The sequence below is a fragment of the Megasphaera cerevisiae DSM 20462 genome (assembly GCF_001045675.1).
Taxonomy (GTDB): Bacteria; Bacillota; Negativicutes; order Veillonellales; family Megasphaeraceae; genus Megasphaera; species Megasphaera cerevisiae.
In genome coordinates this window covers 57,672-114,560 of record NZ_LEKT01000003.1, presented here as the reverse complement: position 1 = coordinate 114,560, position 56,889 = coordinate 57,672, and the positions used below count along the sequence as shown (strand labels likewise).

The 56,889-nt window shown below is 46.4% G+C and carries 52 protein-coding genes and 1 pseudogene (1 of these 53 cut by a window edge); 10 read left to right on the top strand and 43 right to left on the bottom strand.

All coding sequences use genetic code 11. The features are described 5' to 3' along the window. From AB840_RS01905 to rpsF, 16 genes are all read right to left on the bottom strand, one after another. Nucleotides 1–363: glycosyltransferase family 2 protein (locus AB840_RS01905; protein WP_048513125.1), on the bottom strand; the 363-nt coding region annotated here is incomplete at its 3' end. After that, nucleotides 363–1,460, bottom strand: a complete 1,098-nt coding sequence (locus AB840_RS01900; RefSeq protein WP_048513124.1) for a glycosyltransferase — start codon at nucleotides 1,458–1,460, stop codon at nucleotides 363–365. The genes AB840_RS01905 and AB840_RS01900, both read right to left, overlap by 1 nt. Nucleotides 1,461–1,501: 41 nt before the next feature. Beyond that, nucleotides 1,502–2,374, bottom strand: coding sequence for a glycosyltransferase family 2 protein (locus tag AB840_RS01895; RefSeq protein WP_053078122.1), 873 nt, complete (start codon nucleotides 2,372–2,374; stop codon nucleotides 1,502–1,504). A gap of 11 nt (nucleotides 2,375–2,385) precedes the next feature. Next, nucleotides 2,386–3,519, bottom strand: a complete 1,134-nt coding sequence (locus AB840_RS01890; protein WP_048513123.1) for an EpsG family protein — start codon at nucleotides 3,517–3,519, stop codon at nucleotides 2,386–2,388. Beyond that, nucleotides 3,516–4,592 carry a glycosyltransferase gene (locus tag AB840_RS01885; protein ID WP_048513122.1) on the bottom strand — a complete coding sequence of 359 codons (1,077 nt, stop codon included), beginning with the start codon at nucleotides 4,590–4,592 and terminating at the stop codon, nucleotides 3,516–3,518. Before AB840_RS01885 ends, AB840_RS01890 begins: the two co-directional genes overlap by 4 nt. Nucleotides 4,593–4,641: 49 nt before the next feature. After that, nucleotides 4,642–5,790: a glycosyltransferase family 4 protein gene (locus AB840_RS01880; protein WP_048513121.1), complete on the bottom strand. Its 1,149-nt coding sequence runs from the start codon at nucleotides 5,788–5,790 to the stop codon at nucleotides 4,642–4,644. Further along, complete coding sequence (locus AB840_RS01875) at nucleotides 5,790–6,659, bottom strand: NAD-dependent epimerase/dehydratase family protein (protein ID WP_048513120.1); 870 nt, start codon at nucleotides 6,657–6,659, stop codon at nucleotides 5,790–5,792. The genes AB840_RS01880 and AB840_RS01875 overlap by 1 nt, the downstream gene beginning before the upstream one ends. Continuing rightward, nucleotides 6,660–7,241: a sugar transferase gene (locus AB840_RS01870; RefSeq protein ID WP_048513119.1), complete on the bottom strand. Its 582-nt coding sequence runs from the start codon at nucleotides 7,239–7,241 to the stop codon at nucleotides 6,660–6,662. Nucleotides 7,242–7,299: 58 nt separating this feature from the next. Beyond that, nucleotides 7,300–8,016 carry a CpsD/CapB family tyrosine-protein kinase gene (locus tag AB840_RS01865; RefSeq protein WP_048513118.1) on the bottom strand — a complete coding sequence of 239 codons (717 nt, stop codon included), beginning with the start codon at nucleotides 8,014–8,016 and terminating at the stop codon, nucleotides 7,300–7,302. Continuing rightward, nucleotides 8,004–9,482 (bottom strand): GumC family protein, encoded by a 1,479-nt coding sequence (locus tag AB840_RS01860; RefSeq protein WP_234984921.1) that lies wholly within the window; start codon nucleotides 9,480–9,482, stop codon nucleotides 8,004–8,006. The genes AB840_RS01865 and AB840_RS01860 overlap by 13 nt, the downstream gene beginning before the upstream one ends. A gap of 22 nt (nucleotides 9,483–9,504) precedes the next feature. Beyond that, nucleotides 9,505–10,101, bottom strand: coding sequence for a polysaccharide biosynthesis/export family protein (locus AB840_RS01855; RefSeq protein WP_327077828.1), 597 nt, complete (start codon nucleotides 10,099–10,101; stop codon nucleotides 9,505–9,507). Between the two features lie 78 nt (nucleotides 10,102–10,179). Next, nucleotides 10,180–11,823 (bottom strand): polysaccharide biosynthesis protein, encoded by a 1,644-nt coding sequence (locus AB840_RS01850; RefSeq protein ID WP_234984922.1) that lies wholly within the window; start codon nucleotides 11,821–11,823, stop codon nucleotides 10,180–10,182. A gap of 218 nt (nucleotides 11,824–12,041) precedes the next feature. Continuing rightward, nucleotides 12,042–12,836, bottom strand: coding sequence for a tyrosine-protein phosphatase (locus AB840_RS01845; RefSeq protein ID WP_048513115.1), 795 nt, complete (start codon nucleotides 12,834–12,836; stop codon nucleotides 12,042–12,044). A 1,725-nt stretch (nucleotides 12,837–14,561) separates the two neighbouring features. Beyond that, the gene (rpsR, locus tag AB840_RS01840) at nucleotides 14,562–14,792 is read right to left on the bottom strand and encodes a 30S ribosomal protein S18 (protein WP_048513114.1); all 231 of its coding nucleotides are present in this window, start codon (nucleotides 14,790–14,792) and stop codon (nucleotides 14,562–14,564) included. 43 nt (nucleotides 14,793–14,835) lie between these two features. Then, nucleotides 14,836–15,282, bottom strand: coding sequence for a single-stranded DNA-binding protein (locus AB840_RS01835; protein ID WP_048513113.1), 447 nt, complete (start codon nucleotides 15,280–15,282; stop codon nucleotides 14,836–14,838). Nucleotides 15,283–15,298: 16 nt separating this feature from the next. Next, nucleotides 15,299–15,583 carry a 30S ribosomal protein S6 gene (gene rpsF / locus AB840_RS01830; protein WP_048513112.1) on the bottom strand — a complete coding sequence of 95 codons (285 nt, stop codon included), beginning with the start codon at nucleotides 15,581–15,583 and terminating at the stop codon, nucleotides 15,299–15,301. 786 nt (nucleotides 15,584–16,369) lie between these two features. On the opposite strand from rpsF, the gene AB840_RS01825 reads away from it, so the two are divergent. Both AB840_RS01825 and AB840_RS01820 read left to right on the top strand, forming a co-directional pair. Continuing rightward, nucleotides 16,370–16,696: a hypothetical protein gene (locus tag AB840_RS01825; protein WP_048513111.1), complete on the top strand. Its 327-nt coding sequence runs from the start codon at nucleotides 16,370–16,372 to the stop codon at nucleotides 16,694–16,696. A 401-nt stretch (nucleotides 16,697–17,097) separates the two neighbouring features. Continuing rightward, nucleotides 17,098–17,544, top strand: a complete 447-nt coding sequence (locus tag AB840_RS01820) for a transposase (RefSeq protein WP_048513110.1) — start codon at nucleotides 17,098–17,100, stop codon at nucleotides 17,542–17,544. A 464-nt stretch (nucleotides 17,545–18,008) separates the two neighbouring features. Here the strand turns inward: AB840_RS01820 and AB840_RS01815 are convergent, their stop codons facing one another. Continuing rightward, entirely contained in the window at nucleotides 18,009–21,752 is a 3,744-nt protein-coding gene (locus AB840_RS01815; protein WP_048513109.1) for a phosphoribosylformylglycinamidine synthase, read from the bottom strand. Between the two features lie 193 nt (nucleotides 21,753–21,945). Between AB840_RS01815 and AB840_RS01810 the strand changes: the two genes are divergently transcribed. Further along, on the top strand, nucleotides 21,946–22,521 hold the full coding sequence (locus tag AB840_RS01810) for a xanthine phosphoribosyltransferase (protein ID WP_048513108.1): 576 nt from the start codon (nucleotides 21,946–21,948) through the stop codon (nucleotides 22,519–22,521). 9 nt (nucleotides 22,522–22,530) lie between these two features. Then, the gene (locus tag AB840_RS01805; RefSeq protein ID WP_048513107.1) at nucleotides 22,531–23,145 is read left to right on the top strand and encodes a hypothetical protein; all 615 of its coding nucleotides are present in this window, start codon (nucleotides 22,531–22,533) and stop codon (nucleotides 23,143–23,145) included. 811 nt (nucleotides 23,146–23,956) lie between these two features. Here the strand turns inward: AB840_RS01805 and AB840_RS01800 are convergent. The 4 genes from AB840_RS01800 to pepD form a co-directional block, all read right to left on the bottom strand. Further along, on the bottom strand, nucleotides 23,957–24,364 hold the full coding sequence (locus AB840_RS01800; RefSeq protein ID WP_072061718.1) for a hypothetical protein: 408 nt from the start codon (nucleotides 24,362–24,364) through the stop codon (nucleotides 23,957–23,959). Between the two features lie 64 nt (nucleotides 24,365–24,428). Then, nucleotides 24,429–25,910, bottom strand: a complete 1,482-nt coding sequence (locus AB840_RS01795) for a sensor histidine kinase (protein WP_200809916.1) — start codon at nucleotides 25,908–25,910, stop codon at nucleotides 24,429–24,431. Then, nucleotides 25,897–26,592: a response regulator transcription factor gene (locus tag AB840_RS01790; RefSeq protein ID WP_048513105.1), complete on the bottom strand. Its 696-nt coding sequence runs from the start codon at nucleotides 26,590–26,592 to the stop codon at nucleotides 25,897–25,899. The genes AB840_RS01795 and AB840_RS01790 overlap by 14 nt, the downstream gene beginning before the upstream one ends. Before the next feature lie 165 nt (nucleotides 26,593–26,757). Continuing rightward, nucleotides 26,758–28,206: a beta-Ala-His dipeptidase gene (gene pepD, locus AB840_RS01785; RefSeq protein ID WP_048513104.1), complete on the bottom strand. Its 1,449-nt coding sequence runs from the start codon at nucleotides 28,204–28,206 to the stop codon at nucleotides 26,758–26,760. Nucleotides 28,207–28,495: 289 nt separating this feature from the next. Between pepD and AB840_RS01780 the strand changes: the two genes are divergently transcribed. Further along, nucleotides 28,496–30,577 (top strand): OPT family oligopeptide transporter, encoded by a 2,082-nt coding sequence (locus tag AB840_RS01780; protein WP_048513103.1) that lies wholly within the window; start codon nucleotides 28,496–28,498, stop codon nucleotides 30,575–30,577. Nucleotides 30,578–30,701: 124 nt separating this feature from the next. Here the strand turns inward: AB840_RS01780 and AB840_RS01775 are convergent, their stop codons facing one another. Beyond that, nucleotides 30,702–31,334 carry a phosphatase PAP2 family protein gene (locus tag AB840_RS01775; RefSeq protein ID WP_078791698.1) on the bottom strand — a complete coding sequence of 211 codons (633 nt, stop codon included), beginning with the start codon at nucleotides 31,332–31,334 and terminating at the stop codon, nucleotides 30,702–30,704. Between the two features lie 136 nt (nucleotides 31,335–31,470). On the opposite strand from AB840_RS01775, the gene AB840_RS01770 reads away from it, so the two are divergent. After that, nucleotides 31,471–32,796 (top strand): Na+/H+ antiporter NhaC family protein, encoded by a 1,326-nt coding sequence (locus AB840_RS01770; RefSeq protein WP_078791696.1) that lies wholly within the window; start codon nucleotides 31,471–31,473, stop codon nucleotides 32,794–32,796. 103 nt (nucleotides 32,797–32,899) lie between these two features. Here the strand turns inward: AB840_RS01770 and AB840_RS01765 are convergent, their stop codons facing one another. From AB840_RS01765 to AB840_RS01750, 4 genes are all read right to left on the bottom strand, one after another. Then, nucleotides 32,900–33,574, bottom strand: a complete 675-nt coding sequence (locus AB840_RS01765; RefSeq protein WP_048513102.1) for an energy-coupling factor ABC transporter ATP-binding protein — start codon at nucleotides 33,572–33,574, stop codon at nucleotides 32,900–32,902. Further along, entirely contained in the window at nucleotides 33,571–34,413 is an 843-nt protein-coding gene (locus AB840_RS01760; RefSeq protein ID WP_048513101.1) for an energy-coupling factor transporter transmembrane component T, read from the bottom strand. The genes AB840_RS01765 and AB840_RS01760 overlap by 4 nt, the downstream gene beginning before the upstream one ends. Continuing rightward, nucleotides 34,391–35,386, bottom strand: coding sequence for a cobalt transporter CbiM (gene cbiM, locus AB840_RS01755; RefSeq protein ID WP_048513100.1), 996 nt, complete (start codon nucleotides 35,384–35,386; stop codon nucleotides 34,391–34,393). Before cbiM ends, AB840_RS01760 begins: the two co-directional genes overlap by 23 nt. A 222-nt stretch (nucleotides 35,387–35,608) precedes the next feature. Continuing rightward, nucleotides 35,609–36,484, bottom strand: a complete 876-nt coding sequence (locus tag AB840_RS01750) for a formate/nitrite transporter family protein (protein WP_072061716.1) — start codon at nucleotides 36,482–36,484, stop codon at nucleotides 35,609–35,611. A gap of 411 nt (nucleotides 36,485–36,895) precedes the next feature. Here AB840_RS01750 and fdhF point away from each other — a divergent pair, with 411 nt between their 5' ends. The 3 genes from fdhF (at nucleotide 36,896) to AB840_RS01735 (ending at nucleotide 40,396) form a co-directional block, all read left to right on the top strand. Then, nucleotides 36,896–39,091: a formate dehydrogenase subunit alpha gene (fdhF, locus tag AB840_RS01745; RefSeq protein WP_048513099.1), complete on the top strand. Its 2,196-nt coding sequence runs from the start codon at nucleotides 36,896–36,898 to the stop codon at nucleotides 39,089–39,091. Then, entirely contained in the window at nucleotides 39,084–39,821 is a 738-nt protein-coding gene (locus AB840_RS18055) for a 4Fe-4S dicluster domain-containing protein (protein WP_078791695.1), read from the top strand. The genes fdhF and AB840_RS18055 overlap by 8 nt, the downstream gene beginning before the upstream one ends. A 110-nt stretch (nucleotides 39,822–39,931) precedes the next feature. After that, nucleotides 39,932–40,396 (top strand): nuclear transport factor 2 family protein, encoded by a 465-nt coding sequence (locus AB840_RS01735; RefSeq protein ID WP_048513098.1) that lies wholly within the window; start codon nucleotides 39,932–39,934, stop codon nucleotides 40,394–40,396. 100 nt (nucleotides 40,397–40,496) lie between these two features. On the opposite strand, the gene AB840_RS01730 is transcribed toward AB840_RS01735, so the two are convergent. The 14 genes and pseudogenes from AB840_RS01730 to AB840_RS01665 form a co-directional block, all read right to left on the bottom strand. Further along, a complete protein-coding gene (locus AB840_RS01730) occupies nucleotides 40,497–40,823 on the bottom strand; it encodes a winged helix-turn-helix transcriptional regulator (RefSeq protein ID WP_048513097.1) in 327 nt (108 codons plus the stop codon). A 69-nt stretch (nucleotides 40,824–40,892) separates the two neighbouring features. Then, nucleotides 40,893–42,215: an aspartate ammonia-lyase gene (locus AB840_RS01725; protein ID WP_048513096.1), complete on the bottom strand. Its 1,323-nt coding sequence runs from the start codon at nucleotides 42,213–42,215 to the stop codon at nucleotides 40,893–40,895. A 9-nt stretch (nucleotides 42,216–42,224) separates the two neighbouring features. Next, on the bottom strand, nucleotides 42,225–43,427 hold the full coding sequence (gene hydF, locus AB840_RS01720; RefSeq protein WP_048513095.1) for a [FeFe] hydrogenase H-cluster maturation GTPase HydF: 1,203 nt from the start codon (nucleotides 43,425–43,427) through the stop codon (nucleotides 42,225–42,227). Further along, nucleotides 43,414–44,673 (bottom strand): nitrogenase component 1, encoded by a 1,260-nt coding sequence (locus AB840_RS01715; RefSeq protein ID WP_048513094.1) that lies wholly within the window; start codon nucleotides 44,671–44,673, stop codon nucleotides 43,414–43,416. Before AB840_RS01715 ends, hydF begins: the two co-directional genes overlap by 14 nt. Then, complete coding sequence (locus tag AB840_RS01710) at nucleotides 44,664–45,992, bottom strand: nitrogenase component 1 (protein WP_048513093.1); 1,329 nt, start codon at nucleotides 45,990–45,992, stop codon at nucleotides 44,664–44,666. The genes AB840_RS01715 and AB840_RS01710 overlap by 10 nt, the downstream gene beginning before the upstream one ends. Nucleotides 45,993–45,996: 4 nt before the next feature. Further along, entirely contained in the window at nucleotides 45,997–46,755 is a 759-nt protein-coding gene (locus AB840_RS01705; RefSeq protein ID WP_048513092.1) for a nitrogenase iron protein NifH, read from the bottom strand. Between the two features lie 15 nt (nucleotides 46,756–46,770). Further along, nucleotides 46,771–47,775, bottom strand: a complete 1,005-nt coding sequence (hypE, locus tag AB840_RS01700; RefSeq protein WP_048513091.1) for a hydrogenase expression/formation protein HypE — start codon at nucleotides 47,773–47,775, stop codon at nucleotides 46,771–46,773. Further along, nucleotides 47,768–48,826 carry a hydrogenase formation protein HypD gene (gene hypD, locus AB840_RS01695; protein ID WP_048513090.1) on the bottom strand — a complete coding sequence of 353 codons (1,059 nt, stop codon included), beginning with the start codon at nucleotides 48,824–48,826 and terminating at the stop codon, nucleotides 47,768–47,770. Before hypD ends, hypE begins: the two co-directional genes overlap by 8 nt. Beyond that, a complete protein-coding gene (locus AB840_RS01690) occupies nucleotides 48,826–49,032 on the bottom strand; it encodes a HypC/HybG/HupF family hydrogenase formation chaperone (RefSeq protein ID WP_048513089.1) in 207 nt (68 codons plus the stop codon). Before AB840_RS01690 ends, hypD begins: the two co-directional genes overlap by 1 nt. A gap of 5 nt (nucleotides 49,033–49,037) precedes the next feature. Continuing rightward, nucleotides 49,038–51,338, bottom strand: a complete 2,301-nt coding sequence (gene hypF, locus AB840_RS01685) for a carbamoyltransferase HypF (RefSeq protein ID WP_048513088.1) — start codon at nucleotides 51,336–51,338, stop codon at nucleotides 49,038–49,040. A 216-nt stretch (nucleotides 51,339–51,554) separates the two neighbouring features. Next, nucleotides 51,555–52,373 (bottom strand): annotated as a pseudogene (locus AB840_RS01680) (nitrogenase component 1); the annotation flags it as partial. After that, entirely contained in the window at nucleotides 52,373–53,674 is a 1,302-nt protein-coding gene (locus AB840_RS01675) for a nitrogenase component 1 (protein ID WP_048513086.1), read from the bottom strand. The gene AB840_RS01675 and the pseudogene AB840_RS01680, both read right to left, overlap by 1 nt. Then, entirely contained in the window at nucleotides 53,671–54,432 is a 762-nt protein-coding gene (locus tag AB840_RS01670; RefSeq protein WP_048513085.1) for a nucleotide-binding protein, read from the bottom strand. Before AB840_RS01670 ends, AB840_RS01675 begins: the two co-directional genes overlap by 4 nt. Nucleotides 54,433–54,441: 9 nt before the next feature. Next, nucleotides 54,442–54,693, bottom strand: coding sequence for a TM1266 family iron-only hydrogenase system putative regulator (locus AB840_RS01665; RefSeq protein WP_048513084.1), 252 nt, complete (start codon nucleotides 54,691–54,693; stop codon nucleotides 54,442–54,444). A 297-nt stretch (nucleotides 54,694–54,990) separates the two neighbouring features. Here AB840_RS01665 and AB840_RS01660 point away from each other — a divergent pair, with 297 nt between their 5' ends. Then, nucleotides 54,991–55,194, top strand: coding sequence for a zinc ribbon domain-containing protein (locus AB840_RS01660; RefSeq protein WP_234984864.1), 204 nt, complete (start codon nucleotides 54,991–54,993; stop codon nucleotides 55,192–55,194). Nucleotides 55,195–55,287: 93 nt separating this feature from the next. Here the strand turns inward: AB840_RS01660 and AB840_RS01655 are convergent, their stop codons facing one another. The 3 genes from AB840_RS01655 to AB840_RS18130 all read right to left on the bottom strand — a co-directional run. Next, on the bottom strand, nucleotides 55,288–55,533 hold the full coding sequence (locus tag AB840_RS01655; RefSeq protein WP_048513083.1) for a hypothetical protein: 246 nt from the start codon (nucleotides 55,531–55,533) through the stop codon (nucleotides 55,288–55,290). 202 nt (nucleotides 55,534–55,735) lie between these two features. Further along, a complete protein-coding gene (locus AB840_RS01650) occupies nucleotides 55,736–56,095 on the bottom strand; it encodes a desulfoferrodoxin family protein (protein ID WP_048513082.1) in 360 nt (119 codons plus the stop codon). Nucleotides 56,096–56,296: 201 nt separating this feature from the next. After that, nucleotides 56,297–56,889, bottom strand: the 3' portion of a protein-coding gene (locus tag AB840_RS18130) for a hypothetical protein (RefSeq protein WP_152669407.1). Its footprint extends 244 nt past the window's final position; 593 of the gene's 837 nt are visible here — the last part of the coding sequence; its start codon lies off the right edge, out of view — the gene reads right to left on this strand; the stop codon is at nucleotides 56,297–56,299.

The window sequence follows — 56,889 nt, the reverse complement described above, 5'->3', positions numbered from 1 at the left end:
ACTATATCCAGTTATCGCTATATCAGCATTATATTTTTCAGAAATATTAAATAAGGCTTCTAAAAAATTCCGAGATAATAAATCATCAGAATCCAAAAAAGTAATATACTTACCCTTAGCTAATAGTAACCCTTTATTACGTGTTTGACTAACCCCACTATTTTCTTGTTCAATAAAAATAATACGTTTATCAATTCGAGCATATTTTTTTAATATTACAGATGAATTATCAGTAGAACCATCATTAATAGCAATAAATTCAAACGCAGTAAAAGATTGATTTAAAACACTTTCAATTGTTTTTTGTAAGTATTTATCAGCATTATAAACCGGCATAATAATACTTATCAGAACATTTTTCATTACAAGATTGCCCTTTCTAAATAAAACTGTTCTATCAATTTTGTTGTTTTTCTTATATCATAATCACTTAACAAGGCTGAATTCGAAAGAAATTCCCTATTATTTTGCATAGACAATTCTTGAAGAATAGTGTCAGCCCATAATGAAGCCCCATCTGATAAAGATTTCCTTTTTATTAAGTTTAACCCCAAATCAGCTTCTGATGGAATTTTATCCGAGACAACACAACGCAGTCCACTTGCCTGAGCTTCTATTAATACTATCCCTAAACCCTCATACAATGATGGAAAAACAAAAATATCAGAAGCAGCTAAAATATCACTTACATCGGATCTGTTTTCTAAAAAGAATATATTATCTGCTATACCATATTCTTTAGTCCTATTTCTAATATTATCCTGTAATGGACCCACTCCCACTAGTATAAATTTAACTAAAGAACACTTACTAACTAATTGGTGTGCTACATCAATTAGAAACTTATGATTTTTTTGCCTTGCAAATCTACCTATATGACATATTACGGGAACATTAGGTTTAATACTTAAATTTAATCTCATAGTATTTCTTTTCATTTGATTATATGAAAATTTCTGCAATTCTATTGAATTATGAATAATTTTACATTGTTTATATTTACAAGGATATAACCATTTAGCTGCATCAACAGAACAAGCAAATAAATCTGTCGCATACTTCTCAATCCTTCTACTTGTTATTCGTTTATATAAAGAGAATATTCTAGGTAAATCAGTTCTTGAATTGTGAGAATGAGCTATTCTTGTTTTAACACCTGCTATACTGGCCGCTTGTAATACTTCACCCATTCGTTGATGTGTATGGGTATGTACAATATTATATTCTTTATGACTATAAAAAAATTCAACCAATCTTTCTAAATATTGTTTTTTTTCTAATTCATTTATATAAAATATTTTTCCATCCATACTTTTCACAACACTATCAAGTTCTCCTGGTTTTTCTACAAGAAAATCAAACTGAATTTTATTTCTGTCAATATTCTTATATAAGTTAAAAATCACCATTTCAGTTCCTGCATTATTTAATTGAGGGTAAACTTGTAATACTCGAATCATAAAAGTCCCTTCTTTAACTATTATATATATTTATTAGTACATTACTGACCTATTTTATATCGATACACATAAAATAATAATCCAAACGGATATACTGCCTTCGTAATGACTGGATATATAGATTGAGAAATAACATTTTTTCTATTTATAACAAAGCTCATGGCAACATAACGAATACTGTCTAATACTTTTTCCTTTAAAGTATTATCTAATGTAAGTCGTTGATTAATGTATGCTAAATATCCTTGAGGATTTTTCTTTAACAAATTCGTCATATTTTTAGTATATCCATCTTCCATATATTGACAATAATACAATATCTTTCTATATAAAAAAAAACTCCCAACCTGATCAATCTGATCATATAGATATGCTTCAGGAACAAATTTTTCTCCTTCAAAACAAGGAAAGTTAAATTGTGAAACTACATCCGTTCTAAAAACAAGCATTGTATCTCCCGTTAAACCGTGATTGGCATAAGCCTCATACAAAGTTGTAAACTCACAGGATTTATCTTTAATCTTTGTAATCAAATTACCATTTGGAGTTCCTTTGTAAGCTAAAATTCCGACACAATAATCACTTTTTTTACATTTCCATAAGGTAAGAATATCTCCAATTGCATTTGTATTTAAGTAATCATCAGAATCAACACAAGTAAATAATTCAGTTTTCGTCAACGATACTCCTCTATTATGTGCTGCCGATTTCCCTTGATTTTTTTGTTTGTAATATTCTATTTTAATCTTTCCATCAGCAATCCAACTTTGTACAATCTGCATTGTTTGATCGGTAGACCCATCATCAACAATAAGCCAAACAAAATTTTTATTACTCTGATGTGCTAAAGATTTATATAGTCTTGGTAATGTATAAGCTCTATTATAAGTAGGTGTAAATACAGTTATGTTCATATGACTAATCCTCACTGAAAAATACTAACATTTTCAAATAAACAACTAATATATGGCATCATTCCCCCGTCATCAAATAACAAGATAAATCGAAAAAATCCATAAGCACAAATGATAATTGTTCCCAATTGAACAAGTATCTTTTGTCTCTTATCATTTATTTGACACAAGTAACCTAAAATAATAGCAAAAGTAAGCGTAAAAAAGTCTTTTTCACGTGTTAAAATATCATATTCTCGCAATAAAGTAAAAATTGGAAGAAGGCATAAAAACAACTTAATGATAAATTCCGAATTTTTATTAATGCTAATAATTTTTTTGTAATTAATAACTATTAAAAACATAATAAGAAAATACTCTAGAGTATGTAATAAATTAATTCCCATTAAATCATTCATATTCATAAAATAATTTGCCACTTTTGTTTGAGTACTATCAACAGGAATATATTGAGCAATAGGTATTAAAAAATTTAACACAGATAAATGAAGATAAGAAATTAAAATCGTTGGTAAAAAAACCATGTTAAGAAAAATTGTTTTTTTCATAGTCAATGAAAATCTGTTGATAAAATAGATTGGGAATAAAATAATAGCAGCATTATGAAAAAGCATTGCAATAATACAACCAACAAAATATTTAAATGCCTGTCTTTCTTGGATATATTTCAATATAACAAAAAAAATAGCAATTGAAATAGATTGTCGCATACTAATAAAAGTATCGTAAAAAAACATTTTATACAAAAATACAATAATTAAAAGCGAAAAGTTATCAACATATTTTCTTAAACCAGTATACATACAAGTATAAAAAATGATTGAATTAATCAACGTAAATCCATAAAAAGTAAATCCAACAGTTTTAACAATCGAATTGAAAAATAAATACCCTATTTCATACTTAGCAAGTAAATTGTCACTAATAGAGAAAAATGACTCATGTATTAAATCAGGAACACGATTAAATATATTTTCATATACCCAGTAATCAGTTCCACCCAATTGATATCGAGTCCCGGATACAATACAAAGAAAAATTAAAGTAATAATGACAACAATATCTTTTTCTTTTTTATTTTTTAAAATATCATTAAACAATAATGCTATTATGCATAAAGAAAACATTATTATATAAAAAATCAATTGTAACTCCTCTCAAGTATATCTCTACAATATATTTCGTTTATTATAGCAATATACTTTTGAATATTATGTAGGTGTTGCGCTTGAATAAATGCATTTTTCGATTTTTCATGCCAATAAACTGAATCATATAACAATTTACAAATTTCAACAACAAATTGATCATTATTTTTACATAATGCTCCACAATTACTGTTAATTATATCTGGTAAGCCCCCTACAGGTGTCGCTAAAACAGGAATACCTAATGATAAAGCTTCAACTGCAACTAGTCCAAAACCTTCCCACTCCGAAGTTATACATAACATTTTAGCATCTGCCAAGATACCATACGGATTTTTCATAAATCCTAATAAGGAAATATTGAAATCCATTTTTTTCTCCTTAATAAGATTTATGCACTCATCTTCTAAGGGACCTATCCCAATCATAGCTACTTTTATATCAGGATAATTTTCTTTAACTTGAGAAATAATTTCAATAAAACGTTGTGGATTTTTTGGGGCAGATAATCTTCCTAAAAATATTATATCGTAAACTGGATTAACTGAATGTTTCCTTTTTCCTAATTTTGCTTTCTGCTGAATACTATATATATCAATTGGATTCGATATTATTATAGACTTATTCCTAATCAAATTACCAAATACATATTCATTCAAAATAGACTTGGATACCATTAAAATTTTATTAATATTTAAACAACTTAATAGGTAAGCAAACGAATAAAAACAATATTTTTTTAACCATGGTGAATTATTATGTAAGTGAGAAATAACAGGAATCCTAAATACTGAATTTGCACAAATTACACTTGCTGTAAAATCGTGTGCATGAATGATATCAGGTTTATACTGTTTTATTATACGTCTCACTTCAGATATAGTCATTCGTTTTATAGGAGCAAAAATAATATCATTATTTTCGCATACATTACGAATATCACCTTCCAAAGAAACATAAATAAAATCATAGTTATATTGTAGTCGCATATTCTTAACAATAGTTATTGCTACATTCTCTGCTCCTGAATAAGTGCCCGTATTCAAAATATGAATTATCTTTTTCCGCATAAAATAGTCCTTTATATATAATTATATATCATTCTTTATTCATAAAATTTTACTTTCTAAAATATATATCATACATTAATTTCATAATACATTTTTTATCATAACTTGATGCAAGTTGTTTACTGTATTGGCCCATTACAATTTGCATTTTTTTATTATTCATAAGTATATTTATTGAGTCTGTAAAAGCATTAATATTTTTAGAATAAACAAGATACCCATTTTTTTCATTCAGAATGAGATCATTGTTTCCTCTTATGTCAGAACATACTATTGGCAATCCTGCCGCCATGGCCTCCATCACCGCAACAGGTAACCCCTCTCGAAAAGAAGGAAATAAAAATACATCTGCAATTTTATATATTTCAAAAACATCGAACCGATACCCTAAAAATATAACTTGATCATTAATACCCAATTTTTGGCTTAATACTTTTAAATGCCTTAATTGATCTCCCTGTCCACAAATTAGATAAACAAAATTTTTATTTTTAAGTTTTGCCACCGCCTTTAACGCTATTTCATGATTTTTATTTTTATTTAATTCTCCCACTGAAAGAATAATGAATGTATCCGGTGATATTCCTAATTCTTTGCATTTTGTTTCTCTGTTAATATTAATTTCATTGATTTGGTGAGTATCTATTCCAACTCCTGATACGTAATAAACTTTTCCACCATCATGAAGGGTAAAATGCTTAGCTCTTTGATAATCTTCATGATTAATCGTAATCAATATATCTGTATAATGTGCACATATACGTTCTACCGGATAGTACAATAACCAATTTAATAATGGTGCCCCTTTATAAAAGTGAAATCCATGGGCGGTATAAATAATAGTTGTACCGTTACATTTTCTAAAAACAAATCTACCTAATAAGCCTCCAATCGGAGAATGGCAATGTATTAAATCATAATGACAATTTTTTTCAATTTTTTTTAATTCATTATATGCATTATAATTTTGTAAAACTTTAAATGGATTCCTAATAAAATCTATTTGATAATAATACACATGTTTTTCCTTGAATCGCTTTTTTAAACTTTCTACTTGTTCATCAGAACAAGTATTTCCGCAAATAAAGTTTGCTGCAACATGTACTTCATATCCACCATTTTGTAGCAGTTGAATATTATTCATATTAAACTGCTCAATCATTGATGCAACCGAAGCAATTAAAAGTGCCCTCTTCATCAAATATCACAACTTTCTCCTATTGAATCTTCAAACTCTACAAAAGTGTTCATTATATAATATTGATTATCAATTCCTTTTTCATAAACAAATGTACCAAACACTTTATTAGCCGTAATGCTGAATCGTTGTAAGATTTTAATAAATGAATTAAATAATTCAGTTTGTGCTACATAATGATTATTACACCTTGCAATTGTATAAACCAAATTACTGGTATTAACATATTCATTATTTTGAGGATGAAATATCCCATTACTGTTTTCATCTATAATATATTTAATAACTTGACATAAATTTTCTATATATATCATACTTCTCTGGTTTGGAATATTAGGAAATATAGGTATGTATTTCGCAATACGACACAATTTAGAAAAATTTCCCTTAGACTTTTTGCCATACACCATAGGAGCTCTAATAATTATTATATTGAACGAATCATCCTGAAGTTTATTAATACCTTCTTCTGCCTCTAATTTACTCTTCCCATAAAAACTACTCGGTTTGGGCTTTGTATTTTTATCAATTATTATACATCTATTTTGTGTATTATTTTCCCCATAGACAATGATACTACTCATAAATATAAACTGCTGAACTCCAGAAATTTTAGCTTTTTTTGCAATTTCTATAGTCAAATCGCGATTAACTTTATAATATAATTCAGCTTGATCTGCTTTAGCTTCTACATGTGCAATGCCTGCAACATGTAGAACAACATCATATTCATTAAAACAAAAATGCTTCCATTTATCATCTCTAACCGACATGAAGTCAACATTATATTTATTATCCCATTGCTTTATAAAATGCCAAAAACAATTGCCAATATAACTATGTTCAGATGTAATTAATATTCTTTTCATCTATTTTCCTTCCTTAACGCCTTTACTACAAAGGACACTAAACACAGTTTTAAAAAATATTCTTATATCAAAAATAACACTTAATTTTTTCACATACTCTCCATCTAATTTAGCCTTTAATACTATGGAAATTTCATCTCGCCCATTGATTTGTGCCCACCCGGTAAGTCCGGGGAGAACATCATTGGCACCATATTTGTCTCGTTCGGTAATTAAATCATATTGGTTCCATAAAGCGGGTCGTGGCCCAATGATGGCCATATCACCTTTTAAGATATTAAAAATCTGTGGTAGTTCATCCAAACTGGTTTTACGTAAAAATTTACCGATTTTTGTAATATATTGCTCTGGATTTTCTAACAAATGTGTCGGACAATCTTTTGGGGTAGATATTTTCATCGTACGGAATTTAAGGATTTTAAAATATTGTTTATGAATCGTTACTCGTTTCTGTCGAAAAAAAACAGGTCCTGGATCATCTAACTTTGTGCATACAGCAATGCATGCAAAAAAAGGAGATAATATAATAATTGCCAATAAAGATAAAATAATATCTATCATCCGTTTTATGTGCAAGTACATAGCCTTATCTCCTTATAATTCATAGTCAATTTATTACATATTTTTACCATCAGTTTATTTAATTATTAACTTTTTTTGAATTGCGATGCTTTACATGTTCTTCATCGTAATAATAGTAATATTCATACCCATAGCTGCCATGCTGGCGTCGTGGCACTTCATTGAGGACGACTCCTAATATATGAGCCCCTCCCTGCTCCAATTTGGTTTTAGCCATGTTCGCTTCTTCCGGAGATATAGACCCTGATTTTACGACGAACACCACCCCATCTGCCCTGGAAGCCATAACGACAGCGTCCGTTACGGCCAGCACAGGCGGCATATCGATCAACACATAGTCATACTGTGTTCTAACCTGCGATATGATCTTTTGCATCCGCTCAGACCCCAACAGTTCTGACGGGTTCGGCGGCACGGGGCCGCTGGTCAATACATCTAGGTGGGGTACTACATCATGCTGCACCGTTTCTTCCCATGACACATCCATAGCAATACAATTGCTGAGGCCTTGATTGGGAATGCCAAAAATACGATGCTGTACGGGCTTTCGCATATCTGCATCAATGAGCAGCGTTTTTTTGCCGTCTTGCGCCATAGTCAACGCCACATTGGAGATCGTTGTCGATTTGCCCTCTGCCGGCGTTGCAGATGTAAAGGTAATCACCCGTGCCGCCGTCCCCACGCTGGCAAACTGCAAGTTTGTGCGAATAGCTTTATACGCCTCGGCAATAGGCGATTTGGCATCATATTGCGCAATCAAATTTATTTCTTCCATATAGTTTGCCTTATCCTTTCCATCCATTCTCTGATATTGCGACCACGATGCTGGTGTTCTTTGCTGATAGAATGTGCATCCGGAATCATGCCTAGTACAGGAAGCTGCAGGTACTGCTCCACATCATCTGCCGTATTGATCTTGCGATTGAGCAAGCTTCTAGCAACGGTACATCCCGTACCGCACAGTATGCCCAAGATCAAAGCCAACATCAGGGTTAGCGCCTTTCGCGGTTTTACCGGTTTTTCCGGCAGCGTAGCCGCATCGACGATCTGTACTTCGTTGGGGACCATCACTTCGGCTACTTTGGCTTCTTCCAGCCGTTTTGCCAGCATAATATAGATTTCCTGCGCCACATCCGCGTCGCGTTTTACACGAATGTAGCCTCGTTCCTTTTCCGGGAGCGCCTCAATAGCGATATTATTGCGGGCATCCAGCTGGGCCAGGGCCTTATTTTTTCCTTCCGCTACGGCAATGGCCGCTTCATTTTTAAATTTGTCAGCCAATAACCCTTGCTGTACGGTACTGCTGGAAGGGGCATTTTGTGATACAATATTGCCGATTTCCTGATTCAGCGCTTCCCTGGTCTGCTGAATCTGCCGATTGATTTCCTGCATTTTGGGGTGTTCATCCGTATATTTACCGATGTATCCCGCTTTTGTTTCCTCTAATTGTGCCAGCTGTATCTTGTATTGCTGGATAGCCGGACTGTCAGCAATACTTTGCCCTGCACTGCCCAATTGACCGTTGACACTGTTCAAAGCTGCCTTGGCAGTTTCCAGATCCAATTGATTTTCCGCCTTTGTTTTATCAATAAGGGACAATTGATCCGTCAGCCCTTTCATTTGATCATTGGTGGAATAAATTTTGTTGGCTGTTTGGAAATCCTGCAATTTAGACTCTGCTGTATCAAGCTCACTTTTTGCCGATACCACGCGCTGCTGCAGGAATTCACGCGTCGCCTGCTGTTCCTTGCGGGATAAATCAGCCAGGCGCTTTAAAAATCCTTTGACCAACAGGCTATTGGCTTTCTGCGCTTGCTCCGGCGATTTTCCCGTTACATCCACTTCCAAAATAGCCGTATCCTTGAACGGCTTGGTCACAATATGTCCTTTGACATATTCCTCGTATAATGGATAGTCTCCATTTTTATCGGGATCTGAGACTTCCTTGATAATTGGTTCAACTACCGTACGGCTTTTTAAAATTTCCGCATCCGTATTCATCTGCTGTTTGATCTGCGTATCACTGCCCACAGGCATAGAACTCAGAATGGAATCCCCCAAGCTTTGCTGTGGTTTGATTCGCAAAAGCGACGTAGATTGGTAGGTCGGGGAAACCACCAAGAGATAGGCACCAGCCCCTATGACAAACGCCGCCGTAACAGCCGCGATCGTTTTTTTATTTTCTAATACGACTTGCCATAACTCCCTCAGGTCGATTTCTTGTTCGTTTTCATTCAACACGTAATTCCCTCAACTCTCCTGATTAGTTGTCATTATTCTTTATTTCTGAAACCATATAAGCACTATTAAAAATAGGAGCAATGTCTCTGGCAAAGTTGATACGGCTGTTTTTCGTAAGATACAGAATATCGCCTTCGCGCATTTCGTAGTTTTCCCGCATATCGCCGGTCTGCAGGATATGATTCAGATTGATGGGAATCGCCTTTTCCGGATTATCCTGATGGATGAGAAAAATCTTTTTCTTGGCGGTATCCCAGTTGAACCCACTGGCGGCGCCAATAGCATCGATGACCCGATGGGATTTCGTAAGCTCATACACGCCGGGCTTATTGACTTCGCCAAACACATAGACTCGTATCCCACCCAGCTTGATAATATTGACAGTCACATCCGGATCGATGATGTATTTTGCCAGTCCCTGACGCAGCGTGTCAGTAAACTGTCCTACCGTCATGCCATCTGCAGCGACTTCTCCTACCAGCGGCACCGATACTTTCCCGTCCGGACGCACTTGGTACGGAGTGACACTGCTGTTGGCAACGGAGGTACTCATATCCTCCTGCTGCGCAACGACAATGCTGAGCTGATCGCCCGGCCGCAGTGTGTAATCTGTCGCCATGGCAGCGTATGCCAATGCTGTCAGCACTGCCAATGATGACAAAATTTTATATTTCATATGCCCTCCCAAAAAGTGTATTTATACATTGTGGTTCGGATGATACGTAGGAATGATTTCCTGAAGTATATGAATGACCTCCATATCATTCCGGCAGTCCATAAACGCACTGATTTTTTCCTTCAACCACGTTCCGTCTACTTGCTCCAGCGGAGCTTCGAATATTTTAGTATGCGCCGTCTTGCTGGTGCCTTCTCCGGCTGTCAGCAGTTCTTCATAGAGTTTTTCACCGGGCCGGAGTCCTGTAATCTGGATCGGGATATCTTGTTCCGGTTCGTAGCCTGAAAGCCGTATCATATTGCGGGCCAGATCCATGATCTTGACGGGCTCTCCCATATCCAGCAAAAAGACCTCGCCGCCTTTTCCCATAGCCCCTGCCTGCAGCACCAGCTGGCTGGCTTCGGGTATCGTCATGAAATACCGGGTCATTTCCGGATCCGTAACGGTCAGGGGACCGCCAGCCGCAAGCTGACGCCGGAATAGCGGAATCACGCTGCCGCGGCTGCCCAGCACGTTGCCGAACCGAACGGTAATGTATGTTGTCGGATAGGTATCATTCATAACATGAACGACCTTTTCCGCCACCTGCTTTGTCGCCCCCATGACACTGGTAGGATTGACGGCTTTATCTGTCGAAATCATGATAAACCGTTCCGCCCCATATTGTCCGGCCGCCTTGGCAATATTTCTCGTCCCGAACACATTATTGACCACTGCCGCCATAGGCTGTATTTCCATGAGGGGCACATGCTTATGGGCAGCCGCGTGAAACACGACATCCGGCCGATATTGGCCGAATACTCCCTCCAGTTGGTTCAGATCACGGACACTGGCAATGACCGGCACGATATGCGCGGTTCCATATTCTTGAGACAATTCCTGATGTATTAAATAAATGCTGTTTTCCCCGTGTCCCATGAGAATAAGTTGTTTCGGCTTCCTGCGCATGACCTGACGGCATATTTCCGAACCAATAGAACCACCGGCCCCGGAAACAAGAACTACCTTGCCTGTCAAATATTCCTGGATGTGCGTAGTGTCCAAGTGTATTTCATCCCGTGCCAGTAAATCTTCAATAGAAACAGGATGAAGACGGGATATGAGCACTTCATGATCCAGAAGCTGATATACGCCGGGCAGCGTATTGATCTGACATTTTAGAGGCGCGCAAATTTCGATAATATCTCGAATTACGGCATGTCGAACGGACGGCATGGCAATAATAATTTCTTTGACGCCATGGGTATGAACGATACGTGGAATATCTGTACGCGTTCCTAAGATACGAACGCCGCCCATAAGATGATTTTGCTTCTGCAGATCATCATCAATAAATCCGACTATTTTACGAGATTTTTTATGAAACTGACTGATTTCACGGGCAATAACCGCTCCGGCATCACCGGCGCCCACAATGAGTACGGGAATCGTTTCGCAATCCGACCGCGCACACTGGCGAAAACGTAGAATCGCATAGTGGAGCAGAAGCCGTCCCAGCCCGATTCCGCCCGTTGCCAGAAGGTATGTGATAATATAAATAGACCGTGGCAGCGGATTACCAATAATCTGCATGCAAATATAAAACAAAACAGCTCCGCCGGTAGCAGCACGAAGAACAGCTCCAACCTCACGCATACCAGCATACCGCCAAATTCGGGTATACAAATGGCTGCCTCCCAGCATGATCAAATACGCGCACAGGAGAAAAGGCAGCGCATTTGTCATTTGCTCTATATACTTATACTCAATATTTCCATCAAATCGAATATATAAACTAAAAAATGCAACCATCACCAGTAGGACTATATCAGCCAACACTAATAGCCCTGACAAAAAATACCGACGCACGAAAGAATCACCTCCTTAAAAAAAATCGATGCTAATTAACTATTCAACCTATATCCTAATAATCTATTCCAAAATCCAGTTTTTGGCTTTTCCCAATGCTCTGGAATATTGGGATATACTAGTTTCTTCTGTAAAATATATTGTGCATTTTGGCTGCACTTTTGCCAGCTGCCACCTAATTTTTCAATGGCTTTTAGGCCTGCCGTCTGATCCGGTGTGCGCCAATCTGTCCGGTGTGCGTCGCTTCCCAAAAAAACGATCATATGATGTTTTAAAAGATTTCCTGCGTTTCGCTGTGCTTGTTTGCCAAATACTCCGACAAAGCTTCCCATATTACATTGTGTCAAAACGCCCTTTTGCATCCACACCAATACACGTTCCGGATGCGTCATTATGCGATCATACCGCTCCGGATGCGCTAATACCGGCATATATCCGCGCAGCATCAGGGCGTACAATAATTCTTCCGTCTGATCGGGCTGACTCTGTTCTGTAAGTTCAACCAGGATATAGTTGCTTTCCGCCAGGCAATAGGCTTGACTGCGGGCCGGTAAAAAATCTAATGCTTTATAGTTCAGTTCCACTTCGGCTCCGGCGTATATATGAATAGGAATTTCTTCTATATCAGCCTTCTCCTGAAGGATGCGGACTGCCTCTGTTACTGCCGTCCATGATGGAACCACCCCATGCCGATTGACATGCGGCGTAGCGATCATATCTGTCGTCCCTGCCTGAACGGCCATTTTCAGCATGCCCAGTGACATATCGAAAGATCGTGAACCATCATCTCCCTCGATATTCGGGAGAATATGTGAATGTATATCAATCATAAGCTCCTCCATTTTCCATCATATTCTTCATATATCTTGTCATACTATGTACTCATGCTTCTGTGTTATGCATGATATTCCTATGTATTTTTATGTCACAGTTTTGTCACAAAACGCATGATTTTTTGGATAAAAATGTATATTCATATTTTTAATTATAGCTTAAATTATGTCATTTATCAATGAATAATTCATGGAAAGGAGTCCGTTTTCAGAAACTTTACACAAAAAAATATGTATAATGATCGTTATTGTCAGATAATCAATCGTCATCATTACCTTTTCGGATTTATTCTTTTGACCTATGATCGTGTATCATGAATTCGTAGGATGCTATATTCTTATTCACTTTATATGCATATGTAAAGAATATGAATATACTATAAAATATATGAAAGTTATTGCGTTCCATATTGCATATTTTTTATTATTATGTATATTTATTATCTAAATGTCTGTATTCCCCCTCCTTCCCTGTGTCTCGTTTTATTTTATCACTACGTTTTAATTATAAAAAACAATGCCTTCCATGAATAGTATACGATCGTATATACTTTTTGCAAAAAAAATATTGTTTCAATATGGGTACAATGCAACACACATCCTCTGTAGGGGCCCCATTTATGGCGCCCGCAAGTCAACAAGGACCTGTGTACTGAAACGAAAGAAAGCGGGTTCGATAAATCGAACCCCTACGATCCTGAACATGTATCACATTTTGCATGGCATGACATGTATCGAAACGGTGAACATGTATCACGTCTGCATGTCGTAACGAATACCGGGATCGTGAATATGTATCACGTCCACATGTACCGTTTTGTAGGGACCCCATTCATGGCGCCCGCAAATCTACGTGGACCTGTGTATAATACGGGAAAGCGGGTTCGATAAATCGAACCCCTACGATCCTGAACACGTATAGCATTTGCATGGCATGACAGGTATCGAAACGGTGAACATTGTTTCACGTTTGCATGTACCGTTTCGTAGGGGCCCCATTTATGGCGCCCGCAAATCTACGCGGACCTGTGTATAATACACGAAAGCGGGTTCGATAAATCGAACCCCTACGATCCTGAACACGTATAGCATTTGCATGGCATGACGGGTACCGAAACGGTGAACATTGTTTCACGTTTGTATGTACCGGATCGTGAATATGTATCACGTCCACATGTACCGTTTCGTAGGGGCCCCATTTATGGCGCCCGCAAATCTACGCGGACCTGTGTATAATACACGAAAGCGGGTTCGATAAATCGAACCCCTACGATCCTGAACACGTATAGCATTTGCATGGCATGACGGGTACCGAAACGGTGAACATTGTTTCACGTTTGCATGTACCGTTTCGTAGGGGCCCCATTTATGGCGCCCGCAAATCTACGTGGACCTGTGTATAATACGGGAAAGCGGGTTCGATAAATCGAACCCCTACGATCCTGAACATGTATCACATTTTGCATGGCATGACATGTATCGAAACGGTGAACATGTATCACGTCTGCATGTCGTAACGAATACCGGGATCGTGAATATGTATCACGTTTGCATGTACCGTTTCGTAGGGGCCCCATTCATGGCGCCCGCAAATCTACGTGGACCTGTGTATAATACGGGAAAGCGGGTTCGATAAATCAAACCCCTACGATCCGAACGCAAAAAAAGGCTGTAACAGCATAAGGAAAAATACCTCAGCTATTACAGCCCGTTTTAATCTGATTATTCAGCTGTATAAGGAAGCAAAGCAATGGCTCTCGCGCGTTTGATCGCAATGGTCAGTTTGCGCTGATGCTTTGCGCAAACGCCAGAAATACGGCGCGGCAAAATTTTACCGCGTTCCGTCGTGAAACGGCGAAGCTTTGCAATATCTTTGTAGTCGATGGTTTCCGCATGATCTACGCAGAAATTGCATACTTTTCTTCTCGGTTTTCTCGAGCGTTCTCTTCTCATGTATAGTTCCTCCTTTAAAATTTAAGAAGGGTTATGTTTGACATTAAAATGGGATTTCTTCATCGTTGGCATCCGTACCCATGCTGCCAAAGCCTGCGCCAGACGCTGCCGGTTTCGGCTGCGATGCGCTGGCACGCGGTGCGGCAGATCCTGCCTGCTGATGTTCCGTACCCAGCGTCTGTGCCACAAAATCACAAACCACCTCGGTACGATACCGCTTCTGCCCATCCGGCGTTTCATAGGAACGAACAGAAATACGACCCTGAACAAACACACGGCTGCCTTTTGCCAGATTGTTGCCACAGTTTTCCGCCAAATTCCCCCAAGCAACACAAGGAATAAAATCAGTTAATTCTTTTTGTTCTGTACTGCCGGCAGGGATATACGTCCGAGTGCAGGCAACCGTAAACATCGCGACAGCTCTGCCCGTCTTCGTAAAACGGATTTCCGGATCCCGAGCCAAATTACCTAACAATTGTACTGAATTCATACCTTTGCGCCTCCGGTTATTCGTCGATATTGACGATCAAATGTTTCAGAATAGTATCATGGATTTTCATAACGCGGTCAATTTCTTTGATAACAGACGGATCTGCTTCAAAATTGATCAATACATAATAGCCATCGGACTGCTTTTTGACCGGATATGCTAAATGACGTTTACCCCAACGATCTACCTTTTCAATATTGCAGCCGTTTTTTGTAAGCAAGTTAGTAACCAATTCGACGATCGGATCTACTTCTGCTTCTTCAAGCGGTCTAGCAATAAACATGACTTCGTACTTGTTCACGAAATCACCTCCTCTTTTGGACTTATGGCCCTTCCCGCAGAAGGGCTAGGAGCTTGACACAATTCAAGCCTTATTATTATAGCATCATTTTTTACAAAGTGCAATCGATGTCGATGTAAAATTTTTGACGATGTAAGTACCCGCCTGTAGGCATACCATTGGCAATGTATATGAAAATGTATCCGTTTTCGTAGAGGCCCCATTCATGGCACCCGCATATACACACATGGCATCGTATGGATTGACACAGTGGGAATTGGGGTGGGATGTCCCATGAAGGATGGCGGGCGTAATGAATTACGCCCCTACGGTGCAGGAGAAATTGTTCGCTGTTCCTCATATACACCTATCACAGCGGAGTATCGCACATGATTTGCACATTGTGCGGGTTCGATACCCATCCTTTGTTTCCCCATGCATTCATGCGGAAAAGCTTCCTCAGTTTCGTAGGGGCCCCATTTATGGCGCCCTCATATACACACATGGCATTGTATGAATTGACACAGTGGGAATTGGGGTGGGATGTCCCATGAAGGATGGCGGGCGTAATGAATTACGCCCCTACAGTGCAGGAGAAATTGTTCGCTGTTCCTCATATACACCTATCACAGCGGAGTATCGCACATGATTTGCACATTGTGCGGGTTCGATACCCATCCTTTGTTTCCCCATGCATTCATGCGGAAAAGCTTCCTCAGTTTCGTAGGGGCCCCATTTATGGCGCCCCCATATACACACATGGCATTGTATGAATTGACACAGTGGAAATTAGGGTAGGGATGTCCCATGAATAATGGCGGGCGTAATGAATTACGCCCCTACGGTGCAGGAGAAATTATTCGCTGTGCTCCCACCAGTTCATATGGAACGTTTCCCGGTTTTGTAGGGGCCCCATTTATGGCGCCCACCATACACACACAGGTCAGCGTATGGATTTATACAGTGGAAATAGGGGCAGGATGTCCCATGAAGGATGGCGGGCGTAATGAATTACGCCCCTACGGTGCAGGAGAAACTATCCGCTGTGCTACCACCAGTTCATACGGAACGTTTCTCGGTTTTGTAGGGGCCCCATTTATGGCGCCCACCATACACACACAGGTCAGCGCATGAATTAACACAGGGGAAATTAGGATCGGAAGGTTCCATGGAGAATGATGGGCGTAATAAATCCTAACTCCTTATGTAGCATGGCGGGCGTAATGAATTACGCCCCTACGGTGCAGGAGAAATTATTCGCTGTGCTCCCACCAGTTCATACGGAACGTTTCCCGGTTTTGTAGGGGCCCCATTTATGGCGCCCACCATACACACATGACGTTGTATGGATTGGCACAGTGAGAATTGGGGCGAGTTCGATGAATCGATCCCATATGGTGCAGGAAAAAACCATTCACTATTTCCCAGCGTGATTTAAATTCATTTTATCTTAATGTTCCTCTCATTTTATTTTAAACTGAATACTATATAATCGAATGTATAGAGAAATATCATGGTATATAGGAGGAAAAATCATGTTACCAACGCGAAAAAACATCCGCTTGCCGAATTATGATTACCGACAGGAAGGGATGTATTTTATCACGATTTGTACCAAAGGAAAACGGACCATATTAGGTACTGTAACACAAGATTCCATATTATTATCAGCATACGGAAAAATTGCTGAGCAGGTATTGATCCAAATACAGAATACCCATATCGAAGCATCTATCATTCAACACACTATCATGCCCAATCATGTTCATGCCATTTTATTCATTAAAAATAATGCATCTGTGTCATTAGGTCAAATGATACGACAATTCAAAGCAAAAACATCTTATTTATGCCGGCAGTCCCTTTGGCAGAGAAATTATTACGAGCATGTTATTCGCAGTCAAATAGAGTTGTGCGAAATCATGACATATATAGAAAACAATCCATTGCAGTGGGCATTGGATAAAGAATATATGCCGTAATTATGCATTTGCGCACAGGTACCTATGACAGAATACATGTTCCGACCGGACAAATTCGCGATAGGAAATTAGGGTAAATGCGACGCCCATGTTTCGTAGGGGCCCCATTTATGGCGCCCGCATATGCAAACACGGCATCGTATGGATTGACACAGTGGGAATTGGGGTGGGATGTCCCATGAAGGATGGCGGGCGTAATGAATTACGCCCCTACGGTGCAGGAAAAATTATCCGCGGTGCTCCCAGTTCATGCGGAACGTTTCCCGATTTTTCGTAGGGGCCCCATTTATGGCGCCCCCATATACACAGGTCAGCGTATGGATTTATACAGTGAAAATTAGGATCGGGATGTCCCATAAAGGATGGCGGGCGTAATGAATTACGCCCCTACGGTGCAGGAGAAATTATTCGCTGTGCTCCCAATGCAGAACGTTTTCCCGGTTTCGTAGGGGGTCCTTATATTTCTATTTAAAATATGCCACGCCAGCAGCAAAAATGGGCTGCAGCTTATTGCCCGCTATATTTTCAAAGACATCACTAGCACTATACCGTTCCGTATGCGCCATTTTCCCCAGGACACGACCGTCCGGGCTTGTAATACCTTCGACAGCCATGACAGACTGATTCGGGTTATACATGCTGTCATAGGTAGCATTACCAGCCAGATCGACGTACTGTGTCGCAATCTGCCCCTTGGCTGCCAGCTCCCGAATCTGTTCCGGCGCCGCGACAAAGCGTCCTTCGCCATGGGAAATCGCTATGGTATGAATATCCCCGGCCTTTACGTTACTGAACCATGGGCTCATGACCGATACGACCTTGGTATCAACCATCCGTGACAGATGACGGCCAATCGTGTTATAGGTCAGCGTCGGGCTGTCCGCCTTGAGGGGCTGAATTTTGCCATACGGCAGCAGGCCCAGCTTGATCAGCGCCTGGAACCCGTTGCAGACGCCCAGCGCCAGGCCGTCCCGTTTATACAGGAGCGCTTCAAGCGCTTCTGTAAGAGCGGCACTGCGGAACAGCGTGGCAATAAATTTGCCGGAGCCTTCCGGTTCATCACCGGCGCTGAAGCCACCGGGGAACATAATAATCTGCGCCCGGGCAATACGTTTCGCCATTTCTTCAATGGATTCTGCCAGAGCCTGAGAGCTTTCATTGCGCAGTACCATAACATCGGCCGACGCCCCGGCCCGTTCAAAGGCAGCTGCTGAATCGTATTCGCAATTGGTCCCCGGGCATACCGGAATAAAGACCCGCGGTTTGCCAAAGGATTCACTGCGACGCGGCCCATAGGTCGTGAAGAGCGGCAGTGACGCGTCACCTGCGCTGCTTTCGCTGTGAATCGGGAATATATTGCCCAGCGGCGCTTCCCATGCTTGCTGCAGTGCCGCCAGCGTGAGTTTGACACCGGCAGCTTCCATGCAGCTATTACCACGGGTCAGGCCGACGCGGCACACCTGATCACGGCGGACCCAGGAGACGGCTGTGTCCGTATCCGTTTCGACAAGAATAGCACCGTAGCGGAGATCAAAGAGTTCCTGTACATCAAAATCAGGGTCTATTTCAAGGCCAATACCATTGCCGAAGGCCATCTGCGCAGCGGCTGCCGCCACGCCGCCCTGTCCGACAGCATGCATCGCCTTGATTTTTTTATCGAGAACGGCCTGATGCAGGAAGTCGCAATGCGTCTTAAACACCTCAAAATCCGGCATTCCTTCGGCGTCACGAGGAAGATCAAAGAGAAGAACCGCATTTCCCGGCTGTTTGAATTCCGGAGAGATGATATGATCCGTTCGTTCCGGCACGATGGCAAAGGAAACGAGTGTCGGCGGCACCGTAAGATGTTCAAAGGTACCGCTCATGCTGTCCTTGCCGCCGATAGCGGCAACCTCCATGGCCTTTTGCGCCGTATATGCGCCAAGCAGCGCGCTGACCGGCTGCCCCCATGCCTTTTCATCCGTGCCGAGGCTTTGGAAAAATTCCTGCATGGTCAGGTATACGTTCCGGCGATCGCCACCGAGAGCCACGATTTTAGCAATGGACTGAATGACGGCATACAACGCACCGTGGAAGGGGCTCCAAACAGCCAAATCCGGATCATAGCCATGGGTGAAGATACTGGCGGTTTTGGTGCTGCCGTGAAGGACCGGGATTTTGGCAACCATACCTTCCACCGGGGTTTTCTGATATTTTCCGCCAAAAGGCATGAGTACCGTCCGTGCGCCGATCGTACTGTCAAATCGTTCTGCCAAGCCTTGTTCAGACGCAATGTTGAGGGTGCCCATGGTATCCAGCCAGGCTTTTTCTATATCAGTTATGTTCGGAGCCCGGAAGAAATCCCGATCCTCCGGAGCCGCAACACTGGCTTTGCGCTGCTGTGTCACACCATTGGTATCGAGAAAAGCCCGTGTAATATTGACGACATTCTGGTCGCGCCAATGCATGACGAGGCGCTTCGTATCCGTAGCCACCGCAACAATGGTTGCTTCCAGATTTTCCTCAGCGGCATAGCTCATAAATTCAGCAACATGCTCCGGTGACACGACGACGGCCATCCGTTCCTGTGATTCGGAAATAGCCAGCTCCGTGCCGTCCAGACCTTCGTATTTTTTCGGGACCTTGTCCAGATTGATATCCAGGCCGTCTGTCAATTCACCGATGGCAACGGATACGCCGCCGGCGCCAAAGTCATTGCAGCGCTTGATCAGCACAGTGACTTCATGACGGCGGAACAGCCGCTGTATCTTGCGTTCGGTCAAGGCGTTGCCCTTCTGTACTTCGGCGCCGCACGTTTCCAGCGATGCAACGGTATGCTTTTTGGAGGAGCCGGTCGCGCCGCCCATGCCATCACGACCGGTTTTGCCGCCCAGCAGGATAATAATATCCCCGGGTACGGGAACTTCCCGCACGACATTTTCACGGGGAGCCGCCCCCAGTACCGCACCGATTTCCATGCGCTTTGCTACAAAGCCCTGATTATAATATTCCTTGACTTCTCCCGTTGCCAGACCGATCTGGTTGCCATACGAGCTATAGCCCTTGGCCGCACCGGTCGTCAGGGTCCGCTGCGGCAATTTTCCCTGTAAGGTATCCTTTACGGCCTGCCGGGGATCACCGGCACCGGTAACACGCATGGCCTGATATACATACGCCCGACCGCTCAGGGGATCACGGATACAGCCGCCCAGGCAAGTAGCCGCACCGCCGAACGGTTCTATTTCCGTCGGGTGATTGTGCGTTTCATTTTTAAATAAGAGAAGCCATTCCTCCTCCACGCCATCCACATCGACAGGAATGATGATCGTGCAAGCATTGATTTCTTCCGATTCATCAAGGTTCTGCAGCTTCCCTGCCGCCTTGAGTTCCCGAACCGCAATCGTCGCCATATCCATCAAGGTCTGGGGCTTATGCCGCTTCAAAGCATCCCGCGTCGTCCGGTAGGACTCATAAGCACGCCGGACAGGCATGGTAAATTTCCCGTCTTCAAAGGAAACATCCGTCAATTCCGTCATAAACGTCGTATGCCGGCAATGATCGGACCAATAGGTGTCAATAACGCGGATTTCTGTAATCGTCGGGTCCCGCTTTTCTTCGTCACGGAAATATTGGCGGCAGAATTTCAAATCCTCAAAGCTCATGGCCAGGCCCATATGGGCGGATAGCTCTGCCAACGCCGCATCCGGCATCTCCATAAAACCCTCGATCACCGCTACGTCATCCGGTTTTTCCCAGGCTATTTCCAGATTTTCCGCCGGATCGAGCGATGCTTCGCGGGCTTCAACGGGATTGATGCAATACTGCTTAATCGCCGCCACATCGGTGTCTGACAGCTTGCCGGACAGCACAATAACCTGCGCCGTACGGACCAGACTGCCGTTTTGCATGGTCAGCATCTGCAGGCACTGCATGGCTGAATCGGCGCGCTGATCATATTGTCCGGGCAGGTATTCGATCGCCAGCACCGTATCGTCAGGCGCTGCCGGAAGCGTGTCATATACGGCATCCACAGGCGGCTCAGAGAAAATCATGTTCTTTGCGGCTTCAAAAGCTGCCGCATCCAGTCCTCCTACGTCATAGCGATGGAATATTTTAATATCAGTCAATTCCCTGATCAATAAATTTTCCTGTAAATCAGTAAGCATTCGCTTTGCCTCATCGGCAAAAGTTTTCTTCTTGGCAACATACAAACGTCGGATAGACTGCATGTCATGACCTCCCTTAAAGATAGATATATCATTTTACATCCCTAAGTATACCCGTTTTACTACCATAAGTAAATTGAAAAATACAGTCTCCAGCCTTGAAAATGACTGACTGGCACAGTATTTTTTATTGACTTGATACATAAATCGTATTAGACTGATACTATTATTATTGGGTAGTTTCAGGAGGTTTATAATGGACGAATTAAAAACGCGGATCCAACAGGACGGAATCGTAATCGACAATCGCATTCTAAAGGTAGATAATTTTCTAAATCAGCAAATAGACACAGCCCTCATCACACATGTGGGCCAGGCCTTTGCCGGTCGTTTCCGTGATTGCCCCATAGACCGCATCGTCACTATCGAATCATCCGGTATTGCCGTCGCGTATGCTGCATCCATCGCAATGGCAAATATTCCCATCGTCTTTGCCCGCAAGAAAAAGTCCCTGCTGACGCAGGGCGAGCAATATACGGCCTCCATTTATTCGTATACGAAGGAGGAAACGTACACCGCCTCCATCAGCAAGACCTATCTTCCCGCTCATGAAAATATTTTGATCATCGATGATTTCCTGGCCAGCGGCGCCGCGGCCATGGGAATGGCTCAGCTGGTAGAGCAAGCGGGAAGCACCGTAGCCGGTATCGGCATCGTCATCGAAAAAACCTTTCAGCCGGGACGGCAAAAATTAGAAGGTGCCGGCTATCGTGTCGAATCGCTGGCACGGATCAGCCATTTTGAAAACAATACTCCCATATTCGCAGAATAGGAGGCTGCCATGAGAGCCCAATTTTTTGACGGCTTTGATTTTTCCCAGTATAAATTCAGTATTGTCGCTGTAGAGCACGTGAACGATTTATTCCAGATTGAAACTTTCGGTCTTCATCCTATTATGTACAACGAAGCATGCCTTCGCGGCTATACCTGTATTTTCGGCTTTAATGAGGATAAAAAGCTGGCGCTGCACAAATTACTGACAAATAATAACGGCATGCCCGCTCCTGACATCGACGGCGCCGCCGCCGTTCCCTTCCGATCTCCTGCCGGTGACTTGAAATACGAGCTCCATCACGCCATCGACTATACGGGCTCAATCCTTATCGCCAACAGCTTTATCGAAAAATATTTCGTTCCTTTCGGCTTTCAGCTGCCCCATGCCTTCCGAAAGGTTTTTGAGCTGACCTTTGACCACGGCGTATTTGTCCAGGTAGACGACCGGTCAGAACAGGCCCGGCAGCTGCGCATCGAATATGAGGAACCGGTGGGTCCCCGAAAAAAGGTCCAGATACGACTGGGCGGCCTGATGAACAAATCTGAAGAATACGGGTTTGATGATGAAACAATTGCGCAGTACATGGATTTGAGCTACGACACGAAGTATTTGTTCACGTAAAGGACCAATTCGACATTGGGAATTTGATATGTTGCGGGCCATATTCAACATTGTCCATTTGAAGAGTGATGTGGCAGATATATGGAGGGCGCCATAAATGGGGCCCCTACGAAACTGGCTAAACGTTTCCGTATGAACGCATTGGGAAAACAGCGGATGGGCATCGAACCCGCACATCCGAATCATGTGCCATACCCCAATCCCGTGATATGTGTTATATGGGGCACAGCACGAATAGCTTCTCCTGCACCGTAGGGGCGTAATTCATTACGCCCGCCATTTTTCATGGGCATCCTTGTCATAAGAATGCTAGTTCGATAAATCGAACCTACCCTGATTTTCACTGTGTAAATTCATACAATGCCAGGTGTGTATGAGGGCGCCATAAATGGGGCCCCTACGAAACCGGGAAACGTTTCTGTATGAACGCATTGGGAAAACAGCGGATGGGCATCGAACCCGCACATCCGAATCATGTGCCATACCCCAATCCCGTGATATGTGTTATATGGGACACAGCACGAATAGCTTCTCCTGCACCGTAGGGGCGTAATTCATTACGCCCGCCATTTTTCATGGGGCATCCTTGTCATAAGAATGCTAGTTCGATAAATCGAACCTACCCTGATTTTCACTGTGTAAATTCATACAATGCCAGGTGTGTATGAGGGCGCCAAAAATGGGGCCCCTACGAAACCGGGAAACGTTTCTGTATGAACGCATTGGGGAAATGAACGTTTGATGTAAGATTATAAAGGAGCTGTTGCACGCAACAGCTCCTTTTGTGATTCTTGTTCTTTTTTATTACTTTCTAATAATTTCCACGACCACCGTAGCCGCCACAACCGGGGCCATAACCACCGCCGCCGCAGCCATACCCATAGCCGGAGTCATTAGCTTTCATATTGCTGACAATGACATCGGCCCGATCCCGCGACATCGTACCATCTGCCACGCGCTGGTCCAGCCGTTCTTTTCGCAGGGTAACCATGCCGTCTTTAAAATCTGCTGATTTGCCTGCTTCATCAGCAATTGTATACAGGGATTTTCCTGTTGTATACTGCTCATCGGCTACGCTTTCCACGGTGCGTCCCGTAATATTAGCCACCAGCTGCAGGGGATTGGTATAATCAGCCGCCGCCATGGCTGTAAAACCGCTTACGCCTATAATCGCTGCTGCCACGCCGGCCATAATCCATCGTTTTGTATATTTCATCATCAGGACCTCCTTCTGTGATATCTATACAATACCAGAAATATTTGTCAAAACTGTGTCTTTTTTTCTACAAAACAGGAACATCTTTTGCAAGGGGCTCCTGAATAATAAAACAGAATACGGCACCGCCGCCGGGAGCATTCCGGACCGACAGCTCAATATGATGGCGCATCGCGATCTGCTTGGCAATGGCCAGTCCCAAGCCCGTGCCGGTCTTATTATCCTCCCCATGGGTCTTGTAAAACCGGTCAAAAACATGCGGCAGATGTTCTTGCGCAATACCCGGACCGTGATCGCGTATCGTAATGGTCTGTTCTCCGGCGGTCATTTCCACTTGTCCGCCGGCAGGCGAAAACTTGACGGCATTATCAATGACAATCAAGAACATTTGCCGGAGCCGCCCATAATCCCCCCATAGCCGCACTGTATCCCGGGCGATGTCCGACTGTACGACGACACCCTTCTGCCGGGCTATCTGCTGTGCGCTGCGACATACATCAGACAATACTTCATCCAGCCGTACCTGCTGTTTTTCAATAACAAAATCCGGGTTTTGCAGCCGCGACAAATCCAGCAGATCTCCAATCAGACGCTGTAAAAATTTGGCTTCTATAAGCATCTGCTCGTGGTACTCCGCTACCTTCTGCGGGTCTGTGACAACGTGATCGCACAATGCTTCCAGAGATCCCCGGATAACGGTCACCGGCGTCCGCAGCTCATGCGAAATATTTGATACCAGGTCCTTGCGCAGCTGCTCCAGTTTGCCGCTTTCCTTACTGGCTTCATCCAAACGCCCGGCCAGTATATCCAAGGTGTCCGCCAGATCACCGATCTCATCATTCTGCCGGATATGGCATGCCGCCTTATAGTTCCCTTGTGCCAGCTGCAGCGCCACGTCCTTCATGATATTCAGCGGTTTTGTAAAGAAATACGCCAATGCGAGAGACAAGGCAAAGACCAGTCCCAGTGCCACTAAAATACTGATTCCCAAAATAATCAAACCCTGCGCAACGGCCTTATTCATCCCTTCCACCGGCGCATGCACCAGAACGGCGCCCCACACACTGCCGTCGGCATGCCGTACCGGCACGCCGACGGTCAGTGTAAGCTGCGACAAAACGTCGCTGAAATCTTCACTGAACACCGTTTCATTTTTAAATACATTTTGTATGACCTGCCCGGCATTGGGGGGCAGCTGCGCCACGTTATAGTGCCCGCGCATCATGTCGTGCCCCTGATGACCCATCATATGGCCTGTACTGGGCGTGATGACATTTAAATTTTCATCGACGATCCACACATTGACATCAGTGCTTTCAGAAATAAAATGAATATACGCGCCTGACATCATCCCCCGCATGCCGTGCTTCTGCTCACCGGACAGCGTGTCGGCTATGGCCTCAGCATATTTCTGCAGCTGCAGCTTGTGAATTTCTACAGTGTAATTTTTGAACAGCGCCAAAAAGATACCGCCGATAATGAGAGAAAACAGAATCAGCGCTGCCGCAAAATTCAGACTCAGCTTGAACGCAATTTTACTTTTTATCATGACCTGCTACCTCAAATTTATACCCCACGCCCCAGATAGTCCGAATATCCCACGTATCATGGCGATATCCTTCCAGCTTGGCCCGCAGCCGTTTGATGTGACTGTCCACGGTACGGCTGTCGCCAAAATAATCGTATCCCCACACCTGATTGAGCAGCTCATTTCGGGAAAATACCTTGTCTTTTCCCGCCGCCAATGTCCACAGCAGCTCAAATTCCTTTTTAGTCAGCGATACGGGCTCATTATTAATGGTGACTGTATATTCCGTCCAGTTGATCGTCAGGTTGTCCCAGACAAACACCTTTGGCTGCGCTTCCTCCCGGCGAAGCCGTCGCAGTATCGCTTTGATACGGGCCATGACCTCTCCCGGTGAAAAAGGCTTGACGATATAGTCGTCGGCACCGATTTCCAGTCCCATAATTTTTTCAAAATCTTCTCCGCGGGCCGTGATCATGATAATCGGAACATTTGACTGCTCCCGAATCTTCCTGCATACGGTAAACCCGTCCGTATGAGGCAGCATGACATCCAGCAGCAGTATATCCGGTGCTTCCTGCCGGAACTTCGTCAGCGCTTCATCGCCGTCGAGTGCCTCAACCGTAGCATAGCCTTCTTTTTTAGCATATTCAGACAGTATAGAAATGATCTGCCTGTTATCATCTACAATCAATATTTTCGCCATTTTTTGCTCCTCCACTGCGTGTATCCTGCCTGGCAGTCTCCGTCCTCATATTGCTGCCTTTATTATACAACACGGAAGTCACTCAATTCCAGAGTATAAAAAACCTGTACGCAAGAGCAGCGCTCCCGGCACAGGTTTTCTTTACCGCCGCAGGCGGAACAATTTTTATTTCAGTTTTGCCAGCGTGCCGGCAATAATTCGTACTAAAAGAGCTACGGTATCAAGTTCCAGCGATTCATCGGCACTATGAATCGCATGTGTCGTCGGTCCTACGGAAACGATATCGAGATGGGAATTCATAGCGTAAAAATACCCCGTTTCAAGGCCGCCGTGCATCGCTTCAACACGCGGTTCCTTTCCTGCTTCCTTTCTGTACACCTCGGAAATCACAGGCACGAGTGTGCTGTGAGGATTCTTTGTCCATGCCGGTTCCGGCGATGCTATGTCGACGGTAAATCCTGTCAGTTCGGCAAAAACCGGCAAAGTCAGCATCAATTCACGAAGCCGGGCATCTGAAGAGGAGCGCGGGAAATACTGAAAGACAATTTGATTGTCTTCTGTGCGGACCGTGCCGATATTGGCTGACAGATCAGGCAGCTTAGGCAATACCTGATTCATGGCAAACACGCCGCAGTGAAGAATCGAGAGAAGCTGTACGACTGCCCTGGTATCAGCGGAGGAAAATGCCCGTGCAGGCAAGGCCGTTTCTTCCGCTGCGAATGCCGCCGTTTTTTCGGCCTCTCCGTATACAAGTGCAAATTCCTGTTCTGCTTCCTTCAGCCCCTGCTGTACAGACGGAATATCGTTGCGATCCAACAGCACGACGGCGGCCGCAGCAGACGGAATAGCATTGGCAGCTACGCCGCCGTCCACGGAGGCCAGGGTATAGTCGATGCCGGCATGGGTCAGACGCAGCAGGAGCCGTGCCAGCGCCTGAATAGCATTGCTCTTGCCGGCATTGATCGTTTCTCCGGAGTGACCGCCGACAAAATCTCTCGTCATAAGCTTCAAGGCCGCATTTTTCGCCGGCTTCTGCCAGGAAACAGTCCGATGAAAATGAGTATGAACACTGCCAGCAGAGGCGACGCACAACACGTCGATGTATTCAGAATCGCAGTTGATAATATATTTAGCATCCTGCACGTATTTTGCATCCAGGTGGGTAGCTCCGGTCATGCCCGTTTCCTCATCAACTGTAAAAATGAGGCGCAGCGGACCATGTGCCAGAGGCTGCTGAATGAGAAACAGCGCAATGGCAACGGCAATGCCGTCATCAGCACCGAGACTGGTGCCGTCGGCACGCAGGATATTGCCCTCCCGGATCAGTTTGATTTCGCTGTGCAGCGGATCATAGTCCACCTCCGGCTTAGCCACGCAAACCATATCCATGTGACCTTGAATGATTGTCAGCGGGATCTGTTCACAGCCTTTAGATGCTGGTACATCAGCAATCACATTATAGACTTCATCCTGTACGATTGCTTCGATTCCCAAGTCACGAAGCCGCCGGACAATATAATCGCTTACTTCCTTTTCGTGGTGCGAGGGACGGGGATGTTTCGCCAGACCGGCAAATTCCTTCAGCACGCCATCAATTATTTCAGTATCTTTCATGATGCTAGTCCTCCTTTAGACCGTTCAGATATCAGCGGTACATATTCATCTGTATTATTTATTATACCACGTCTGCGCAATATACATAGCTGCACAGGCGGCTTTATTTGCATAAAAATCCACAAAATAAAAATAAATAGTACTATAAAACAAACGTTCCCACATATCGCGCCGCATATGACGGGCAGAATAAAATCATGGTATACTGTATATGTGTAATGGTCTTCTCTATATAGAGTCCATACCTGATATACCGTCCTTATAAAATTTTGAATTAGGGGGTTTTAGTATGAAGTCACAATCAAATTTGACTGTGAACTACCCAGCCCTGCCTGAATTGACCTTCCGCGGCATGTTTCTCGGCATGCTTATTACGGTCATATTCACGGCATCCAACGTGTATCTGGGGTTAAAGGTCGGCCTGACGTTCTCATCGTCCATTCCGGCCGCAGTCATCTCCATGGCAATCCTGCGCATGTTCAAAGATTCCAATATTTTGGAAAACAACATGGTACAGACACAGGCTTCTGCCGCTGGTACGTTATCTGCCATCATCTTTATCCTGCCCGGCCTGCTGATGCTTGGCTACTGGCAGGGCTTCCCATTCTGGCAGACGCTGCTGCTCTGCGGCTGCGGCGGCTCTCTCGGTGTTTTGTTTACTATTCCGCTGCGCCGCGCTATGGTCGTCAACAGCGATCTTCCGTATCCGGAAGGGCGCGCTGCGGCTGAAATTCTGAAGGTTGGCAGCGACATCCGGGAAAGCGAAGCCAACGGCAACACCGGGGCCAAAAAGGAAACGGGCATGAAGGATATCGTCGGCGGTACGGCTTTAGCCGGTATTGTCAGTCTTTGCGCCAACGGATTCCACATTCTTTCTTCGGAGTTCAGCTATTGGATTTCCTTAGGAAAAACGGCTACTACCCAGCTGCCTATGGGCTTTTCCATGGCGCTCCTCGGCGCCGGATACCTGATCGGAATCGCCAGCGGCATCGCGATTTTGGTTGGCACGCTTCTGGCCTGGGCCGTATTCGTTCCGTATCTGACCAGTGTGCTGACACCGGCTGATGGACAAGCCGCTGCAGCCTTTGCCAAGGCCGTATGGGCAGAAAAAGTCCGCTTTATCGGTGCCGGCTGCATCGGCATTGCAGCCGTATGGACTCTGATCCGGCTGGCCAAGCCGGTCGTTGACGGCATCAAAATGTCTATCAGCGCCCTTCGGGCTAATGACACGGAAGAAAAGAAAGCACTGCATCACACGGATATCGATATGTCGCCAAAGTCTGTCGGTATTGTGTTTATTGCGATTCTGATCGGCTTATTCATTACGTTCTATACCTTTGTCAGTGCTGCTGGACTGCCTGCTATGGTTTCGATTATTTATATCGTTGTCGGTATTCTCGTCGCAGTATTGATGGGCTTCTTTGTTGCAGCTGCCTGCGGTTATATGGCGGGCTTGATCGGCACATCGGCCAGCCCGATTTCCGGTATCGGTATTTTAGGGATCATCGTTTCTTCCTTGGTCGTACTCGCCATCGGATCTTCCTTTGGTGTGTTTACTAATCCGGAGGGAACAAAATTTGCCACCGCGCTGGCGATATTCATTACCAGTGTCATCGTCAGCATCGCTTCTATTTCCAATGATAATCTGCAGGATCTCAAAACAGGGTATCTCGTAGGCGCTACTCCCTGGAAACAGCAGATTGCTTTGATCTTAGGTTCCGTAATCGGCGCTTTTGCCATCGCGCCGGTCTTGAATCTGCTGTATCAAGCTTACGGCTTCCCCGGGGCGTTGCCCCGTGCCGGCATGGATCCGACGCATGCCCTGGCAGCTCCGCAGGCTACCCTGATGACCACGATCGCCCAAGGTATATTCAGTTCCAGCCTTGACTGGAACTATATTCTTCTGGGTATCGGCGTAGGCATTATCGCAATTATTGTCGATCTGCTTCTCACGAAGCACACAAAAGCACTTGCCCTGCCGCCTCTGGCCGTAGGGATGGGCATCTATCTGCCGCCAACCTTGGAAATTCCCTTGGTTATCGGTTCGGTCATGGGCTACGTCATTCATAAATATCTCAAAACCAGAGCCGCCCAGCGCAGTCCGGGACATGAAGACGAAGATGTAGATGCCTGCAGTCACCGTGGCGTGCTCTTTGCCTCCGGCCTGATTGTCGGCGAAAGTCTCATGGGTGTTATCATCGCCTTGCTTATTGTCGTTTCCGTCACCTCCGGCGGCAGTGAAAATCCACTGGCTCTGGTCGGCAATGATTTCCAAGGCACTGCCGATATTCTCGGGATTCTCTGCTTCATCGCCACAATTGTTATTTTTGCCCGCCACGTTCTGATTACAAAATTCACACCGGGAAAATAACATAAATCAGTCCGCAAGATTAAAATACGATTAAAATTAGATTAGATTTTCATTAAAAAACAAGCACGTATCATACCTCTCAGGACTATGATACGTGCTTATTTTGCATAAACTTTTATTTTTTTTAATGGCACTTTTTCCACCATACAGAGACTGCCGTCGTTGCTATATGATAGTACCAAAGAAGCCGTGATACTGCCGCTCCCCCTGTCCGGCTGCGCCGTACGAAAGCTGCACTGCCGGCGCCAAGCGCAAAACCGCCCAGAACATCTGTCAAATAATGAATCCCACAGCCGATGCGGGCAAGTCCAAGGATACCGCTCCAAATCAAAAACGGCAGCCCCAGCAAATTGTGACGGCTCAGAAGTATCAAAGACACTGCCATCGCATTCATGGAATGATTGCTCGGAAAGGAAGCATTCGCTTCATGAGGGATTATGTCCTGAATGTGTTTATTCTGTACAAAAGGACGTTTCCTATGCCAAACCCGACCAATACCAAAGGAAACAACAGAACCTGCCGCAACGGAACACAAACAGTACAGCAGCGTATGCCGGCGATACACGCGTTCTCGAACCGTTCCTGGACGCAGCCATTCCAACAGTCCGTACAGGATATACAAGATATATCCAAAGCGGGCAATTATGACAAAGACGCTGCGGAGCCTTCCATGCTTGCGCAGCAGCAGCTGCAGCCCCTTACTGACAATTTGATCCACCGTATTTTCCTTCCCTTCCGCAAGTATTTTCCTTATCATACCATACTGACCTATGTATTGAATACCTATGCCGGCAAGTCCTGAAACCATATCAAACAAAAAAATAACAATTTGCAATGTTCGGAATATGCCGTTACACTATGTATAGAATATGACACAGGAGGTCCCTGCATTAATGGAAGGCATTATTTTACTCATATTTTCAGCGGCTTTGGTGGGCTGTATCCTGTCAGATACCTCCATTTTGGTCGCCCTGACAGCCGGACTTATTTTATTTTTTTTCTACGGATTAAAAAAAGGACATTCCTTAAGGGAAATGCTGCGCTTTTCTTCAGATGGCCTGCGAACAACCCGAAATATTTTGATTACCTTGGCCTTAGTCGGCGTACTGACGGCATTATGGCGTCTCAGCGGCACGATTCCGTTTATTGTATATCATGCCGCCCAGTTCTGCCATCCTTCCGTCATTTTATTGGCTTCTTTTTTGCTGTGCTGTTTGATTTCCGTCCTGATGGGAACGTCATTTGGATCTGCCGCAACAATCGGGGTTATCTGCATGACCATTGCCAACAGCATGGGGATTCCGCCAATCTATTCAGGCGGTGCAATTTTAGCCGGAGTCTACTTCGGTGACCGCTGTTCTCCTATATCGACGAGCGCTCTTTTAGTCGCGACACTGACCGGAACGGATATCTTTAAAAATATTGCGGCTATGATAAAAACGGCTGCCATTCCTTTTTTAGCCACCGCCGTTATATATTATGCATTAGGTCTGCAGTTGGGAACCGATACGGATACCCCGGCAGCACCGGCTGTCTTTGCCCTTTTTTTTAATCTGCATTGGCTGACCCTGCTGCCGGCGCTTCTGGTGCTTCTCCTTGCGCTGTTTCGTATTGAGGTAAAACACATTATGCTTTGCAGTATTGCCGCCGCGGCCGTCATCGCGCTTACCGTACAGCATATGTCCATCCAGGAAATTTTTTATGCGGCTGTTTTCGGCTTTCATCCAGATGCCCCAGACCTTGCCGCTCTGCTGCGCGGCGGCGGTATTCTTTCCATGGTACGGGTTTTATCCATCATCTGTATTTCCTCTTGTTATGCCGGTATTTTTTCCGGTACAGGGTTTCTGACAAATTCACAGCGTCATATTACCCGGTTAAGTCGGCACATCACCCCTTTTGGCGGGATTCTGGTCACATCAATTCTGACCGGGCTTATCTCCTGCAATCAAACGCTGGCCATCATTCTTACCCGGCAGCTTTGCCAGGACGCTGAACCGGATGCCGGCCGAATGGCCATTCATTTGGAAAATACCGCAGTCGTCGTAACACCGCTGATTCCCTGGTCCATCGCCTGCTCTGTCGTTCTTGCCGTCATCTCGGCGCCATCTGCCGCCGTTCTGCTGGCTTGCTATTTGTACCTTATTCCCTTATGGAATTATGCGGTAGAATGGCACAAACATAGCCGGAGACACTCCCTGGCATCTCCGGACGTTGACTAATACTAAAATTTTCACAAACGAGAAAGAGCCGCCGGCACATACTACCCATTAGGCAAAATTGAGCAGCATCACAAAATGCCGCTCAATCTGCTTATCGTATTCGTTATAATGAAATGGTATGTTCTTCTGTAAGCACAATACGACGCCCCGTATGATGAGAGAGAACGTCCTGTTCGTGTGTTGCAATAAGAATCGTTTTTCCTGATGCAGAAAAATCTTTCAAAAAAGAAACGGCCCATTGCCGGGACATTCGATCCAATCCATTAAAAGGTTCATCCATCATAATAACATCCGGATTCAACGCCAATACGGCCGCAATGGCTACTTTCTTTTGCTCTCCGCCGCTCAAATGATACGGGGGCCGGTCCGCCAGGGAAGTCAGATTCACATATTCAAGCAAATCACGCACGCGGCTTTGTACCTGCTTGTCGGTAAATCCCATCTGCCGGGGACCAAAAGCAATTTCATCATATACCGTCGGGTTGAACAATTGCACATCCGGATTTTGAAATACATATCCAATTCGTTTATGAAACCGTTTTGCAAACGGCATATCCTGTAAAGATGCTTGGGTAATTGCCTGCCCATCAAATACATATTGTCCCTTGGAAGGAAAAACAAGACCGTTGAGCAATTTGAACAGCGTCGATTTGCCGCAGCCATTGGGGCCTGTGAAAATGATACATTCACCTTGATGAATCGTAAGAGAAATATCACATAAGGTTAAAACAGATTCATACCCATAGGATATATGGGATAACTGTATGATAGGATTCATCCTATATATCCCTCCAAAAACAAATAACAGCCGATAAGCAGTACCGCAGCTATCCCATACATTATATATGTGCTCCAGTCAGCTTGCCGCACAGCAGCTTCATACGTACCGGTAAAACAACGGCACACCATGGCATGATACGTATCTTTTGCGTATTCCTGAGATTTTAAAAACGTTGTCCCCATGATCGCTGCCATGCTTTGGTATTTATGATCATTTTTGCCGACTGATCGAAGACGCAATGAAATAAGAAGATGCAGTATCGTATGCCCAAGTAGAATAATATATTTTATGGTCATATCCCAGACCAAAATAAATATGCAGGGAATATGAACGGCTCGCAAGGCTCTGCTTATCTCATAAAGCGGCGTTATTCGCGATACATATGACACCCCTAAAACCGTAATAAAAATTTTAAATGGCAGCTCCATCCATCGATTATTTCCTAAAAAAAGAGACGGAAAAACAAGAACACAGGAAAAACAAAAAGCTATAACGGCTGGTTTAATAATGCCGCGTATCTGTTTGCCATCAAGGGCTGCCAAATACACAAGTTCAATCGCCAGAATCAGTAATGGAAAGACGACACTATGGGCGGAAACAATCAGCAAAACCGATACGAACAGCAGCAGTAAATCAGCCGTAATATTTCCCCTATGCCGCTTTTGCACTTGATATCGCGACGGACCAAAAAAAGTAATTGTTCTCGAAATAGCTGCTATGGTTTTTCTTAAAAACGCCTCTTTATCCGCAGAAGGGCTGTACGTATCAGAGTGCAAAATCCAATCGGGTATAGCCGTTGGCATGTACGCACCTTCAGCATGCTTTTTTATTTCCATGATACATACTTCCTATCACCTTAAAAATAATGACTAATAGTGCTGCCCCCACAATCGCGGAAAGGATATAGCCAAGAGGTTCGGCCATTCCACTGACTGTATAATCAGGAAAAAGTGCCTCATACTCAAATCCATGCGCTATTTTATCGGGAATATAGCCCAGGGCCTTACCCAAAGAAGCATCTGCCGCAAGCTCATTGCCGCCCCATTCTCCCCAGGCAGTCCCGCTTGCCAATAGCCCCAGCGGTGAAAGGCAAATTAAAGCAACAAGAAGTCCTATTAACGGATTTAGTTTAATTTTTCCGGCGTCATACATAACCCCAGGCGATACGCGGCCAATAAATTCATAAATTGCCAGCGTAAATACAGCCTCCGCCACCCCTGCAAACAGAAGATGCGGGAGTGTCATAGCAGGAATAGATATCCAAAGGGGATAGGGGCAATACAAGGCATGACCGGCACTATCCACAAACAACAGCGGCTGAATACCAAATTCTACAGCGGCTACAAAGGCCGCCACATTGATCCCTATATAGGAAGCAATAAGAATTGCAATTTTATGCCCCACTTTTGAAGGTATAACCCGGTTCAAAAAACGATATACATAAAATCCCACAAAGGGCAAAATAAATGCCATATTAAAACAATTCGCGCCAAAAGACAAAATACCGCCATCACCAAAAATAAAGGCCTGTATCAACAGCGCCACGCTGACAGCAATACACGCGGCATATGGCCCCAGCAGCAAGGCAATAAGCGTACCGCCTACAGCATGGGCTGTCGTACCATTGGGAATAGGCAGATTGAACATCATCAGCATAAATGAAAATGCTGCCCCAATGCCGATAAGTGGAATTTTGTCCTGCGTCACCGTTTTTTTTACCTTCTGCACAGAATAATACCATATCGGAGTCATTGCCGCAAACATAACCGCACATGTTGACGGACTTAAATAATTATCAGGAATATGCATAAAAACGCCTCCTCATACGTATAGACTATCAACATAAATACACATATAGTATAGATCAGATTCATCAGGAATATAAGCCCCTGGGGGGGATGCTAGATTAGCCAAAAGAAAATTCAATGGCTCATGAGAAAGCTTAATAACGCATTTTTTATAAAAAGAGGGAATAAAGCAGATCTCATGATCCACCCTATTCCCATACACAACCGCATTCATTATTTTATATTACTTTAATGCTTTTCCATGTGCAATGGCTGCCGCTGTTTTCTGCTTTGCCGGTACGGTGACTGCCCTTTTTTTCTGATACATAAACCAATACACCACGCCTACCATACAGCCGCCGCCAATAATATTGCCTATCGTCACGGGAAATAAATTCCGCAAAAAGAAATTACTCCATGTCAGATTTACCAGGGAAACTCCATGTTGTATCGCAAAGTTCGCGTAGGTACTATCCGCCGCCGCGAACAACCCGGCAGGAATATAATACATATTAGCAACAGAGTGCTCAAAACCGGACAGGACAAACAAAAAAATCGGCAGATACAAGCCTGCCAATTTTTCCGTAACAGTCACTCCTGCCATTCCCATCCATACGGCAATACAAACCAAAAAATTGCAGAATACACCCAGAATCAGCGCATTCACCGGAGTTAAGGAGGTTTTGGCAACAGCCGTTTGAATCGTAAAAAGGGAAAGGTCATTGGCAAACAAAGACAGCTGATGACATTGAATCATAAGAAAAGCCACTAAAATGGCGCCTATAAAATTTCCTATATACACTGCCACCCAGCATTTTAACATGGCCCGCCATGTGATCTTTTTATCTAATTTAGAAATGATAATCAAACAGTCACCTGTAAATAGTTCTGAACCGGCCAATACGACCATCGCCAATCCGGCCGGAAAGATTAATGCGGATATCAGCTTTGCCAGTCCCGGATTGGAAACCATGCTGGCACCCGTATTGGCACCTACAGCAGCCAGGGCAATAAAAATGCCCGCCAGTATTCCCATAACTATCATTTTATATATAGGTATCATGACTTTTTTCTGCCCAACCGTATCATATAGAGATTCTATTTCTTGTGGTGAATACATACGCAATCCCTCCTAAAAAAACATGCCGTTTGCTGCTATTGCATCATTACATCATTACATAAATCAATCATATCGCATTTATCATATTCTTTTAAATCATATTATAGCACGTTGTATGTGACCGTCAACTTTATCCGGAAGGTATTTTTTTACGTTGAACAGTATATTACTCCCTTACTTAGCATAGCTCACGCTTCCATAATTTTTATATATAACAAAATACTAAATTTTGATTCAAATCTGCTGCTCTTTTTATAAAACTAATTGCACTTAAGAAAGAAAAAGTATAAAATGATAATATCATTACAGTATCTCATTTTTATATTGCATATTTTTATTATAAGAGTATCCTATCGGACGCCCTGAACCTATCATGGCGTCTTTATGTTGTACGGAAAGAGAGGCATACACATGACTGCATATAAAAAAGTGAATACGATCTGTCCGTACTGCGGCACAGGTTGTGTTATTGAATGCACCGTAGATACGGAACATAACCGCATTATCGAGGCGAAGGGCTCGCCAGACGGGGTCAACAACGAAGGCCGGTTGTGCCTGAAGGGACTATATGGCTGGGATTATTTAAATGATCCGCAGATTTTGACCCGGCGCATACAACAACCAATGATCCGCAAGGGAGGCAAAACCTCTCCGCTGCAAGAGGTTTCCTGGGATGAAGCCATCCGCTATACCGCAGACAGGCTTAACGCCATCATCAAAGAATTCGGTCCGGATTCCATTATGGGAGCCGGGTCTGCTCGCGGGCCGGGAAATGAAGCGGGCTATATTACACAAAAATTCATGCGTGCTTGTGTCGGAACAAATAATGTAGACCATTGTGCCCGGATCTGTCACGGCGCCTCTGTTACAGGGCTGCTTGGCGTTATCGGCGAGGGCGCCATGTCTCTCAGCGTACCGGAAATAGAAGATGCCGAAGTCATTTTCAATATTGGATATAATGCTGCCGTATCTCATCCGCTGGTAGCGCGCCGCATCGTCCGGGCAAAGAAAAAAGGCTGTAAAATCATTTGTGTAGATCCCAGAAAAACGGAAACTGCCCGTATTGCCGATATTTTTCTTGCGATTAAAGGCGGCACCAATATGCTGCTTCTTAATGCCATGGCGAATGTTATCATTTCAGAAGGACTGACCGATACTGATTTTATACGTCAGCATACAAAGGATTTTCAAGTATATGCTGACGAAATCGCCGCATACACGCCGGAATCCGTGGCTGCTGAAACACACTTACAGCCTGCTGATATCCGTAAAGCAGCACGTCTTTTTGCATCCTCCAAGCACACCGTTACATTATGGGGCATGGGAATTACTCAATTTTCTCAAGGCGTCGAATGTGTCGCAGCCTGCGCAAACCTATCTTTGTTAACAGGAAATTTTGGGCATTATGCTACAGGCGTAGGTCCGGTCCGGGGACAAAACAATGTGCAGGGAACCTGCGATATGGGGCTTTTGCCCAATACATATCCGGGCTATCAGGAGGTGACGGATGCCCGCGTCAGAAATAAATTTGAAAAAGCCTGGCATGTATCCTTGTCGCCCAATCCGGGACTGCCGCTTACACAGGTACCGGAAAAAGTCCTGCGTGAACCAGACCCTAAAAAACGCATTCATGCCTATTACATTGTCGGTGAAGATCCGGCGCAATCGGATCCCAATCTGCCGGAAATACGCGAAACCCTGTCGAAAATTGATTTTGTCGTCGTCCAGGATATTTTCCGCAACAAAACGTGTGAATACGCGGATGTGGTGCTGCCCGCTACAGCTTGGGGAGAACATGAGGGTGTTTACACCTCATGTGACCGCCGCTTCCAGCGGGTACACAAGCTGCTTGAGCCCCAACGGGGCTGCAAAAAAGATTGGGAAATCCAATGTCTGGTGGCTGCTGCCATGGGATATCCTATGCATTATGACAATACAGAACAGATTTGGAATGAAATGATTGCACTGGCTCCAAAATTTGCAGGCGCAACCTATGAAAAGATGGAAATGAACAAGGGTATTCAATGGCCCTGCTATTCCACAGATCCTGCAGACAAGGGCACACCTTATCTGCACAAAGGCGGCACATTTGCAACGGCCGACGGCAAGGGCCATTTTCAATTTTTCCCCTATACGCCGGTACAAGAAAAAGAAGATCCCCAATATCCGCTTTCCTTTTGCACGGTCCGTGAAGTCGGTCATTATTCCGTACGCACGATGACCGGAAACTGCCGCCTTTTACGTACCTTGGCAGATGAACCGGGTTATATTGCCATGAATCCGGCAGACTGCGAGTCACTGCATCTAAAACGCGGAGAATTAGTGCGGGTCATTTCCCGCCGCGGCAGTACAATTACCCGCTGTCTTCCTACAGAACGGGTTTCTTCAGGCGCGACGTATATGACGTATCAATGGTGGATCGGTGCCTGCAATGAATTGACAAACGACAAGCTTGATCCCAAAAGTCATACTCCCGAATATAAGTATTGTGCCTGCCGTGTCGAAAAAATAGAAAACCAGCACAGTGCAGAACAATTTATTCAGGATCAGTATAAAAACATCCGCACTCGTATGGGTATCCGTGAAGGAGGCCGCACTCATGAATAAATTTATCAAGGCCGATCCCATTTTATGCATCGGCTGCCGAACTTGTATGATAGCCTGCGTCGTCAATCATACAGGAAAACGTATTTTTGAAATTGATCCCAACAGCTATGACTTTAATCCCCGCATTCATATCGTCAAAAATAAAAACGTGACTAAACCGGTGCAATGCCATCATTGTCCCAAACCCAAATGTCTGGAGGCTTGTCCTTTTGATGTTATTTCTCTGGGTAAAGACTCCGTCATTCTGGATGAAGACCGCTGCACAGGCTGCGGCTTCTGTGCCAAAGCTTGTCCTTTTGGCGCTATCACGATGGCGGAAATTTATCATCCCAATAAACGTGTTCGGGCGGCAGCTATTCCGGCGCCGGATATTGCGGCCGCCATTGCCATAGAAACCACTCCCGCAGCGCCGCAGGAAAAGGGATTTTTTCATAACCTGTCTTCCCTGTTCGGAGGCGGCGGTAAAAAAGGCCATAAAAAAGCGTCCGACGTGCCGGAAGGAACCGCACGTCCTCAGCCGCCGGTACCTTCCGGAAAATTTTCCGTCCGCACCATCGCCTATAAATGTGATCTCTGCGCTCACACCGATACAGGCCAGCCTGCTTGTATTCCCGCCTGCCCGACAGAAGCGCTATCACTCGTCGATCCGGCCGTCATAGCAGCGCAGCGTGCTAAGCTTCAAGCAGAAAAAAAAGCCCGGGAAGGGCAATCTGCTCAAGTCAAGCTATAGGCAGCAAACAACTAACGATTACTTTGTGGTAATCAGCTAAACATAAAGTGCGTTCTTCTTTTTTTATTTTACAGCTAGTATACTTATTATAAAAAAGGAGCGCGTTATCAATGAAAAAAATTGTATTAGTATGCTTGTTAGCTTTATCCTTCTGCAGTCTCTCTTTGCCTTCATTTTCAGTACAAGCGGCCAATCCTGCATCTGCACTGGACAACAAACAGATCGTCAAAATATTCTGGAATGAACTTTTCAATAAACATAATACCACCGTGATCGATACGGCAGTAGGGGACACGTATATACAGCATAATCCTACCTTTCCAGACGGCAAACAGTCTTTCAAAACTGCCGTTACAGGATTTCTAAATGAATTCCCGGAAAGCAGCGCTGAAATAAAACACATTATTGCTGAAAAAAATTATGTCGTCATTCATAATCACATCAAACTGAATGCCGCAGATCGCGGACAGGCAGCGGTCGACATATTCCGGGTTGAAGACGGTAAAATTGTAGAGCATTGGGATGTGATACAGGATATTCCCGAAAGAAGCATCAACGGCAATCCTATGTTCTGATTGAAAAGAAAAACACGACTCTATCTGATGATAATTCACTGTTGCAGACCTTAAAATAAAAGGCTCTTTCACTGAGAAAGAGCCTTTTATTTTTTACTATTTATTCATTTATCAAATACGTATGGGACCACTCATTAATGTCATTCATAATATGAATCAATACAGTTCCCTTTTCTGTAAGGCTATATTCTACCGTCGGCGGCACCGTCGGATATACTTCACGATGCAAAATCGTGTTGGCCTCAAGGACCTGCAAATTTTCCGACAATACCTTTGCACTAATTCCGCCTATCTGCCTTTGCAATTGTGCAAATCGCTGCGGTTTTTGTGCCAACAATAAGAGAATTGTCGTTCGCCATTTTCCTTTCAATATATCAATAAAACAATCAAAAGGACATTCATACTGTTTGGAGTTAAATGCATACAAACGAATAGCTCCTTTCCCTTTCTTACTCACATTCTATCGTAAGAAAACCTATCCTGTCAAATGACCCGGCTATGATTTTTTCATCATACCATCCAGAATTTTTTTGGCCTGCTGCGGCGTATTTTCTTTAATGATCCGGCTCACCGTATCGTAGCCCAAGGCCTGGATATACTGTGTGCCAAAAGCGGCCGAGGCTGCGAGATGCTGCCGGCACTGCGCCTCATCGGCAGTCAGCACGGCAATGCATTTAGTACGAAAAATCGTAACTGCCCGTGTCAGGAGCTGCAGACTTTCCAACAGCGAATCGGCAATAAGAGGGAAAAAAGCATTGAGTTCAAATTCTCCATGCGCTGCCGCTATCGTAATCGCCGCGTCGTTGGCAATCACCTTCATTGCGCACTGCATGACCATCTCAGGAATGACAGGATTGATTTTCCCGGGCATGATCGTACTGCCCTGCTGCAGCGCCTGCAGGCGGATTTCCCCCAGGCCGCCCCGGGGGCCTGAATTCATGAGCCGCAGATCGTTGGCAATTTTCATCATATTGACAGATAGCGCCTTGAGCAGGCCCGATACCTCTGTAAATACATCATTGTTCTGCGTAATGTCTAGGGGATATTCCGCAGCGGCCAGTCCGATATCGGTAATGCGGCGCAGCTCTTCGATCACGCGAAACCGGTACTGCCGCGAGGCAGTATCTGCCGTTCCCACAGCAGTACCGCCCAAATTGACCTGACGCAGCCGTTCTTCCACCTTATACAAGCGCCAGCGATCCCTAGCTATAGCCTGCGCATAGGCGCCAAACTCCCCGCCCAGCGTAATCGGTACGGCATCCATCAACTCCGTACGCCCCAGCTTATGGATCTGTTCGTATTCATTTTCTTTTTCCTGCAGCGCCGTCTGCAGCGCCGCACAGGCCTCACTCAGCACCCGCAGCATATCTATCGCCGCAATGCGCAGGGCCGTCGGATATACATCATTCGTAGACTGACCGCGGTTTACATCATCCAGCGGATGAATGAGATCATATTGCCCATATGGTTTTCCCAATATTCGCAACGCCGCGTTGGCAACGACCTCATTGACGTTCATATTGACAGAGGTCCCGGCGCCGCCCTGCAGCGCTTCCGTTATAAAGGCTGTATCGTATTTTCCAGCCAATATTTCATCACAGGCCGACAAGATCGCCTCATAAATGCCGGGTTCCCGGACCTGCATATCCCGATACGTAATGGCCGCCGCTTTTTTCACCTGGACGACCGCATAAATGAGACGCAGATTTGTTTTTTTATGGCAAAGGTCAAAATTTTCCGCGGCTCGTATCGTATTGATGCCGTATGCCGCATCATCAGACAACTTTTTTGTTCCTAAAATATCTCGTTCGATACGCATGGCCGCCTCCTATGAAATGATATCCGCCAAATAAGGAAATACTTCCAGACTCCGTTTGAGAATGCCCTGCATATAGGCGATTGTAATACCATAATTGGTAATCGGTATATGCTGATCACCGGCACACTTCATCCGATAACGCAATTCCCGTTCGTTCAGCATGCAGCCGCCGCAGTGAATAATCATAGCGTACGGGGACAGATCATCGGGAAATTCCATACCGCTGACGGTTTGGATATGTACATCCTTTCCCGTATAATTCCGAAGCCAGCGCGGGATCTTCACCGTACCGATGTCATCACACTGCCGGTGGTGGGTACAGCCTTCGGCAATCAGGATCGTATCCCCGTCCCGGAGCTGTTCCACAGCCGTTACGCCGCGAACAGCCGTATCCAGCCAGCCCTTATGCCGGGCCATAAGAATAGAAAAGGAGGTCAGCGGAACATCTGCCGGCGTGTCGGCAGATACTTTGGAAAAGACCTGGCTGTCCGTAATGACCAGGGCCGGTTTTTTTCCTAACTGCAGCAGCGTATAGCGCAGCTCATATTCTTTAACAACGATGGCCGCGGCATCGGCTTCCAATATATCACGGATGGTCTGCTGCTGCGGCAGTATCAGACGGCCTTTAGGCGCTGCCTTGTCAATAGGCACAACCAGAATAACGAAATCAGACGGATGAATCAAATCACCGACAAGGGCTAATTTCCCTTCTTTTTGCGGAACCAGTGAGCCCAGCCGTTCCTTCAATTCCACAATACCCTGTTTTTTCAAGGCACTGACGTATATTTCATCCGCTGCCGCCACGGCAGGTCCTTCCAGAAGATCTGTCTTATTGAATACGACAACATGAGGAAGTTCTTTTTCTGTTATACGCAGCAGCAGCTCTCTATCTGCTGCCGTCATCCCTTCAGCTGCATCAACGACCAGAACGGCAATATCGGTTTTATTCAATACTTGCCGTGTTTTTCGTATACGCAGCTCTCCCAGCGCGCCGGAATCATCAAAACCCGGCGTGTCGATGATCATAACGGGCCCCAGGGGCAGCAGTTCCATAGCTTTATATACCGGGTCTGTCGTCGTTCCTTTAGTATCGGACACGATCGCCAGATCCTGTCCTGTAACCGCATTGACCACACTGGATTTACCTGCATTGCGCCGGCCAAAAAATCCGATATGCACCCGTTCTCCCGACGGTGTATCATTCAGCCCCATAGGTGTCCTTCCTTTCTGTTACCTTCCTGGCAAATGTATCAAAATGATCAATCAGGTTCGGTATGGATTCCTGATACAGCCGCCCGGAAAAAGCTTCATGACCCAGCGGTATAAACCGGGTTCCGGCAGGACACAAGGGCTGATACAGCGGATCGGCGATGACGGTGCGGACTCCTGCCAGCAGCGCTTTGAGTTCTCCTTCTGACGCAACCACCCGATCCCGGCCGGTCAAAATACCGTCTGCCGTCTTTAGCGGGCAGAAGACCCGGACACCGCAGCCATATTCATGACTAAGCGCAGCTGCCAGCGACGCGGCATAGACACTTTCTCCAATAATGACAATATCCTCTTCTGCACTGCCGACCCGCTTGGCACAGGTATAGCGGTTTTGCTTCGCCGCGGCAGCCATGCGGATATCCATAGCAATGCCGCCTTGGAGCGAACGTCCCAGCGGTACGCCGACAACATAGGGGGTGCCAAAGCGCCGCTGCAGCTCTTTGGCTGCCGCCAGGCCGCTGTAAGAAACGACAAGGTTTACATCTGCGGCAGCCGCCTGCTCTATCTCCGCCAAGGTGCTTCCCATTGCCCAGGAGCTGATAACAGTACAGCCGCAGCCTTCCAGAAATTCCCGGATAGAAAGATCACTGCCGTTGACGGCAAAATCAAGAGGCGTCAGGCCTATCACATTAACGCCTATAGTCTTTTTTTCCTGTCCCTGACTGACAACAGAACCACAGGAAGCAAATTCAGGCTGCCAGGTGCAGCAAAATCCCGTACGCAGTGCCTCTGCCGGTGTCTTTACCATATATTTTGCCAACAGTTCAAAAGCCCAGGACGCGCCGGCATCATACGTATCCATACTGTTTGTCGGCGCCGCAAAAACGGGAATTCCCGCCTGTGCTTCAATCAAGCGGCCTATGGCCGCAAAATCAGTACCCATCATGAGCGGCACAGGCGTACAGAGTAATACGATGAAGGCCGGTGAAAAATCTGCCGCCGCCGTAAGGACGTCATCTGCTAATTTTTCTTCATTGCCCAAAACGGCATCTGTCTCAGTCAGCCCCGATATAAAGATCAGGCTGTCCGTATCGTACCAGCGCGGCTCATCATGCGTGGTATAGGTCGAATTACACCCCGAGGGATCATGAATGACGATCATGCCGCCCAGCTCAAATAAAGCGGAACACACGCCAAAGGTATCGGCCGAATACGTCGAGATACAGCTGACAGCTTCTTTCATTGGCATGACGGACACCCCCATCCTTTAATACTAATGTATGCCTTGGCCTCTTTTTCCTGTTCACGAGCCTGGACCATCCACTGCAGCAAGCGCCGTAAACCGGCAAAATCCCGAAGACCGCCGCCCTCTGCCATATCCACAAAATGACATGTACCCGTAAAATACGCCGCTTTTTGCCCGATTGCCAACACCGGTTCTGCCGTATGCCGGTCCATGCGGCGCATTTTGGCGTGTCGTGTCGCATACAGTTCCAGCGCTGGATAGTGATTTTGTATCCATGCAAAATCATCTTGATCTTCCGCACAACAGACGTCAACATATATCCGCCGCACGTTAAAGCCATGCCGAAGCAGAGCCTTTGCCAGACTGAAGGGACGGCTCACTGCCGCATAGTCAATCGCCACCGGCATAGCGCCTACGCTCGCCCTGGTTTCAGCAAAGGCTGCTTCACAAGCGGCGGCCGCTTCGGTATAATCCGGCCTTGCCACAGTCAGGACATCCGCCGCCGCCCAAAGATTCCGCCTGATTTCATCGCAATCAAAGCTGTTCGAAAGATACAGGCTTTTTTGTCCCAGCCGTTTTTCCATATCATCCAAACATATTTTTGCCAGCGGCTCCTGTCCGATATTGAGAAAAGAGGCTCCCATCTGTTCATATTCCCCGTAGGTGCGGCAGCAGGGCAGCTGCCGCAGTGTCAAACCATTATTTTCAATAAGCCCCGCCAGTTCACAGTCTGCCTGGATGGGCAGATTACTGCCGACAATATTGACGGATTGACGATCTATCTCTTGTCTCTGAAGAAGACTATACAGCTGCCGGCGCGTCCGCAATTCCGCCGTAAGACCCGACTGCCGGCGTATGGGATCCATCCAGCACAGGACAAACCGGGCCTGGGAATAGATCTGCCGCAGCCGGCCGCACAACGCCTCCATATCGCAGCCCATAAAATGATGCACACAGGACGGATACAAAAAAAACATGGATGGCATTGCCGGCAGATTATCTATAATCTCACCGACGGCCTGCACGATCGTATCCTCCATCGTGCCGTCATATAGCTCATGATCTTCGATAGCAATAGATGAAAACCGATTCATCGCTCCCATTTCCGCCGCCGTCAGCACGACACCGCGCAGACAGCCGAGAGCACAAATATATATCTGATGCGATTCGGGAACGAGCATTGCCGTATGAACAATATTCCAGGTTCCCCGCGCCGGCGGCGAATACTGCAGGCCGTCATAAAAGGGTTCCGGAAAGGCAGCCCTGCCGATCAAAACACAGGCGCCTGAGGTATCCTCACGGCCATTTATTTGTTTCAGCATCGTCTCACCCCTTTTGTGCGGCTTCGTATACCGCATTGGCCAGACGCCGGTATTCACCGGCCATCGCGCTGTCCGGAAATGCCTCAATGACGGTTTTACCGGTTTCCTCCGCATCGGTAACTGTCGCGCTGCGATTCAGCACGCCGACGACGGAAGTATGTATGTCCTGTGCCAACTCCTGCACCTTTTCATCCTCCTGCCGGACATTGCGCCGGTTCAGGATCAGTCCGCCCAACTGCGCATAGCCGCGGTTTTTAAAGTTTTCCACAGCGACGGCAATATTAGCCGCCGCATGAAGCGCCATATTTTCCCCTGAGGTGACAATAAAAACCTTGTCGGCATACCCGCTGCGCATGGGCATGGAAAAACCGCCGCAGACCACATCTCCCAACACATCATAAAAAACGACATCGGGACGGTACACGTCATAGGCCCCCTTTGCCCCAAGCATTTCCAACGCGGCAATAATGCCCCGCCCGGCACAGCCCATGCCCGGCAGCGGCCCGCCTGCTTCGACACAGACCACGCCATGATAGCCGACCGCGGTCATTTCCTCCAGTAAAATATCGTGTTTCTTCTTTCTGATCAAATCCAGCACCGTCGGGATTGTCCCGCGGCCATGGAGGCTTACCGTAGAATCCGCCTTGGGGTCGCAGCCGATCTGCATAACCTTCAGTCCCTGATCGGCCAGTGCCGCGGACATATTGGACACGGTCGTCGATTTGCCGATGCCACCCTTCCCGTATACAGCAATTTTTATCATGATACGTTCCCTCTCTTAACAAATCCGGGGCAGCAATTCTCCCCCCGGCGGCGGCAGCAATGTTTCCGCACCGATTTCCGTACGGACGACGACGCGGCCTGGCTCATCCGCTGTCACCGTACCGATGATGGCAGCCTGACGGGAATACTCTCCCTGACGGAGCACGTCTACAAGTGCCGGCGCCTTCTCCTGCGGCGCAAAGACGACCAGGCGGCCTTCACAGGCCAGATACAGGGGCTCCAATCCCAGCATGCCGCAGACACCCTGGACCGATGGATGAACTGGAATCGCCTGACTGTCCAGATGTATTCCCACCCGGCTTTGTCCGGCAATTTCATACAGCACCGTGCCGACACCGCCTCGAGTCGCATCTCTTATGACATGAATATCCGGCGTCACGCTGAGCATGGATTGCACCGTATGCCACAAAGGGGCGCAATCGCTGGTCACATCGGCATCAATGCCAAACTGATTGCGTGCCAAGAGAATGGTACAGCCGTGGCGTCCTATATCGCCCGTCACGATAACCGCATCACCGGGCTTTGCCTGCGCACCGGACGGATGAACTCCCTCCACAAGCTGGCCGATGCCCGTCGTCGTAATAAACAAGTGATCGACCTGTCCCTTGCCGGCTACCTTGGTATCTCCGGCAACGATCCGTACGCCCGCCTCCGCAGCCGTCTCCTTCATTGCCGCCGCATAGGCATCCAGTTTGGCCAGCGAAAAGCCTTCTTCAATAACAAAGGCGCAGGATAGATACAACGGTTTGGCACCCATACAGGCTAAATCATTGACAGTGCCGCAAATGCTCAATTTGCCGATATTGCCGCCGGGAAACTCCGGCGGCGATACGATAAATCCATCTGTCGTAAAGGCCAGCTTTGTATTTCCTACATGTAGAACTGCCGCATCATCTGCTGTAAATTCAGGATTAGAAAAATGGGTCTTGAACACCGTATCAATCAACTCCGCCGTCTGTTTGCCGCCGGCGCCATGGGCCAGCGTTACTACATCATTCATGTAACATCCCTCCATATAGATAATACGCCGAACAAGCGCCTTCATGAGATACCATGCAAGCCCCGACAGGATGCTCCGGCGAACAGCCCTTGGCAAACACCGGGCAGTCTGACGGCCGGCATTTTCCCTGCAGGACATCACCGCAGCGGCAGGCAGGATTACCGTGCCCATGCATTTCCGGTACCGTATATTTCAAACGGGCATCATAGGCATTGTATGCCGGCCGCAGAGCCAGGCCCGATGCCGGTATCTCGCCCAGGCCGCGCCATTCCGACGCACAAGGCCGCATGACTTGCTCCATGACAGCCTGTCCCGTCCGGCTTCCCTGCGGCGTAACGACACGGGGATAGCAATTTTTAAAGAACGGCTTTCCCTGGGAAAATTTCACCATAATGACCGCCAGCGCCGTCATCAGTTCCTTGGCCGTAAAACCTGCCACAACACCGGAAATGCCGTCTTTGAGCAATTTCTCACAAATCGCAGTTCCCATGACTGCCTGCACGTGTCCGGGATATAAAAACGCATCCGCGCTGCCCTTCAAAACCTCATATGCTTGAGGCATTGTTTTATTGGCCGTCAAAATAGAAAAATTATCCAAACCCTGCCGCACCGCCTTTTTGACGGCAAGACAGCTTGCCGGCGTAGTCGTTTCAAAACCGACCGACAAGAACACAACCTGCTCGTCACGATGAGTTGCCGCATAGTCATACGCATCCATCGGAGAATAGACAACCTGAATCCTTGCGCCCCGGCTGCGGGCCACAGCCAGGCTCGCAGCCGATCCTGGCACACGCACCAGATCACCAAAGGTGCATATGGTAACGCCGCATTGCAGCGCCAAATATACCGCTTCGTCAATATACCCGACCGGGGTCACGCAGACCGGGCAGCCCGGTCCGGAAATAAGCTCGATCTGCGGCGGCAGAATCTGACGGATACCAAGACGGAATATTTCGTGCGTGTGAGTACCGCATACCTCCATAATCCGTATGGCCGGACCGTCATATTTCTTGATAATATCCATAGCCGAAGGCAGCTTCGTTGTTTCCATTACAAATCCTCCAAAATACTGTCCGTTTCGTCCGTATCCGAATCCGTGATTTTAGCAATCGCCATCCCGGCATGCACCATAACATAATCGCCGGGATCAAGTTCGTCCAGCAGTTCTGCCGATACTTCTCTTCTGGCTCCCGACGCATCGACCAGGGCCATGCCATCTTTGACCGTCACTACCCGTGCAGGTAATCCGACACACATAAAGATCACTCCTTTTTCTGCAGAGCCGCGGCCCCATAGACCGCCTGCCCCAATGCGATACCGCCGTCATTCGACGGTATCATACTGTGCCTGAGCACATGAAATGCATGAGTTTGCAGCGCCTTATCACAAAGTCGCAGCAGTAACTGATTTTGAAATACGCCGCCGCTGAGAGCAACCGTATCCAGTCCCGTATCACTCCGAGCCTGCTCGCAGGCGGCGACAATCATGCCGGCCAGCTGCTGATGAAACACGTATGCCAGCTGTGCTGCCGGTGTGCCGTCAAGCCGCTCCTGCATCAGAGAACGTACCAGCTCATCCGTAGGAAGGAACCAGCGAGGGCCTTCCCGCCGCAAAGCGATGGGTACGACGGGAGTCCCGCCATGTGCCTGCTTCCAAGCCTGTGCGGCAAACTGCAGTTCCATCGCCGCCTGTCCCTCAAACGTCGAGGCCCGGCAAAGGCCGAGAATAGCGCTTACGGCATCAAAAAGACGGCCAGCACTGGTGGACATGACACTATTGATACGGTGATCCGCCAGGAAAAACTGCGCCTGCAGCTCTTCCCGGCTGCAAAGATCCAGAGACCGGACGACTTCCGCCGTCTTCTCCTTATGCCCCGCCATACCGGCATATATCAGCGCTACAGCAATGCGCCAGCCTTCCCGGGCCGAGGCATCGCCTCCCAGCTGCCAGAACGGGGCAGCAGACGCCAGGCGGCGGAAGCCGTCCAGACCGGCAGCCAAAATCTCACTGCCCCAAATCGTGCCATCCGTACCATACCCCGTACCGTCAAAGGTCACGCCGATCACCGGATTCAGGTAGTTGTTTTCAGCCATACACGACAAGATATGCGCATAATGATGCTGCACCTGCAAAATCGGCAGTCCCATGTCCTGCGCCACCGCCGTCGTGTTGTATAACGGATGCATATCACAGATAACGACAGACGGACGGGCCTCTAAAAGCGCCGTCATACGGCGGACTGATTGACGCAGCGCCTGTACAGTCCGTATATCTGCCATATCTCCGATATATGGTGACACATAAAAAAGATTATTTTTGCCGATGCAAAACGTATTTTTAAGCTCACCGCCCATCGCCAGCACTTGCTCTCCTGAAAAATCACCGACGAAAAAGGGAAGCGGTGCATAGCCTCGCGAGCGGCGTATCATCTCCGGCTTGCCGTCATAAAAATCCATGACGGAATCATCAGCCCGCAGCCGGATGTCCCGGTTATGCGAAAGAATGACATCACACAGTCCGTCCAGCTCCTGCACGGCCTCTGCATCGGTGCGGCAAATCGGCGCGCCCGATTCATTGGCACTCGTCATGACCAGACAATCCGGCATTTCCACCTCGTCATCATAGGTAAAAAGCAATAAATGCAATGGTGTATACGGCAGCATGACGCCGGCCTTCGGATTATCAGGCGCAACATACGCAGATAACGGGGAATTTTCTTTTTTCTGCAGCAGCAGAATCGGTTTTTGATGACCGTCGAGAATTTCATCCTGCCCCGCTTCGACAACACAGGCAGCGTGAACCGTCTGCAAATCCTTCATCATCACGGCAAAGGGCTTAACCGGCCGCCGTTTCAGGTTACGAAGGCGCCGGACTGCCGCATCACACGTACCGTCACAGCACAGATGAAACCCGCCGATTCCCTTGACCGCCGCAATACCGCCGTCACTGAGTATGCGGCGCACCGCCGTAATGGCCTCTCGCCGCCGTTCGCCGCGTCCTATCAAATAGACCTCGGGACCGCAGTCCTGACAGCACACCGGCTGCGCGTCATAGCGCCGTGTTTCGGCATGGGTATATTCATACCGGCAGGCATCACACATGGGAAATTCCCCCATACTGGTTCGTTCCCGGTCATACGGCATAGCATCAAGAATCGTCAGTCGAGGTCCGCAGGCCGTGCAATTGATGAAAGGATGAAGATAGCGGCGATTGGTCTTGTCAAACAACTCTTTTTTACAGGCATCACAGATCGCAATGTCCGGCGATACAAAAATATCGCCTTTTTCTTTTGTGCTTGCCGCGATTTCAAAAGCAGCACAGGCAGGCCGTTCCTCCCATACCGCATCCAGTTTCAAAATAGCCGAACGCTCCGGCGCATTATGTTCCAGCGCATACCGAAAGCCCGTCATATCTGCGGCAATCCCCTGGGCAACGATTTCCACATACGAGCCTTTGTTGCGGACCTGACCTTTGATATGATACTCCTGCGCAATACGGCTCACAAAAGGACGAAAGCCAACCCCCTGTACAATGCCAAATACGCGGATGATCTGTGTATTCATGGCCTACAGCCTCCCCGATACGGCAAAATGAGGAAAATCAAGATAGGTACCGGTAAAATGAGGCAAGGCTTTTTTAAAATATCGGTCCCCTACAATGACGTCAAATCGACCGCCATCTGCCAAGCGGCAGAAATCATCCTCTTCACGCAGTACGACATCTCCGTCACAGGCCCATTCCCGCGGCTGCATGAACCAAGTCGCGGCTGTCACCTGCTCCGGCTGTCCCTGCCCGATATATTTCCGCAGAGCCTGGGCCGCGCCCTGCTGATGAACGATGAGAACCTTTTTGCGAAAAAACAAAGAAGTATCCGGAAATTGCAACGGCAATCCGAAATACGCCGGCGCATATGCCGTGCCAAAGGATTTCCGCAAATACCTGGCCGCGGTAAGTCCGGCAGGTGAAATAACAAAGTTGACCGCCGCCCGCCCGGCCTGACGAAAATCATCCAAACAATCGTACAGCTGTATGTGCTGCCAGCCTTGCTGTAACAGCGTGCTCCGTATCGTATCCATATCGCCGGGACGCATCAAATCGAGCGGCAAAGCTCCAAGAACCCCGGCAGTTCCTTTTTCCGCCTTGACCGAAGGTTCGGCAAACGCTTGCAGCAATGCCATATACGCCTTTTCAATACCCTTATCGTATACTGCCATCCCTGTCGTATCAATCGACACAACAGGAATATCCAATTTCTTTTCAGCCATACGCTGCAGCGCCCGGTAATCCGTGCCGATGACCGACGGAACCGGCGTGCCTACAATAGCGGCAAAGGAGGCCTCTATCTGTCCGGCCGCATCGCACAGCTTGGCGACGAGACGGTCATCTCTGCCGAGAATAGCATCCATATCCCGCAAACCCGCGCTGAATACAGCGCTTTTTCCGCCGCTGAACCAACGCGGCTCATCAAACCCGCAGATATTTCCGGCACAGCCACCAGCATCACAAATAACGACAATGCCGCCCAATCCATACAATACCGCGGCGGCACCGGACTGGTCCGGCGCAAAGGGTGCAATATATTTCCATAATCCCTTCATCAGCCGTGCCTCCTCTCCAGTCCGGCTTCTATCTGCCGGAGCAATTCTCTGATACCGTCGTAGCCAAAGGGCTGTACCTCTTCATCCCACATGACATGAACACTGTCCGCATGATAGTATGCCGCATCCTTTCCGATCGTCACATCAACGGCCTGACCGCCGCCCTCATAATACAGCATAGACGGCGATAAATTGGAATACACCCGTGTATCTGGGCTGTATTCCTGCAAGCGCCGCAGATACACAAAATCCTGTGCGGACAAATTCGCATATATTTCCGTCACCGCACAGCCGCAGCCGCTCAACGCTACGGCCATTTCAAAGGCATTGCCATTCTGCATTTCCCCAATCGCAACGGTCATTCCTCCATATGTTTTTTTTATATGAGATGCCGCTTCCTGTGCCGCATCGTACCAGACGGTATCGTCAATACCCGTTCCCAAGGCCCCGGCAAACGCGTGATACTGACGGTGAATCTGATCCGGCTGATATAATCTGGTCAATTCAATACTGGGGATATGCAGACGCGTCTCCATATCCCGCGCAGCCAGACGAGCTTCGGGATTGAGAATCAAATTAAAATTCGCCGCAGACATAGCTTGGTATTCGGCAAAGGTCCGGCATCGGGATATCTCGTTGATCTGACGCAGCCCGGCCTGGTGCAATATATCATACAGCTCACACGTATCCCGAAGAGGTGAAAAATAGCCCAGAAGATTGACCGTCCGGCTATGCCGTTCCTGCTCCTCCAACAGAGAATACACGGCACGGCGCACATCCACCATAGGCGGCTTGCGCCCTTCCCGCGTCAGCGCATACATATAGCACGGTACAACAGGAAGCTTGACCCTCACAGCCGCCTTCCGGCAGACCCGTTCCATATCGGTCCCCAGCAGCGCATCCACGCAGGTCATACAGATCATCACAACAGAGGGACAGTCCGGCAACGATTGAACAAGCTCTTCAACCGCCTGGGGGATTTTTTTCAAATGCCGGCCTGTAACGATATCCGTTTCATCCATAATATAGAAAAAGAAACGATCGCTGTAGCCGCCCATTTCACTTAATATCGTCGTATTGCGGCCGCAGCAGCCGGGGCCGACAAGAAGCATGACAGAACCGGGGATCGCAAGGCCCGCCCGTTTGACGCCGAACCCCTGCGCGCCGGGAGAATTAAAAGCCAGCGCTGCCGGTGAATTATAAATAAGATGGGATGATGAAATGAGCTCTGCCGGAATCTGCGTCCGTCCCCGTTCCATCAGTTCCCGTACGGTAATGGCATACGGTTTTTTTTCTTTCATTTTTCCCCCTGATCCTGTAATAACGTCTGCGCCAGTTCCAAAAAGGTTCTGCTGATCGGCAAATCCGGATTTCCTTCAATCACAGTTTTACCCTCTTCCTCAAACCGGGTAATATCATCACTGCGGGGAATATCCCCAATAACAGAAAGGCCGGCTCTACCGGCAAAAGCCCGGACTTTTTCTTCCTCTTCCAGCACATTACGGCGGTTCAACAGGATTCCCCGCACTGCCGCATAGCTGCGGTCCGCAAAATTCTGAACTGCCGTGTTGATGTTATTAGCCGCATACAGCGCCATTTTTTCACCGGACGTAACGATGAGAACCTGCTCGGCATAGCCTTCCCGGATAGGTGCGGCGAAGCCGCCGCAGACAACATCTCCCAACACATCATATAAAACCACATCCGGCCGGTATCGTTCAAATAATCCCAAATCCTCCAGCAGCGAAAAGGTAGCAATAATGCCGCGTCCGGCACAGCCCAGTCCGGGTGTCGGGCCGCCTGTCTCGATGCAAAGAATGCCGCCATAGCCGATACGGGAAATATCTTCAATGCGTTCCGGCTCCTCGTCATGCTCCCGAAGATAATTCATGACCGGCTCTACAGGCTTCCCGCCCAGCAGATTAAACGTCGAATCGGCTTTGGGATCACAGCCGATCTGAATAACCCGGTTCCCCAAATACGCAAAGGCCGCCGCCAAATTACTGGTCATCGTCGATTTGCCGATCCCGCCTTTGCCATAAATAGCAAGTTTTAACATACATTCCTCCTACTGCGGCAGAGGCGGATAAATAGTTTTAGTACTGACGTTGTCTATCATGCCCAGTTTACCCGACAACGCATTGATCACATCCTGCGGCGCATCAATGATAATGCTGATCACGTTGATTTCCTTGCCCTTATAGGGAACGCCCATTCGTCCAATAATATATTTTCCATACGCATGAAGAAGCTCATTCAACTTGCTCGTTCCCTCGCGATTGCCTACAATAATGCCGATCAAGGCCAGTCTCGTTTCCATTATCTCCTGCCTCCTAACACAAAAAACCCTGTGTGAAAGCACAGAGCCTGGTAATTTCAAATGTGCTTTCGCCTTTGCCGCGCAGTCTATTCTTTGCGGTCAAGTACGGACGCCATACGATAAAGTTTTCTGTCAGAAATTCTTTCAGATCACTTATTTACTTTATTATATCACAAAACCATCCCAGCCGGCACAAAAAACAAGAGAAAAGGTGTCAAAATCCTGACAAACACTGCCCCAACGTGCTATGATAATATTATATAAATATATGGATACCCCAACGGGAGATGAACGATTATGATAATTTGTCCAAAATGCGGCACAGAGCTGCGCGACGGCGTCCGCATGTGCCCTATCTGCGGTACACAGCAAGTCCTGCCGCCGCAGCCGCCGAAATATACACGCAGCAACCAACGGATTTTTTCTAAAACCAGAATCATTAGTGTGATCATCGTTGCCTTATTCCTCATCATCGGGCTTTGGCGGGTTATCATGCGTTAGACCACAAGAACACCCTTTGCCAAGAGCGGCGGCGCTCATAACAGCGGGTGTTTTTATATTATGTAAAAAACTGATACATGCTTCCTGTTCCGATCACACTAACGAAATGACAGCGTCTTCATCAATAATGATATCCGGATCTCCCAGGGAAATATACTGTTTCTCCGATCCAAGCACAGCTCTGACGCCCAGCATGGTATTATGAAAATGCAGCATTCCTTCGCTATATCCGCCGTTCTCTTCTGCAAATTCCAAGATATCAGCCCTCTCCAACAGCGTATGGCGCAGCTCTTCCGATAAATCACCCCACCGGGTACCTAATAGTGTGGTGGAAAACATACCTATCCTTCCCTTCCAGATGCTATACCTATAAAATAAAAAAGACACAAAAACAGCGAAACACCAGCAGACTTCGTTGTCTTTGTGTAGATGATAGGTAAAGTATATGATTCATCGCTCCAAATGTCAAATTAAGAAAACATAAATAAACAGCCCTGCGCGTTATATATGCAAGGCTGTTATACTATATTTTCTAAAAATTTTAAAAGCTCGTTTTCCACAGGCCATGCAGATTACAGTATTCATATACAGTCCCCGGACCGCTGACCGTAAACTCTGCCTTGGGAACATCTCCGGGCTTTAAATACCGGATTTCAACCGTGTCGTCCGTGGCCACAGCAATCCACTGAATATAATGATTTTCCAGCATCGGATGAATAACGGAGCCGATCTGTACCTTCAATACATTCCCCACTTTTTCAACTGCCGGGACATGCTTTTCCTGCGCCGCATCCACCGATCCGGGAACAAGCAGCTTCGCGCCCGGCAGATCTGCAACATCACCGCTTACTACGGCTACGATATTGCTATTTTCCAACTGATAAAATTTAACCTCTTTCATTGGTAAAACCTCCTTTTTCGCTTTAAAGTGTCTACTATTTTATATTAATTAATAATAATTATTTGTTGTTTATTTTATTATATAATCTTTATCTTTAAATGTCAATATATACGCCTATGCTTTTTTAATATATATCGTCATAGCACACTAAGAGCGCTATGTTTGATAGAAATAGAATCTCACCTATGTGTATGCAGTTTATTAAAATTTGTAGGAAACCTGTACTCGCGTATAATCCCCCAGCGTAAAGTGTTCCGGCCCGTACAGCGTATCCCGCTTACCGATGCCCTTAGCGCCGAAGGTATAGAACGCTTCCAGTAAGAAATCTTTGGCCGGGACATAGCCGCCGCCGATGGTGAAGGACTTGATGCCGTCCATATACCGATCCGTCACACCTTCCGTGCCGTTGCCGCCAAAGAAGGCGCTATGCTGGAAGTATTTATAGTCGGCAAAAGCATTCCAGCTGCCCGGTTTGTCCGTGTCCGCTTTGCCGATGTCGACGCGAGCTACCCAGAACCGGGGCGTGCCGCCGTTGGACCGGCCGGCGATGTCAAAGTCTGACGTGCCCGTTTCGTGTTTATAAATCGTATTGCCGTTCATAAAACGGCCGAAATCCGTGCGGTTCTGTCCCCAGTCGTAGGACAGGCGGACGTTGTCGCCGATGCGCCACGTCGCGCCGAGACCGATGACGTTGGCCAACTGATCGAAGGAGGCCGTGTCGTTGTGATCACCGTTGGCATAGGCAGTGGACTGGGTGTCGTCGCCGAATTGGTGCTTGGCCTGGGCGAAAACAG

What these genes read in the sequence shown, in the direction of transcription:
- AB840_RS01865 (WP_048513118.1), bottom strand. Translation starts at nt 8,016, where the DNA reads ATGGAAGAAATAAATTTGATTGCGCAATATGATGCCAAATCGCCTATT.
- AB840_RS01810 (WP_048513108.1), top strand. Translation starts at nt 21,946, where the DNA reads ATGGACGAATTAAAAACGCGGATCCAACAGGACGGAATCGTAATCGAC.
- AB840_RS01690 (WP_048513089.1), bottom strand. Translation starts at nt 49,032, where the DNA reads ATGTGTGTCGGATTACCTGCACGGGTAGTGACGGTCAAAGATGGCATG.
- AB840_RS18055 (WP_078791695.1), top strand. Translation starts at nt 39,084, where the DNA reads ATGAATAAATTTATCAAGGCCGATCCCATTTTATGCATCGGCTGCCGA.
- AB840_RS01795 (WP_200809916.1), bottom strand. Translation starts at nt 25,910, where the DNA reads ATGATAAAAAGTAAAATTGCGTTCAAGCTGAGTCTGAATTTTGCGGCA.
- hypE (WP_048513091.1), bottom strand. Translation starts at nt 47,775, where the DNA reads ATGAATGATGTAGTAACGCTGGCCCATGGCGCCGGCGGCAAACAGACG.
- AB840_RS01805 (WP_048513107.1), top strand. Translation starts at nt 22,531, where the DNA reads ATGAGAGCCCAATTTTTTGACGGCTTTGATTTTTCCCAGTATAAATTC.
- pepD (WP_048513104.1), bottom strand. Translation starts at nt 28,206, where the DNA reads ATGAAAGATACTGAAATAATTGATGGCGTGCTGAAGGAATTTGCCGGT.
- AB840_RS01855 (WP_327077828.1), bottom strand. Translation starts at nt 10,101, where the DNA reads ATGGCGACAGATTACACACTGCGGCCGGGCGATCAGCTCAGCATTGTC.
- hydF (WP_048513095.1), bottom strand. Translation starts at nt 43,427, where the DNA reads ATGGGGCTGAATGATACACCGTCGGGAGAACGGGTGCATATCGGATTT.
- AB840_RS01800 (WP_072061718.1), bottom strand. Translation starts at nt 24,364, where the DNA reads ATGATGAAATATACAAAACGATGGATTATGGCCGGCGTGGCAGCAGCG.
- AB840_RS01825 (WP_048513111.1), top strand. Translation starts at nt 16,370, where the DNA reads ATGAATAATGGCGGGCGTAATGAATTACGCCCCTACGGTGCAGGAGAA.
- AB840_RS01775 (WP_078791698.1), bottom strand. Translation starts at nt 31,334, where the DNA reads ATGATAAGGAAAATACTTGCGGAAGGGAAGGAAAATACGGTGGATCAA.
- AB840_RS01820 (WP_048513110.1), top strand. Translation starts at nt 17,098, where the DNA reads ATGTTACCAACGCGAAAAAACATCCGCTTGCCGAATTATGATTACCGA.
- AB840_RS01710 (WP_048513093.1), bottom strand. Translation starts at nt 45,992, where the DNA reads ATGCTGAAACAAATAAATGGCCGTGAGGATACCTCAGGCGCCTGTGTT.
- AB840_RS01675 (WP_048513086.1), bottom strand. Translation starts at nt 53,674, where the DNA reads ATGAAAGAAAAAAAACCGTATGCCATTACCGTACGGGAACTGATGGAA.
- AB840_RS01780 (WP_048513103.1), top strand. Translation starts at nt 28,496, where the DNA reads ATGAAGTCACAATCAAATTTGACTGTGAACTACCCAGCCCTGCCTGAA.
- AB840_RS01750 (WP_072061716.1), bottom strand. Translation starts at nt 36,484, where the DNA reads ATGTATTCACCACAAGAAATAGAATCTCTATATGATACGGTTGGGCAG.
- AB840_RS01760 (WP_048513101.1), bottom strand. Translation starts at nt 34,413, where the DNA reads ATGGAAATAAAAAAGCATGCTGAAGGTGCGTACATGCCAACGGCTATA.
- AB840_RS01725 (WP_048513096.1), bottom strand. Translation starts at nt 42,215, where the DNA reads ATGCGTATCGAACGAGATATTTTAGGAACAAAAAAGTTGTCTGATGAT.
- AB840_RS01790 (WP_048513105.1), bottom strand. Translation starts at nt 26,592, where the DNA reads ATGGCGAAAATATTGATTGTAGATGATAACAGGCAGATCATTTCTATA.
- AB840_RS01900 (WP_048513124.1), bottom strand. Translation starts at nt 1,460, where the DNA reads ATGATTCGAGTATTACAAGTTTACCCTCAATTAAATAATGCAGGAACT.
- AB840_RS01735 (WP_048513098.1), top strand. Translation starts at nt 39,932, where the DNA reads ATGAAAAAAATTGTATTAGTATGCTTGTTAGCTTTATCCTTCTGCAGT.
- AB840_RS01650 (WP_048513082.1), bottom strand. Translation starts at nt 56,095, where the DNA reads ATGAAAGAGGTTAAATTTTATCAGTTGGAAAATAGCAATATCGTAGCC.
- AB840_RS01885 (WP_048513122.1), bottom strand. Translation starts at nt 4,592, where the DNA reads ATGCGGAAAAAGATAATTCATATTTTGAATACGGGCACTTATTCAGGA.
- AB840_RS01715 (WP_048513094.1), bottom strand. Translation starts at nt 44,673, where the DNA reads ATGCCAATGAAAGAAGCTGTCAGCTGTATCTCGACGTATTCGGCCGAT.
- AB840_RS01665 (WP_048513084.1), bottom strand. Translation starts at nt 54,693, where the DNA reads ATGGAAACGAGACTGGCCTTGATCGGCATTATTGTAGGCAATCGCGAG.
- AB840_RS01705 (WP_048513092.1), bottom strand. Translation starts at nt 46,755, where the DNA reads ATGATAAAAATTGCTGTATACGGGAAGGGTGGCATCGGCAAATCGACG.
- cbiM (WP_048513100.1), bottom strand. Translation starts at nt 35,386, where the DNA reads ATGCATATTCCTGATAATTATTTAAGTCCGTCAACATGTGCGGTTATG.
- AB840_RS01670 (WP_048513085.1), bottom strand. Translation starts at nt 54,432, where the DNA reads ATGTTAAAACTTGCTATTTATGGCAAAGGCGGGATCGGCAAATCGACG.
- AB840_RS01660 (WP_234984864.1), top strand. Translation starts at nt 54,991, where the DNA reads ATGATAATTTGTCCAAAATGCGGCACAGAGCTGCGCGACGGCGTCCGC.
- AB840_RS01895 (WP_053078122.1), bottom strand. Translation starts at nt 2,374, where the DNA reads ATGAACATAACTGTATTTACACCTACTTATAATAGAGCTTATACATTA.
- AB840_RS01835 (WP_048513113.1), bottom strand. Translation starts at nt 15,282, where the DNA reads ATGAATTCAGTACAATTGTTAGGTAATTTGGCTCGGGATCCGGAAATC.
- hypF (WP_048513088.1), bottom strand. Translation starts at nt 51,338, where the DNA reads ATGAATACACAGATCATCCGCGTATTTGGCATTGTACAGGGGGTTGGC.
- rpsR (WP_048513114.1), bottom strand. Translation starts at nt 14,792, where the DNA reads ATGAGAAGAGAACGCTCGAGAAAACCGAGAAGAAAAGTATGCAATTTC.
- AB840_RS01770 (WP_078791696.1), top strand. Translation starts at nt 31,471, where the DNA reads ATGGAAGGCATTATTTTACTCATATTTTCAGCGGCTTTGGTGGGCTGT.
- AB840_RS01765 (WP_048513102.1), bottom strand. Translation starts at nt 33,574, where the DNA reads ATGAATCCTATCATACAGTTATCCCATATATCCTATGGGTATGAATCT.
- AB840_RS01655 (WP_048513083.1), bottom strand. Translation starts at nt 55,533, where the DNA reads ATGTTTTCCACCACACTATTAGGTACCCGGTGGGGTGATTTATCGGAA.
- AB840_RS01845 (WP_048513115.1), bottom strand. Translation starts at nt 12,836, where the DNA reads ATGATTGATATACATTCACATATTCTCCCGAATATCGAGGGAGATGAT.
- fdhF (WP_048513099.1), top strand. Translation starts at nt 36,896, where the DNA reads ATGACTGCATATAAAAAAGTGAATACGATCTGTCCGTACTGCGGCACA.
- AB840_RS01815 (WP_048513109.1), bottom strand. Translation starts at nt 21,752, where the DNA reads ATGCAGTCTATCCGACGTTTGTATGTTGCCAAGAAGAAAACTTTTGCC.
- AB840_RS01870 (WP_048513119.1), bottom strand. Translation starts at nt 7,241, where the DNA reads ATGTACTTGCACATAAAACGGATGATAGATATTATTTTATCTTTATTG.
- hypD (WP_048513090.1), bottom strand. Translation starts at nt 48,826, where the DNA reads ATGGAAACAACGAAGCTGCCTTCGGCTATGGATATTATCAAGAAATAT.
- AB840_RS01875 (WP_048513120.1), bottom strand. Translation starts at nt 6,659, where the DNA reads ATGAAAAGAATATTAATTACATCTGAACATAGTTATATTGGCAATTGT.
- AB840_RS01880 (WP_048513121.1), bottom strand. Translation starts at nt 5,790, where the DNA reads ATGAAGAGGGCACTTTTAATTGCTTCGGTTGCATCAATGATTGAGCAG.